We start from the raw sequence: 56,486 nt of genomic DNA on the forward strand, positions 1-56,486 counted from the left end.
AAGAACGTCATGAACGAGAAGAACGGCAACAACACCGCACCGGTCGCATACATGTGATGCGCCCACACCGCGATCGACAGCGCCGCGATCGCGATCGTCGCATAGATCAACGTGGTGTACCCGAACATCGGCTTACGCGAGAACACCGGGAAAATCTCCGACACGATCCCGAAGAACGGCAACGCGATGATGTACACCTCGGGATGACCGAAGAACCAGAACAAGTGCTGCCACAACAACACCCCACCGGTCGCCGGATCGAACAGATGCGCACCCAGATGCCGATCCGCCGCCAACCCCAACAACGCCGCCGTCAGCAACGGAAACGCCAGCAGAATCAGAATCGAGGTCACCAGAATGTTCCAGGTGAAAATCGGCATCCGGAACATCGTCATCCCCGGCGCCCGCAAACAGATCACCGTGGTGATCATGTTGACCCCACCCAAAATGGTGCCCAAACCAGCCACCGCCAACCCCATGATCCACAAGTCCGCACCCACACCCGGCGAATGCAACGCCGACGTCAGCGGCGTGTACGCCGTCCACCCGAAGTCCGCGGCACCACCCGGGGTGATGAACCCGGCCGTGGTGATCAACGCCCCGAACAGATACAACCAATACGAAAACGCATTGAGCCGCGGGAACGCCACATCAGGGGCACCGATCTGCAACGGCAGAATGTAGTTCGCGAACCCGAACACGATCGGCGTCGCATACAACAACAACATGATCGTGCCGTGCATGGTGAACAACTGGTTGTACTGCTCGTTGGACAAGAACTGCATCCCCGGCACAGCCAACTCGGCGCGCATCAACAACGCCATCAACCCACCGACCAAGAAGAACCCGATCGAGGTCGCGATGTACATGATCCCCAACACCTTGGGATCAGTCGTCGTCACCGCCTTGTGAAGAAAAGAACCCTTCGGTCCCATCCTCGGCGGAAAAGGCCTCGCCGCCGTCACAGCGGGAGTCGGCCTAGGCGCTAGGGCAGTCACTGATCCTCCTGAAGACGCGAGTGGGAACATCGTAAACCGCTGACGCCCCGAGTACTACCTTTGGTCGTAGGAACGCCGAATGCCCTGTCACCGCGACCGGCGAACAGGGCATTCGGATGAAGCGAATCGGAGTCAGGATCCCAGCACGCAGAACTGGCCGGAGGTCAGATTGAGTGCCAACGACAAGGGTCCGACGCAATCGACCCCGGCGGCTTCGGCCGTTGCTCCCGAACCCCATCCAGCGATCGCGACAGTGGTTGCTCCGTCCGCCCAGGAGTGTGCGATACCGCCGCCGAGTGCCCACGCATACGCCGTGCCCGCATTCTTCGATGCACCCAACGCCGTTCCGTACCCGTTGGCGTAGGTAGTGGCCGCGCCGGTCCCGTCGGTCACGCTGACGGCGGTGCCGCTTTCGGCGGCCCCGGCATCGGCGACGCCCGGGCCCGTGGAGGTGGCCCCACAACTGGCGGTGCCGTCGACCCGTATGTCGTTTGCCGAGGGCGGCGAGACGCAGCTCACCGGGGCAGCTGCTGCGGTGCCTGCGCCGAGGAATCCGGCCGCGGCGACACCGGTGCCGATTGTGAAAAGTGCTGCAGTGCGGGACATTCGACTACCGAACCGTGACTTGGAATCATCCTGGGACGAGCGGCGGAGCGAAGAAAAGGCAGTGGAAGGGGAGAACAACAGGAGGCTCCTTCACGGGAGATAAATGGGTCGGTGCGGCACACCGTACCCCGGTTCTGCGCTCAGGTCATCAGTGAATGTTCCCTACGGCTGTAACGATTCGACTCTTCCGCCGATCCGCGCGCGAGTGTCCTACCATCCTGGGATGAGACGCAGCCTGATCGCAGCCCTGGTCGGATCCTTCATTCTGCTGACAGGCTGCTCGGGGTCGGGCAGCGACGCAGGTTCGTCGGCGCCCGACTCGTCCTTTTCCGAGCCGGGCGTGGCGCTCGCTCCGGAATCGGGGTTCCAGTCCCGCGATCAGGCGCCGGTACCGGCGGAGCGCAAAGAGGTTGTGACGGGCCAGGTTTACATCACCTCCGATGATCCGATCGAGGCGGCTCGTGACGCGGTGTCGGCCGTGGAGGCGGTGGGCGGCCGCGTGGACAACCGATCCGAGAATCCGGAGACGGACAATTTGACGGCCAGCAGCTCGATCACCGCTCGCATTCCGGCCGACGAACTCACCGGCACACTCGCGCGCATCGAGGACCTGGGCAAGGTGACCTCGGTCAGCATCACGCGCGACGACGTCACCATGCAGTATCAGGATCTCGATGCACGGATCGCGGCATTGCAGGCCTCGGTGGATCGATTGAAGGCGTTGATCGCGGGCGCGAACAACACGGCGGATCTGATCGAGGCGGAGACTGCGTTGTCGAGCAGGCAAGGCGAGCTGGACAGTCTGACTTCGCAGAAGAACTACCTCGCGGATCAGGTGGATTTGTCCACCATCACAGTGCAATTCAGTACCGACGACGTCACCCCGTCGCCGGGTCCGGACTCGTTCTGGGACGGTCTGGTCGCGGGCTGGCATTCGCTTCTCGACGCGATGCACGATGGTGTCGTCGGTCTCGGACGTGCGATTCCGTGGATCGGCGCGCTCGGGGTCGGCGCCGCAGTGGTGTATCTGATCGTTCGGCTGACGCGTCGAAGCCGGTCGACGGAACCCGTTCGGTCCGCTGAGTCCGAGACAGTGGCGAACCCGGACACCGAGCCCCCGCGGGAGTAGCCCCGCCTACACCCTTCTCTCCTACACGCTGCCCGCGAAGCCGTGTTGCCGCCACGCCTCGTACATGACGACGGCTGCGGCGTTGGCGAGATTGAGTGACCGTCGCCCTGGGATCATCGGGATTCGGAGTTTGTCGGTGACGTGCGAATCGCCGAGGACGTCGTCGGGTAGCCCGGTCGGTTCGGGTCCGAACAACAACACGTCGCCGGGTTCGTAATCGACAGCGGTATGGAAAGTCGACGAGTGCGCGGTGTAGGCGAAGACTCGTGTCGGTGCGAGCGCATCCCACGCCGCGGACAGGTTCTCGTGCACCGTCACCGAGGCGAGGTCGTGGTAATCGAGGCCTGCACGTTTGAGTTTGGGCTCGGACATGTCGAAGCCGAGGGGACCGACGAGGTGGAGCTCGCAGCCGGTGCCGGCCACGAGCCGTATGGCGTTGCCGGTGTTCTGCGGAATTCGGGGCTCGAAGAACATGAGACGAAACACCCGGCTCACTCTGCCACCTCCGTCACAGGGAGGATGGGGCAGGTGGACGACGAACAGATCATCGGTGAGGACTACTCCGACGCGCGGCTCGACCGACAGCAGTGGACGGATCGCACCTACGTATCGTGCAACTTCCGAGATGCCGATCTCAGTGGCGTGAAGACATCGTCGGTGGTGTTCACGGAGTGCGATTTCACCGGAACCGATCTGACCGAGTCTGTCCATGTCAACGCTGCATTCCGGTCGTGCACGTTCACCCGGGCCACTCTGCAGCACAGTACTTTTCGGAACTCGACCTTCATGGGATCGACATTCGTCGACTCTCGGATGCGTCCGGCGACGTTCGACGAGGTCGACTTCACGTTGGCCGGGCTCGGGGGAGCGGACATGCGCGGGATGGATCTGACCGGGTGCCGGATGTCGGAGGCCAACCTGGTCAATACGGACCTCCGGAAGGCGATACTGCGATCGGCCGATCTGTCCGGTGCACGAACCACCGGTGCCAAACTGCAGGAGGCGGATCTTCGCGGCGCCCGTGTCGATGCGAACCTCTGGGTAGGCGCGGCACTCGCCGGTGCCCACATCGAGTTCACCCAGGCCGTGGCGTATGCACACGCGCACGGCCTCGCGGTCGAGGGTTGACGACACGCGTCCGGTGCCGCCTGGAACAATGGTCGACGTGACTGCGACGATCCTTGACGGCAAAGCGACCCGCGACGAGATTTTCGTCGACCTGACCGCGCGAGTGACTGCTCTCCGTGAGCGTGGCATCGTTCCTGGGTTGGCGACAGTGCTGGTCGGCGACGATCCGGGCTCGGCTGCGTATGTGCGCGGCAAGCACAACGACTGCGCGAAGGTCGGAATCACGTCGATTCGCCGCGACCTCCCCGCCGACATCTCGCAGGAGGATCTCGACGCCGTCATCGACGAGCTGAACGAGAATCCGGAATGCACCGGTTACATCGTTCAGCTGCCACTGCCGAAGCATCTCGACGAGAACGCCGCACTCGAAAGAATCGATCCGTCCAAGGATGCGGACGGTCTTCATCCGATCAACCTCGGCAGGCTCGTTCTCGGTAAGGAAGCGGCACTGCCCTGTACGCCGCGAGGCATCGTCCACCTGCTTCGTCGATACGATGTCGAACTCGCCGGGGCGCATGCCGTGGTGATCGGTCGGGGTGTGACCGTCGGTCGTCCCATCGGGTTGCTGCTCACTCGGCGGTCCGAGAATTCGACGGTGACGCTCTGCCACACCGGCACCAAGGATCTCGCCGAGGAGGTTCGCCGCGCGGACATCGTCATCGCCGCAGCCGGGGTACCGGGGATCGTCACCGCCGATATGGTCAAGCCAGGCGCAGCGGTCCTCGATGTCGGGGTCGCCCGGACCGAGGACGGTCTGCGGGGCGACGTCGCAGCCGACGTCGCCGATGTCGCGGGCTTCCTGTCACCCAATCCCGGTGGCGTCGGCCCGTTGACGCGGGCGTTCCTACTCGCGAACGTCGTCGAACGGGCCGAGAAGGTTTCGGCCGAGACCGCGGCGGTCTGAGCTCGATGGGGGAGCGGATCCGCAGGAACCTGCCGCTGATCCTGGTGCTGATCGTGATTTTTGCGGCGCTGGTGCTGGTTCTCGCGGATCGGTGGCGCCGAGGCGCTTTCGTGCTCGGTATCGCCACCATCCTTGCTGCAGGTTTTCGCATGTGCCTGCCGGAGAACCGAATCGGTCTCCTTCAGGTGCGCAGCCGTGCATTCGACGTGTCCGCGCTGGCCCTGGTGGGCGGAGCCATCGTGTTTCTCTCCGCCTCGATCGACCCGCTCGGCACCGACTGACATCGCTCAGTCGGTGCGGCGCGGCCTACTCGCTCGCGCCTGATCCAGGGTCTCCCCGAGAAGTTTCGCGACGGCTCCGGCTTCGGTCAGGAATCCGTCGTGTCCATCGCGTGACTGGATGACCTCGAGCCCTCGGCATTCGGGCAGACCGCGAGCGATCTCCTTCTGCTGCCGTAGCGGGTAGAGACGGTCCGAGTCGACGCCGCCGACGATGGTCGGCACGCTCGCGCGGGCGAGTGCAGCGTCCACTCCGCCGCGGCCGCGGCCGATGTCGTGTCGGTTCATGGCTTCGGTCAGCAGGACGTAGGTGCCTGCGTCGAATCGGTCGACCAGTTTGGTCGCCTGATGCTGCAGGTAGCTCTGGATGGCGTAACGGCCACCGTTCCAAGGATCCTCGTCGGTCTGCGGGGAGTTGGCGAACCGGATGTCCAACTCGCTCTCGGTGCGGTACGTCAGATGAGCGATCCGACGTGCGATTCCGAGACCGGTTCGAGGCGCACGGCCGGTTCCGTAATAGTCCCCGCCTTGCCAGTCCGGGTCCGAGGTGATGGCCTCGATCTGGGTGGTCTGTGTGCCGATCTGGTCGGCGGTCGCGCGGGCGCCGACGGCGAGAACCAAGGCGGCCGTGACCCTCTCGGGGTAACCGACTATCCACTCGAGTGTCCGCATGCCGCCCATCGAGCCACCGACTACGGCAGCGAACCGTTCGATGCCGAGAATGTCGGCCAGTGCGACCTCGGCGGCGACCTGATCCCGAATGGAGATTTCCGGGAAGCTGCTTCCGTAGGGTGTGCCGTCCGGGCCGATCGAGGACGGTCCCGTGGTGCCACCGCATCCGCCGAGGACATTGGTGGCGATGACGCACCATTCGTCGGTGTCCACGGGGGCGCCTGGACCGACCATGCCGTTCCACCACCCCGCCAGTGCATGCGCGGCGTCAGGCGGGCCGGACACGTGGGAATCTCCGGTCAGCGCGTGTTCGACGAGTACGACGTTGTCACGGGCGGGTGATATCTCACCCCACCGCTGTACCGCAACCGTCACATCGGAAAGAGTGGCGCCACTCTCGAGTTCGAGGGAGCCGATGTCGATGTGGCCGAGCCGTCCGTCCGGCGCAGGCAGGCCTGCGGCCGAACGGACGTCGTGCACGGAGCTGATGGTCAAGATGCCGCCGCTGCGAATCCGGCCTCGAGATCGGCGAGGATGTCGTCGATGCCTTCGATTCCGACTGCGAGCCTGACCAGGCCCGGGGTGACGCCGGAGGCCAGCTGCTCCTCGGGAGTCAACTGCGAGTGAGTGGTCGATGCAGGGTGGATGACAAGTGAACGCACATCACCGATGTTAGCCACATGGCTGTGCAGGCTCAGTGCGTTGACGAACTTCTTGCCCGCGTCGATGCCGCCCTTCAGCTCGAATGCGACGATCGCACCCTGACCCTTCGGTGCAAGTTCCTGCCCGCGGGAGTACCACGGCGAGGACTCGAGGCCCGCGTAGTTGACGCTCGCCACGTCCTCGTGCGCGTCTAGGAACGCAGCGACCTTCTGTGCGTTCTCGATGTGACGCTCGATGCGAAGACTGAGAGTTTCGAGCCCCTGGCTGATGAGGAAAGCGTTGAACGGCGAGATCGCTGCGCCGATGTCGCGGAGCAGCTGCACTCGTGCCTTGAGCGCGTAGGCGGGCGCGCCGAGATCGGCGAACACGACACCGTGGTAGCTGGGGTCGGGCGTGGTGAAGTTCGGATGACGACCCTGAGTCCAGTCGAATGTCCCGCCGTCGACGATGACGCCTGCGATGGCAGTGCCGTGGCCACCGAGGTACTTGGTGGCCGAGTGCACGACGATGTCGGCTCCGTGCTTCAGCGGCTGGATCAGGTACGGAGTCGCGACGGTGTTGTCGAGGATCAGGGGGATCCCGTTCTCGTGGGCGACGCCTGCGACACCCGGGATGTCGAAAATGTCGTTCTTGGGGTTCGAGATGGTTTCGCCGTAGAACGCCCGTGTGGTCGGGGTGATCGCGGCACGCCACTGTTCGAGGTCGTCGGGGTCGTCGACGAAGGAGACCTGGATGCCCAACTTGGGCAGCGTGTAGTGGAACAGGTTGTAGGTGCCGCCGTACAGGCGTGGGCTCGAGACGATGTGGTCGCCTGCCTCGGCGATGTTGAGGATCGCCAGCGTCTCGGCGGCCTGACCCGAGGACACGAGCAGCGCCGCGACGCCACCCTCGAGCGCGGCGATCCGCTGCTCGACTGCATCCTGAGTCGGGTTCATGATGCGCGTGTAGATGTTGCCCGGCTCGGCGAGCCCGAACAGCGCCGCCGCGTGATCGGTGCTGTCGAAGGTGTAGGACGTGGTCTGGTAGATCGGGAGTGCGCGGGCGTGGGTGACGCCATCGGCGTTCTGTCCGACGTGAATCTGCTTGGTTTCGAAACTCCACGATGCCGTGGGGTCTTCGATGGGGGTGCCTACGGCGTCTACGACGTCGGGTGTGTTGTCGGTCATGAGAGGAGAACTCCGTCTTCGAAGGATGTGCAGGATTCGAATCGACTCTCGGTCGCGAGAGCCTGGCGGGGCGTATCGAGACAACAACACATGGTGAACCTCCTCGGGGCCTTCTGGGTCCAGTTGTGGCAGGTCAGTGGGTCCGCCGAGATCAACACATCCCCTTGAGCGAACCCGCGCTTGTCATCCGGCTGCGTCTGCGACCGGACAACCAGGTCTTCACCCGGAGCACCCCACCGCGGTTGGAGGGTTGCCGGCCAGCAAGCCGGGGCTTTCGACGCTGGCACTCATGACCTGGCGAGAATCCTAGCGGTGTGGTCTGTTGTGCGAAATAGGGACACCGCTGCAAGTGTCGGTTGCAGTCGTGGCATCAAGCAGTACGCTTGTAATGTTTGATGGCGCCCCGCTTCGGTGTACACGCGGCACAGGCGATGCAGAGACGGAAGACCACACACTTCCCAGGAGGACACGAACCCCACATGTCCAAGATCAAGGTCGAAGGCACAGTCGTCGAACTCGACGGCGACGAGATGACTCGGATCATCTGGCAGTTCATCAAGGACAAGCTCATCCATCCGTACCTCGATGTCGATCTCGAGTACTACGACCTGGGCATCGAGTATCGCGACAAGACCGATGACCAAGTCACGATCGACGCCGCCAACGCCATCAAGAAGCACGGGGTCGGGGTCAAGTGCGCCACCATCACCCCCGACGAGGCGCGCGTCGAGGAATTCGGCCTCAAGAAGATGTGGCGATCGCCGAACGGCACCATCCGCAACATTCTCGGTGGCACGATCTTTCGTGCACCGATCATCATCTCGAACGTCCCACGTCTGGTTCCGGGCTGGACCAAACCGATCATCATCGGCCGTCACGCCTTCGGTGACCAGTACCGAGCCACGGACTTCAAGGTCCCGGGGCCGGGCACCGTCACCATCACCTACACCCCGTCCGACGGCGGTGAGCCGATCCAGCACGAACTGGTGAGGTTCACCGAGGCGAGTCTCGGCGGCGTCGTGCAGGGCCAGTACAACTTCAACCAGTCGATCATCGACTTCGCGCGCGCGTCTCTGAACTACGGATTGCAGCAGAACTACCCGGTCTACCTATCGACGAAGAACACGATCCTGAAGGCATACGACGGCCAGTTCAAGGACACGTTCCAGCATGTGTACGAGACCGAGTTCAAGGCGGAGTTCGACGCCGCGGGCCTGACGTACGAGCACCGGCTCATCGACGACATGGTGGCGTCGTCGATGAAGTGGGAGGGCGGGTACGTGTGGGCTTGCAAGAACTACGACGGCGACGTGCAATCGGACACGGTGGCGCAAGGGTTCGGCTCGCTCGGGCTGATGACGTCCGTTCTGTTGACTCCCGACGGCAGGACCTGCGAGGCGGAGGCGGCGCACGGCACCGTCACGCGCCACTTTCGTCAGCATCAACAGGGCAAGCCGACCTCGACGAACCCGATCGCGTCGATCTTCGCGTGGACGCGCGGACTCGAGCACCGAGGCAAGCTCGACGGCACCCCGGAGGTCGTCGGCTTCGCTCAGTCTCTCGAAGACGTCGTCATCAGAACCGTCGAAGGCGGCGAGATGACGAAGGATCTTGCCGCACTCGTGGGCGGTGACCAGGGATTTCTGACGACCGAGGAGTTCCTCGGGGCACTCGATGAGAACCTGCAGAAAGCGGCGCGCTGATCGGGGGTATCCACCCGGGTGAGGACAATCACCGCTGATCGATTCGAAATTCGGTTGCGGTCGGGACGACAATCGAAGATCGGGTCCGTCCCCTCTCTTCTTGTCCTCACCGATATCCGTTAGGTCGTATTTTCTGTGTCTGTCACCGGTTCCGCTCTCGCCGGAAATGTTGGCGTCGTGCGTTCGAGGGTGTCGCACGGAGCGAGTACGAGCCGTCGGCCGCACACCACTCGCCGACGGCTCGCCATGCTCGCACTGTCGATAGGTGGCTTCGGCATCGGCACCACCGAGTTCGCGTCGATGGGGTTGCTTCCCGACGTCGCGACGACAATGGGGATTTCGGAGCCGTCCGCCGGTCACATGATCTCGGCGTACGCACTGGGAGTGGTCGTCGGTGCACCCGCGATCGCGACCCTCGCCGCGCGAGTTCCCCGGCGAGTACTGCTGATCACGCTGATGGTGGCGTTCACGCTCGGCAACCTGGGCACGATGTTCGCGCCCAGCTTCCATGAACTGGTCGCGTCCCGGTTCGTCGCAGGCCTGCCGCACGGCGCGTACTTCGGCATCGCGGCACTCGTTGCAGCCCACCTCGCCGAGCCGGGCAAGCGGGCCAAAGCCGTGGCCACGGTCATGATGGGGTTGTCGATCGCCAACGTCGTGGGCGTACCGGCCGCGACGTGGTTGGGGCAGAGCCTCGGTTGGCGAAGTGCATTCGGTGTGGTCGGCGTCATCGGCGCACTGACGGTTGCGGCACTGATCGCGTGGATGCCACGTCTGGACGGCATGCCCACCACCAATCCGATCACCGAACTCGGCGCGCTGCGTCGCAGTCAGGTCTGGATGACGTTGTTCGTCGGCATGGTGGGCTTCGGCGGCATGTTCGCGGTGTACACCTACATCTCGTCGACGCTGACCGATGTGGCTGGTCTGGCGAAAGCGCTCGTGCCGCTGGCGCTGATGATCTACGGCCTCGGCATGGTCGCAGGCAACTATTTCGGTGGGTGGCTGGCCGACCGGTACCAGCTGCGTGGGACGTTCGTCGGGCTGCTCGCGATGGCGGTGTTCCTCGCCGTGTTCGTGCTTGCGGCACACAATCAGATCAGTGCGTTGCTTCTGGTGTTCTTGATCGGGGCCTCGGGTTCGTCCGTCATTCCCGGCCTGCAGACTCGGCTGATGGATGTCGCCGACGATGCGCAGACGCTGGCTGCGTCGCTGAACCACGCGGCATTCAACTTGGCCAATGCCATCGGTGCCGCTCTCGGCGGCGCGGTGATCGCAGGCGGGTTCGGCTACACGGCGCCGGCGGCGGTCGGCTCGGTTCTTGCCGTTGCAGGACTTGCCGTACTCGCGACGGCGATGTGGATGCAGCGACGGACCGACGCCAAGGCTGCTGCCCGCGTCCCTGCTGCCTGACCTCCCGGCCGAGATCGAAGTTGTGTAGCGACTTCGGCTGAAATTCGTCCACAGCTTCGATCTCGGTGAGCAGGAATCAGCTCGAGGTGGTCGCTGCGCCTTCGCCTGCCAGTGTGCTGGCGAACGCCGGGGTCAGCTTGTCGATGACGTACGGCAAGCTCAACAGGCTGGTGAAGTAGATGGCACCGGCCGTGACGTCGTCGGTGAAGACGAGTTTGTTCTCCTTGACCGCATCGAGGTTCTGGTACACCGGTTCCTGCTCGAGCGTCGTACGGTCCTCGGGAGACTCGGTTGCCCACAGCAGTACATCGGCAGCGTTCAGAACCGACAAGTTCTCCAGTGGAATATTGGCCTGGCCGCCACCCTCGGGCGGTGCAAAAGCATCGATCTCGGACGGTACGACGAAGCCGAGCCTCGTCAGGAAGTCGGTGCTCAGCCCGTTCTGGTACGCGATCGCCGCGCCGTCGTAGAACGCGTTCTGAAGGAAGACCGCTTTCGCGCCGTCGAACTCGGGATTCGCGGCCTTGGCCGCGTCGAACTTGTCGGCGATCCCGTCGATGAGCTCGTCGACCTCGTTCTTCTTCCCGAGCGCTGTGCCGATGTTGCGTGCCTGGACATCCCATGGCTCGAAATATCCGGTGTAGTCGCCCGACTGGGCGATGGTCGGTGCGATCTCGCTGAGCTTGGTGTACGACTCCTCGTCCAAGCCTGCATTCGTTCCGACGATCAGGTCCGGCTTCAGGGCGGCGATGCGTTCGTACTGGAAGCCGTCGTCCGCGCTCAGTACCTCGGGCTGTGCATCTCCCAGAGCTTCCTGAGCCCACGGCCACGTTGCGTACGGCTGCTCGCCGTACCACTCGGTGACGCCCACCGGCTTGACACCGAGTGCGAGCAGAGTGTCCTGCTCGGTGTAGCCGACCACCACGACACGTTCCGGTTCGGCGTCGATCGTCGTCTCGCCGAAGGCATGGTCGACGGTGACGGGAAAGGCGCCGCCGGACGAATTGGTGCTGCTCTCCTTGGACGAGTCGTCCGAGGAGGAACATGCGGAGAGCAGCAGTCCTGCCGCCAGTACGGCGGCGGTCAACCGCGTGAATCGCTTGGATTCGACCATGAGGGGTACCTTTCGGGAAGCAGAGAAGTCGGCTAAGGCTAGCCGAGCCTTACTAATTTCGCGATACCCGGTCGCCCGAAATTTTCAGTAGCCACTGCCGAGGTCGTAAACCGTCGAGGCTCCGACGGTCGTCGCGGTGAAGTTCGCGGCGACCCACGTCGAGATCTCCGAGTTCCCACCACGTCCGCCGCCTTGCCCGCCGCCGATGTAGTAGCCGACGTCGCCTGCCTTCACCCACTCCTGAAACTGTTCGAGGCTCGGAGCCGGGTCCCCGCTCCAGCCGCCGATGGCCATCACGGCCGTACCGGAGGCGAGCTCGATGCCTGCTGCCGATTGAGAACCGTTGGTCGCGGCCGCCCAGCGTGAGTCGGCGTTCTGCAGCAGCGTCACCAACGCCGGGTCGGTGCTGCCGCCGTCCATACCTCCCATGCCCCCGCCCGGTGCCTGGTTCATGGTCGGCGCCTCCCTCGCCCCTGTTGCTTCGGACGCTGCTGGGTCGGGCGCCGTCGCTGCCGCGTTGTCCCTGGTGCGAGACGCGCCGCCGAATCCGCCCATGCCGCTCATCTCTCCGCTACCGGCCGGACCGACGCTCGGGATGGATCCAGCATGCGGATTGGCAACTGTGGCAACGGTATAGGCGGCCGTGCCGCCGAGTCCGGACAGCATCGCGAGTGCGATCACCACCGTGGTCGCCCGCCGAATCCGGTGCACCGCACCGAGAGCGAGCCCGACGGCCGCGGCGACCGTGCCCGCGAGGAGGATCCACTTCAGTGCGGGCAACCAGCTCGCGTTGCGGTTCAACAACACCCAGGCCGACACTCCGGATGCCAGGGTCACTGCGGACAGTCCGAATCGTGCCCAGACGCGGTCGCGTTCGAGCCAGAGCGCGTAGACGCCGGTGCCGATCATCCCGGCGATCGCAGGTGAGAGTGCGACGGTGTAATACGGGTGCACGGTTCCGGACATGTAGCTGAAGATCACGCCGGTGACGACGAACCATCCGCCCCACAGAATCAGCGAGGCACGCACCACGTCGGTGCGGGGCGCCCTGCCGCGAGCGACGAATCCCAGAATCAGCGCGATCAGTGCCGCGGGGATCAACCACGAGATCTCGAAGCCCATTTCGCTTCCGAAGAGGCGATCGAGGCCGGTGGAACCACCGAAGCTCGATCCGGCCTGACCCCCGCCCGGCCCGCCCATGCCGCCCGGCATTCCTCCCGCCATGTCGCCCGGCATACCTGCACCCTCAGGTCCGGGCATGGTTTCCGCGGAGCCACCGCCGCGACTCTGCCCGAAGATACGTCCCAGACCGTTGTAACCGAGCACGAGGTCCATGACGGAGTTGTCGGTGGAGCCGCCGATGTACGGGCGCGAGTCCACCGGCCAGACGATGGTGGCAACGACCCACCACCCGGCGGAGACCACGAGAGCCGCTGCCGCCGCAAGAAGATGGATCAGCCGCGGAATCAGGCGAGCACGCCCCGCGACGAGGTAGACCAGTCCGAATGCCGGAAGTACGAGCAGCCCCTGCATCATCTTGGTGAGAAACGCGAATCCGAGAGCGACTCCGGCGAGCGCGAGCCAGCCTGCGGCTCGTCGTCCGACCTCGGTCGAGACCGCGCGGATGACGAAGTAGCCGCCCAGCGTCATCAGGAGCACCAGGAGTGCGTCGGGGTTGTCGAAGCGGAACATGAGTGCCGCCGCAGGAGTCGATGCCAGCACCGCACCTGCCAGCAGCCCCGCACCGGGAGAGGCGACACGCTTGACTGCCGCGTGGACGAGGGCAACCGCGCCGACACCCATCACTGCTTGCGGCACGAGGATGCTGGCACTCGAGAATCCGAAGATCCTCGCAGACAGCGCCATCACCCATATCGACGCAGGCGGTTTGTCGACGGTGATGAAGTTCGACGAGTCGAGCGAGGCGAAGAACATCGCCTTCCAGTTCTGCGCGCCTGCCTGAGCAGCGGCGGCGTAGAAGCTGTTGGCGTATCCGCTCGACGTCAGGTCCCACAGGTACAGCACTGCCGTGCCTGCCAGTAGAACTGCAAGTCCCAGTCGATATCTGTTGCGGACGAGCGGGCTCGTTCTCGTTTCGGTCTCGTGCTGGGTGTTGTCCACCGAAGTCATCGCAGTCTTCTCCCTCTGATCACGCATGCAAGAGTGACCGGAGAACCGTCGGAGCAGCTGCGCGCCAGCTGTGTCTTTGCTGTGTGTGGCGATCTCGCTCGTCCGAGATCTTCACCGAACCTCCACATTTCCCGTCCGTCTCCTCCACGACGGACCTCTACTGTCATGTCCATGAACCGAACCGTGCTGGTCGTGGACGACGAGCCGACCATCTCCGAAGCCGTTGCTGCACGTCTGCGCGGCGAGGGATTCGACGTCGTCACTGCAGCCGACGGTCCGTCCGCAGTCGAGATGTGCGCGCGGGTGCAGCCGGATGCCGTCGTTCTCGACGTCATGCTCCCGGGTTTCGACGGTTTGGAAGTGTGCCGCCGGATTCAGGCCGGTCGGCCGGTGCCCGTGTTGATGCTCACTGCGAAGTCGGACGAGACCGACATGCTCATCGGGCTCGGTGTCGGTGCCGACGACTATCTCTCGAAACCGTTCAGCATGCGCGAGCTCGTGGCACGTGTACACGCACTTCTTCGCCGGGTCGATCGCAGCTCGATGGGGTCCACGCACATGGACGTAGGTCCGATACGAATCGATCATGACGCGCGGCGGGTATCGAGCGACGCGGGTGAGATCCACTTGACGAGCACCGAATTCGACATTCTCGTCTACCTGTCCCATCGTCCGCGTACGGCAGTGGCACGCGAGACGCTCCTGGCCGAGCTGTGGGGATGGGAGGACTCGGCGAGTTCGCGGACAGTCGACAGTCACGTGAAAGCGTTGCGCCGCAAGCTGGGCGGCGATCTGATCCGGACGGTGCACGGCGTCGGATATGCGCTGGAGGTGCCGAGATGACGTTCGACGGAGTCACACGGCTCCTTCCGCGCCCGCTCGATTCCCTGCGGTCGTTCAAACTCAAGGTCGCGCTCATCGTCGGTATTGCACTGACTCTTGCCTGTGTGACGTTCTGGCTCGGTGCTGGAACGCAATTTCGGTACACCCTGCTCGCGGCACTCGTGGTCTCGCTCGCCGCGACGCAGGTGGTCGCGCACGGGATGACGTCGCCGCTGCGGGAGATGACGGCGGCAGCGAAAGCCATGGCACGGGGCGACTATTCGACGCGGGTGCGCGCTACCTCTCGTGACGAGGTCGGGCAACTCGCCGAGGCGTTCAACATCATGTCGACCGACCTCGAGGCCGCCGACAAGTATCGCCGCGAGCTCATCGGGAATGTCTCTCACGAGTTGAAGACTCCGATCGCAGCCCTTCGTGCGGTTCTGGAGAACGTCGTCGACGGTGTCACCGAACCCGATCCGACGACTCTGGAACAGGCGCTGCGGCAGACGGAGAGGCTGGGAGACCTCGTATCGGAACTGCTCGATCTTTCGCGTCTCGAAGGGGGAGTGCTTCGGCTCGATCCGGAGAGTTTCACGGTCCGTGAGTTTCTCGCCGATGCCGCACGAGGCCGACCCTCGGTGCGCCTCGATGTTCACCCTCGGACGCTGACCGTGATCGCCGATCGATCGCGGTTGACTCAGGTGGTCTCGAACCTCGTCGACAACGCGGTGCGGCACGCACCGTCGGGGACCGAGGTGGTCGTCTCGGTTCGGCAGTGTGCGAACGGATTCCGGCTCGACGTGGTCGACAGTGGTCCCGGTATCGAGCCTTCCGAGCGAAGTGCGGTGTTCGACCGCTTCACTCGGGGCGGAGCAACCGACGGTGGCACCGGTCTCGGCCTCGCCATTGCACGATGGGCGACCGAATTGCACGGCGGAACCATCGAGGTTCTCGGTCGCAGCCCCGGTTGCCACATCAGAGTGACCATTCCCCAGCACTGACATCCGAATTCATGCGGCTCCGCCGCCCGTGCACGCACAGTGACAGCCCGGCGGTACTGCGCGCACGGGGGTGACCGCGTCATGCCCGAAATATCCGAAAGAGGTCTGCTGTGATCATCATCGATCCACCGAAAAAGCCCGTCGACAGAACACACCGTTCGCTGTGGTTTCCGCGACTGTGGTCACCGCGAGTGTGGCCGGCCCGACGATCGGCCGCTGCCGGGCCCGCCACGTCGATCGGGGCCGTGGTCGTCGGCTGCGTCGGAGCATTCGTGCTCGGTGCTCCCGGAATCGGATACTCGATCACCGCCGCTGCGGTCGTGGCCGTTGCCGCGATCTCGATGTCGACTCGTCCGTCGATCTGGCAGATCACCGGTGCAACAGCGGTTCTCGCGTTGAGCTCGGTGGCTGCGATCCGTGCAGCGGAGTGGCTGGTGACACTTGCCGCCTGGCTCGCCGTCGTCGTTGCGGCGGTGGTGCTCTCCACAGCATGGACGTGGACGGGTGCTGTACTGGGCGCAGTGTCACCGATACTGGCGGTGCCCCGTGTATTCCGGTGGACCTCGCGCGGTGCGGCCGGATCGACGCCGCGACATCTACGGCCGGGTCGAGTCGTGGCGGTCGTCGGTGCGACGGTGATGCTACTGGTGGTGTTCGGTGCGTTGTTCTCCTCCGCCGACCCGGAATTCGCCAGGCTCGTCGACGCCGCAACACCGCAGTGGGATCCGGGTGCCGCCCTCGGGCGACTCCTGATATTCGCGGCGGTGACGGCAGGTGCACTGTGCGCATGCTATCTACTGGTGGCTCCGCCGAGGTTCGACCGACTCGCCCCAGCACCTCGCCGATCACTTCGTTTGTGGGAGTGGGCTGTTCCGCTCGGTGCATTGGTCGCGTTGTTCGCTGCATTCGTTGCGGTGCAGATCACCACACTGTTCGGTGGGCAGGACCATGTGCGAACCACGGACGGACTGACCAACGCGGAATACGCTCGTCAGGGCTTCTGGCAGTTGCTGGCGGTCACGACGCTGACGCTTGTCGTTCTCGCCGTGGTCATCGGCACCGCGCCGAGGACGACGGGACAGGATCGACTGGCACTGCGCGTGTTGCTCGGCGGGCTGTGTCTGCTCTCGCTCGTCGTCGTCGCGTCGGCCCTGCATCGAATGTCGCTGTACGAACAGCAGTACGGCTACACCACGCTCCGGCTGTTCGTCACTGCCGTGGAACTTCTGCTCGGCTCGGTGTTCCTGCTCGTGATGGCGACGGGACTGACGATGTCGGGACGCTGGCTCCCACGAGCAGTGGGAGTGAGCGCAGTCCTCACCGTTCTCGGCCTGTCGCTTCTCGATCCCGATGCCTATATCGCCCGCCACAGTGTCGATCGATTCGAGCAGACCGGCAAGATCGACACCGCCTATCTCCGTGGGTTGTCCGCCGACGCAGTACCCGAGCTGGACCGACTTCCCGAGCCGTATCGGTCGTGCGTGCTCGCCGACCGAGACGGGAGCGACCGTCCGTGGTTCGAGTTCAACGCCTCCGAGCACCGCGCGAAGTCGGTGACGTCGGACATCGGACCGCTGGCGTGCGGCGCCTGGCCTTCGGTACGCTGACGAGAAGAATTCATGCGAGAGGAGGAACGTGATGGGTTACCGATGCGTCGTGATCACCGCGCTCCTTCTGCTGTCCGCTCTTGTCACCGTTCCGACGGGCTCGCTGGACATTGCCCTGGCCGTCGTCGTCGCGGTTGCGGCGCTTGCCGTCGCAACCGGACGTACCGTGCCGCTCGGTCTCCGGCCGGGGCTGCACACTTCGGGCCCGCGTGACGAGGAACGACATCTGCGCGGCTCGTTCCGTCGTCAGCACCGGCCCGACGCCCCTGGCCGCCCACAGTCGCGCGCCCCCGGCGTGATGGCCGGGGCACTCTAGACACCATCGCACCGAGTCTCCCGGACTTTTCCTGCACGGCAACATCACTCCACTTCCGGGAGCATCATCGTGCCATTCTCTGTGCTCTGCCGGTTCACTTTCTCCAGGGCGAGCCTGCTCGCAGTCTTCGCCGGTCTGACGACCGCAGCTGCTCTGATCCTGCTGGCGGTTCCGCCCGACTCGGGTTCTCACACTGCACTGTTCGGCCTCGTGGTCGCGGCTTTCGTGACGCTGGGATCGATCGGGGTCGCGGCGTCCGTCATGGACACCGACATCACTGCATGCCGAGCTGTGTCGGGGGAGCGACGACTCCGCGGTGCGTTTCGACGTCAACGACGGCCCGACGAACCCGGTCGTCCACTCCCGCGGGCACCTGGATCGGTCCTCTGACCGGCCCTGTGGTCCTGCTTCGGATCATCGCTGCCGGTCGAGAAATCCATCGACCGATCACTCGCAGTGAGGTGCTCTTTCATGCTCGATTTCATCTATTACCCCGTGTCCGGCGTTCTCTGGATCTGGCACACGGTCTTCGGTTCGATCCTCGGCCCCGACAGCGGACTCACCTGGGCGCTGGCGGTTGTCTTCCTCGTGTTCACACTTCGCGTCCTGCTGTACAAACCCTTCGTCCGCCAGGTGCGCACACAGCTGACGATGAAGAAGCTGCAACCCGAGATCACGGCACTCGCGGCCAAGTATCCGGGCGACCGCGCACGTCAATCGGTGGAGATGCAGAAACTACAGAAGGAACACGGATTCAACCCGCTGCTCGGATGCCTGCCGATTCTGGCGCAGGCCCCGGTGTTCATCGGGCTGCTCCACGTCCTTCGGTCGTTCAACAGAACGGCTACCGGCTTCGGACAACTCGGCATGTCGCCCGAGGACAACGCGAACACCGCCAACTATTTCTTCAGCGCCGCCGACGTCCAGTCGTTCCTCGACGCACGACTGTTCGGAGCACCGATCTCGGCGGCCATCTCCAGTTCGCAGGACACGTTGGGGGCGTTCGCTTCGTTCGGTGGCGTGCCATCGGTCATGACGATCGCGCTGGTGGCGGTACCTCTGATGGTCGTGGCCAGCATTGCCACGCACTTCAATTCCCGTGCCTCGATCGCACGCCAGGACGAGGCGTCGCACAGCAATCCTCAGACCGCACTGATGAACAGGCTTGCGCTGTGGGTCTTTCCGCTCGGAGTGTTGGTCGGTGGCCCGGTGTTCCCGATCGCGGTGCTGCTGTACTGGGTCAGCAACAACATCTGGACCTACGGTCAACAGCATCTGGTCTATCGACGCCTCGACGCCGAGTCGGCGGCACAGCCTGCGCCCGTCCGACGCGTCGAACCACCGAAGCCAGGTGCCAAGCCGGACCGCCGAAGGTGAGAATTCTTTCTGTCGGTGGCCTGCGCTACCGTGCCCTACGTGTCTATCACCGTGTCTCCTTTCGTTGTATCCACAGTCAATGTCAACGGCGTCCGCGCGGCTACGCGCAAGGGGATGTTGCCGTGGTTGGAGACCACCGATGCTCACGCCATCTGTCTTCAGGAGACCCGAGCCAACGACGGCGAGCTCACCAAGGCGCTCGCCCCGGCACTGGATTCCGGATGGCATCTCGCATCGGCCGAACCTTCGGCCAAGGGCCGCAACGGTGTGGCGATCCTGTCGCGCACGGCCCCCGACGCCGTGCGCGTGGGCATCGGGGCCGAGGAGTTCGCCGATTCCGGCCGCTACATCGAAGCCGACTTCGGTGCGGTGACGGTGGCCAGCCTCTACCTTCCGTCCGGTGAGGTCGGCACCGAGCGGCAGGAGGAGAAGGAACGTTTCATGGCGGCCTTCGCCAAGTACCTGGCCAAAGCCGCCAAGGCGGCGGGCGCCGCCGATCGAGACGTCGTGGTGTGCGGTGACTGGAACATCGCGCACACCGAGAACGACCTGAAGGCGTGGAAGACCAACCGGAAGAACTCCGGCTTCCTGCCCGAGGAACGTGAATGGGTATCGGCCCTGCTGACGGGGAAGGCGCCCTGGACGGACGTCGTGCGCGAGCTGCACCCGGATGTCGAGGGCCCCTACAGTTGGTGGTCGTACCGAGGTAAGGCATTCGACAACGATGCGGGCTGGCGCATCGACTACCAGTTCGCGACGGTTGCGTTGGCCGAGCGCGCCAAGGAAGCGGTCACCGAACGCGCGGAAGCATACGACCAGCGGTGGTCCGACCACGCTCCGGTGACGGTGCGGTACCGGTAGAACCTGACGAAAATGGTGTTGCTCGGACGTGAAAAGATCATGACCATGTCTGTTCCCGCCTCGTCCGACACACCACAGGGTCCGCGCCAGCGTGTGCTGTCCGGAATCCAGCCGACCGCCGACTCGTTCCATCTCGGCAACTACTTGGGTGCGGTCCGGCAGTGGGTCGCTCTGCAGGAGGAGTACGACGCCTTCTACTTCATCCCGGATCTGCACGCCATCACGGTGCCGCAGGATCCGAAAGCCCTTCGGCAGCGCACGCGGATCGCCGCGGCCCAACTGCTGGCGGTCGGTATCGATCCGGCACGGTCGACGTTGTTCGTGCAGAGTCAGGTTCCCGAGCACGCCCAGCTCGCGTGGGTTCTCAACTGCATCACCGGTTTCGGTGAAGCAGGTCGGATGACCCAGTTCAAGGACAAGTCGGTCAAGCAGGGGCGCGATCAGACGAGCGTCGGTCTGTTCACATATCCGATCCTGCAGGCGGCGGATATTCTGCTCTACCGCCCGAATCTGGTTCCGGTCGGCGAGGACCAGCGCCAGCACCTGGAGCTCACACGCGATCTGGCCCAACGATTCAACACCCGTTTCAAGAAGACATTCGTCGTCCCCGACGCGCACATCATCAAGGGCACGGCCAAGATCTTCGATCTGCAGGAACCGACAGCGAAGATGAGCAAGTCCGGATCCAACCCGGCGGGCATCGTCAATCTGCTCGACGACCCGAAGGTGACGGCGAAGAAGCTGCGGTCCGCGGTCACCGACAACGAGCGCGACATTCGGTTCGACCCGGTGAACAAGCCTGGCGTCAGCAATCTGCTGGTCATCCAGTCCGCGCTGTCGAACTGCTCGATCGACGAGCTCGTGGCCGGATACGAGGGTAAGGGGTACGGCGATCTCAAGTCGGACACCGCCGATGTGTTGACCGAGTTCGTCACCCCGCTTAAAGCTGGTGTCGACGGGTATATGTCCGATATTGCCGAACTGGACAAGATCCTCGCAGACGGTGCGGACCGGGCCAGGGAGGTAGCGTCACGCACACTGGCGCAGGTGTACGACCGAGTGGGGTTCTTGACTCCACTCTCCTGACAGCGAGAGGTGATTGTCGTTCCCGACTTCCAAGCGATTCTTTCCGACCGCAGACAGAAATGGCCCTGGTTCGATCACACGGTTCGCGCTGCGTCGCGCTATCAGGCACAGAAGGGCGACTACTACGCCGCTGGTATGACCTACTTCAGCGTTCTTGCCTTGTTTCCGCTGATGATGGTCGCGTTCGCGGTGGCTGGTTTTGTGTTGGTCGGTCACCCGGAGTGGCTCGACGAGATCCGAACGGAGATCTCGGACAACATTCCTGGGTCCCTGGGCGAGACGGTCAACTCACTGATCGAAACAGCCATCGAGTCGCGCACCAGCGTGGGCATCATCGGTCTGCTCGGCGCGCTGTATGCGGGCCTCGGATGGGTCGCCAACCTCCGCGCGGCGTTGACCGCGATGTGGGAGTCGGTCCACGAACAAGGCGGATTCCTCGTCACGAAGCTGAAGGATTTCGCGGCGTTGCTCGGACTCGGTCTCGCCATGGCGGTGTCGCTCGGTCTGTCGGCCCTCAACGGCGGTTCGATCATGAGGAGTCTTCTCGAACTCGTCAACCTCGATACCGTGACCGGCGTCGGAGTCTTCCTGCGGATCTTTTCTGTGCTGTTGGCGATTTGTGCAACGTGGTTGGTGTTCACCTGGGTCATCTCGCGTCTCCCTCGCGAACCGGTGCCCTTCCGGAGTGCGCTGAAAGGCGGGTTGCTTGCGGCCGTCGGCTTCGAGATCTTCAAGCAGATCGCCGCGATCTACCTCGCATCGGTCACCAACGGGCCGGCCGGAGTTGTGTTCGGTCCGATCATCGGTCTACTCGTGTTCGTGTTCACGACATCCCGTTTCCTGTTGTTCGCCACTGCGTTCGCGGCGACGACTCAGGAGGCCATGGCGCTGGCCTTCGTGCCGCCGCCCGATCCGGCAGTGATCAACACCCGACTCGAGGTGAACGCCGGGCCGTCGATCGGAGGCGGGATCGCCCTGGTCGGAGCGGGTGTACTCGCTGCAATGGGGCTGGCTGGAGTCTTCGGTCGTCGCAGATAGTCGGTCACGGTTTTCGGTTGAGCCGACGAGCCCACAGCAGCAATCCGAGGACGACGAGCGCGCCGACAACACCGATGCCCACTCGAACAGCGGTGTTGCCGCCCGCCTCCAGTGAGGTTTCGCGTTGGCCGAGGGACGACGCACGGTCGTCGGGCGATGCGAGAGTCGGCACCGGCGCAGTCGGTCGAGTACTGGTCACAGCGCCCACCGAGTCCGGTTCGACGAGTTCTCCGACGCTCGTTCCGGCGGACGTGGCAAACCCGTAATCCAGCAGCCGTGACGCCTGTTCCCAGGGACGTATGGGCAGGACGTCGCCTTTCATGATGGTGATCGCGAGCCGTCGGCCGTTCTTCTCCGCGCCTCCGACGAACGTCTGTCGGGCGTCGTCGGTGTATCCGGTCTTGCCGCCGAGCGCGCCGTCGTAGTTGTAGAGCAGCTGGTTGTCGTTCGACAGGGTGAAGGGGGGTCGGTCCTGATCCTCGGGAATGCTGGGATCTTTCGGAAATCCCGGAAACTGGACCGTCTCGGTGGAGATCAGTTCTGCAAACGTGGAGTTGCGCATCGCGGCGCGGAAGAACAACGCGAGATCGTATGCCGAACTCGACATCCCTGGCCCGTCCAGGCCCGAGGGTGTTGCAGTCCGAGTGTCCAGGGCGCCGAGCGATGCCGCTTCGGCGTTCATCTTGTCCACCGTCGCTGCGTCACCCCCGAGTTGAGCGGCCAGTGCGTGTGCCGCATCGTTTCCCGACGCCATGACCAAACCCTGCATGAGCTGAAAATTGGTGTACACGCCGTTCTTGCCGATCCCGACGGCACTGCCTTCGGCATTCGCGTCCTCGGCCGTCGCGACGATTGTCTTGCTCAGGTCCAACTCGTCGAGCGCCACGAGTGCGAGAAGAATCTTGATCGTGCTCGCCGGACGATGCCGCCCGTGCGGATCCTTCGCTGCGATCACGTCGCCGGTGTCGATATCCGACAGCACCCAGCTCGTGGCGGAGATGTCTGCCGGTAGGGCAGGTGCGCCCTCTGGCGTGATGATTCCGCACTGTGCCAGCGATTGTCCGCCGACTGCGTCGGCCGGTACGGGTAGAGGATCGGGGACCGCGTCGCCGGGTTCCGGAACTTCGGACAGGTCGATGGCAGGCGGCGGCGACGTCGCGAACGGGCACGAGTCGGTGTTCGGCGTCGTGAAAGGAGTCGTCGTCGACGACTCTGCCGCTGGGTCTTCGGCGGGCTGCGCGAAGGCAGGCCCGCCCGCCGTGAACAGCACGGCAGTCGTTGCGAGGGCAGCGGTCACCCGAAAAATCGTTCTCATCGCGAATCACCCTAGGTGGTAGCTGATCCTACGCCGGGTAGACCCACCGGGTGATCCGCTTTTCCGGACCCGAGATCCTACCTACCCACCCACCCACGCAAACGCACGTGCATTTGCGTGGGTGGGTGGGGTGTGGTGGTCCTCGTGCGCAAATGCACGTGCATTTGCGTTCAGGGAAATTCGACTCCCCCGGTTGCCAATTTCAACGATATTTGGCGATGTAGTCGTCGATGGTCTTGCGCTGATAGCGGGAGACCTCGTCGGCGTTCTCGTTCTCGGCGAAGACGCTCGACACCAACACCGTGTCGTCGCGGTCGTAGAATCCCAGTTCGCCGAGTCCGCCGAAGAACTCGTCCCAGTCGACGTCGCCGTCTCCGATCTTCAGGTGCTGGTGCACCCGCACGGCGTTGCCGGGAGGGTTGGTGATGTAGCGAAGGCCGTGCGAGCGGTGGTGATCGAACGTGTCGGCCACGTGCACCAGACGCACGAGATCGCCTGCGGTGCGCATGATTCCGGGCAGGTCGCCGCCCATGTGGAACTGGTGGCACGCCACGATGACCATGCCGAAATTCTTCGAGTTGATACCCCGGATGACTCGAATGGCGGCCTGACCGTCCTCGACGAAATCGTCGGGATGCGGATCGATACGAACGTCGATCCCCTCCCGTTCGACGATCGGCACGAGTTCCTCCATCGAGCGGTAGAACGCGCGCTCGGACTCCTCTGCCTTCTCCGGACGCCCGCTGAACTCGGTGTTCATGACGTTCACCCCGAGGTCGACGGTGATCTGGATTGCGCGTTTCCAGTAGCGAACAGCGGCCTCGCGAGCGTCCTCGTCCGGACCGGACCACCGCAGCACCGGCAGAACCGATGCGATGCCGACTCCGGCGTCCGCGCAGGCCTTCTTGAACTTGGCGACGAGGTCGTCGTCGGCCTTGGGGTGATTGAAGAACGGGATCATGTCCACGTGCGGCGTGAGCTGCAGGTATTCGTAACCCAGGTCTGCGACCACGCGGGGAAGTTCCAGCAGCGAGAAGTCGTGGTGGAACGGTGTTGGATCGAGTGCAATCTTCATCGGTTGCTCGTGCAATCCTTGTCAGTTGCCGGAGGGGCGGAGGAAGGGGCGCTGGATCTTCTTCCACTTCTCGTAGGTGGCGTACGCGGTCTGGGTGGATTCGAGGGTCGAGGTCGCGCTGACCGGAACGTCCCACCACGATTCGGAGTCCGGCGCCGCGATGAGCGGATCGGTCTCGACGTGGATGACCGTGCTCGTCTCCGAGGCCTTGGCGGCCTTGACCGCGTCGGTGAACTCGTTGCCGTTGTTCACGCGGACGACCTCCACGCCGAGGCTGGCCGCGTTGGCTGCCAGGTCGACGGGCAAGATGCTTCCTTGCAGGCGTCCGTTGTCGGAACGGTAGCGGTAGTCGGTGCCGAACCGCTGCGATCCGAGGGACTCCGACAGTGATCCGATGGACGCGAATCCGTGATTCTGCACCAGGATCATGATGATCTTGACGCCTTCCTGCACGGCGGTGACCAGTTCGGTCGCCATCATGAGGTAGGAGCCGTCGCCGACCATGACGAACACGTCGCGATCCGGTTCGGCCATCTTGGCGCCGATACCGCCGGCGACCTCGTAACCCATGCACGAGAAACCGTATTCGACGTGGTAGCCCTTGGAATCACGTGTGCGCCACAGCTTGTGCAGGTCACCGGGCATCGAGCCTGCGGCGCAGACCACGACGTCACGGGGATCGGACAGTGTGTTGGCCAGTCCGATGACCTGGTTCTGGTTGAGCGGTGCGGACGAATCCTCGATCTTGTACACCGAGGACACGGTTGCATCCCACTCTGCCGCGAGTTCTGCAGTGCGACTGCGGTACCCGGCAGGAACCTCGTAGTCCGTCAGTTCTGCCGACAGTGCTTCGAGCGCTTCGCGGGCGTCGGCGACGACCGAGATGCCGCCCTGCTTCACCGAGTCGATGGACGCCACGTTGATGTTGACGAAGCGAACGTCCGGGTTGTTGAACGCGGTACGCGAGGCGGACGTGAAATCGCTGTAGCGCGTGCCGATTCCGATGATGACGTCGGCTTCGGTAGCGAGTGCGTTTGCTGCCGTGGTTCCGGTGGACCCGAGTGCGCCCACGGACTGCGGGTGATCGTACGGAACCGAACCCTTGCCTGCCTGGCTCTGCCCGACCGGGATTCCGGTCCTGGCGACGAACGACGCCAATGCCTCGGTGGCGCCGGAGTAGATGACGCCGCCGCCCGCGACGATCAACGGCTTCTTCGCGCTGCGGATGACCTCGGCCGCACGTGCCACGACGGATCTCTCCGGCAGGGGACGAGCGACGTGCCAGGTACGGGGTGCGAAGAAGGATTCGGGCCAATCGAATGCTTCGGCCTGCACGTCCTGTGGGATGGCGACGGTCGCGGCACCGGTCTCGACGGGGTCGGTCAGTACGCGCATCGCACCGAGCAGGGCACTCGGCAGCTGTTCGGGACGCCACACGCGATCGAAGTAGCGTGAGAGCGGCTTGAACGCGTCGTTGACGGTGACGTCGCCGCTGGAGGGGAGCTCGAGTTCCTGCAACACCGGAGCGCTGACGCGGGTAGCGAACGTGTCTGCGGGAAGCAGGAGGACCGGCAGGCGGTTGATCGTCGCCAGTGCCGCGCCGGTGAGCATGTTGGTCGAACCGGGTCCGACGCTCGCCGTCACGGCCCATGCCTGCAGGCGATCCTTCTGACGCGTGTACGCGACAGCGCTGTGCACCATGGCCTGCTCGTTGCGTCCGAGAACGTAGGGCAGCTCCGGTTCGGTCCCGGCTTCGACGGCGTCGATCTCGGCCTGCAGCAGCGCCTGCCCGAGGCCGGCGACGTTGCCGTGGCCGAAGATGCCGAACGCACCGGCGAAGAACTTGGTGCGGACGCCGTCACGCTCGACGTACTGGTTCGCCAGGAACTTCACGGTCGCCTGTGACACCGTGAGATGAACTGTGCTCTCGGTATTTTCGTTCTTGCTCGCCGAGATCGGCGCGGTGGACACCACGGTCAGGCTCCTGTCGATGCGGAGTTGGTGGACGGGCTGAGGGGAAGGCGGGGATCTACTGCCTGGTCCGCCCAGGTGCCGCGGATCCAGGTGTGCTCGGGGTCGTCGACGATGTTCCAGGCGCGTATCCGGCCCGGTCCTGCCATGACGTTCAAGTAGTACATGTGGTATCCGGGTGCTGCGACGGACGGGCCGTGGTAGCCGTGTGGCACGAGGACGACGTCGCCGGTGCGGACTTCTTCGAGGACCTCGATCGGACGCTGCGGGGTGCCGTACACGCGGTGGTAGCCGAAACCGTTACTGCCGTCCGGACCTTCGGCGATCTCGAAGTAGTAGATCTCCTCGAGTGCGGATTCATGCTCGGTGTTCTCGTCGTGCTTGTGGCCCGGGTAAGAGGACCAGTTGCCGCCTGGTGTGATGACCTCGCAGGCGATGATCGAGTCGGCCTCGAACGTGTCCGCGGTGCCGAAGTTGTGGACCTGGCGGCTGCAGTTGCCTGCACCGCGCAGTTCGACGGAGATGTCGGCTGCCGGGACGTAGCGGAACGGGAGCTTCTTCTCGGCGCGGGCGCCGCACAGAGCGAATCGCCCACCGTCTCGGCTGTCGATCGTGTACGCGGAATCCCTACCGACGTAGGCGAAGTCGGATGGACCGTCGAACACCGACGCGCGACCGGCGAGCTCGAACGTGGTGCCGTCGCTGGTGACGGTCGCCGAACCGGAGAGCGGCACGATCATGATCTCGTCAGGACCCGATTGCAGATCCACGGACTGTCCGGCGGTGAGAGTCACAGTCCACAAGCTGGATTCGGTCCAGCCCGCGGACTCGGGTGTCACGACGACGTCGAAGCCGTCCTTGCTTCCGGAGCCTGCTGCGATGTAGTACTCGGAGTTCATCTCTCACCTCACCATGTCCACTGCGGTGCCGACAGCGCCTGCGACGTCGCCGTCCTGCGGGTAGAGCAACGTGCGCCCGACGATCAGACCACGAACTGCGGGGATTTCGAGAGCCTTGGCCCAGCTGGCGTAGGTCTCTTCGGGCGCGGTCTGCGGATCTCCACCGAGAAGCAGCGTCGGCAGAGTGGTGGCATCCATGACGCGTTCCATCTCGTCGACGACCGGCAGCTTCATCCAGGTGTAGGCGGAGGTGGATCCGAGGCCCTGGGTGATGTGGATCGACTTGATGACGGCGTCGGCGCTCAGGTCGTTCTTGACCTTGCCGTCGACGCGGCTGGAGAGGAACGGCTCGACCATCGCGATGAGCTGTTCGGCGGCGAGCTCGTCGATCGCCTTGGCGCAGGCGGTCAACGTCTCGAGTGTGCCGGGATCATCGAGCGCGACGCGGGTGAGCATCTTGGCGCCGTTCATGCGTGCTTTGGCCGTCGACGCGGCGGTGGCACCGGTCATCTTGTCGTCGAGCTCGAACGATGCGCCTGCGAGCCCGCCGCGGTTCATCGAGGAGAACACGACCTTGTCCTCGAGGGCGCCGAGCAGAACCAGGTCGTCGAGGATCTCCGAGGATGCGAGGACGCCGTCGACACCGGGGTTCTCCAATGCCGTCCTGAGACGGTCGAGAAGCTCGGTGCGGCTGTTCATGGCCGTGGCATTGGTCCCGACCGACAGTGCGCCGCGAGCGGGGTGGTCGGCGGCGACGATCATGAGTCGGCCGTTACCCCGGATGGTGTCGCGGGTGACACGCGTCGCCCATGCTCGTTCGATCGCCTGTGGGTCGCTCGCGCGGATCGCGGTGACCTCTGCGTAGGTGGACGCAGCAGCAGGGGTCAAGGTGGTCTCAGACATTGACGGCCTCGCTAGTGGATTCTTCGGTGGCGGATTCTGCGAGTGCGGCGACCTCGTCAGCGGTGGGCATGGCGGTGGAGCATTCGAGACGAGAGGCGACGATGGCGCCTGCTGCGTTGCCGTAGCGGAGGATCTTCTCCAGCGGCCAGTCCGCGAGCAGTCCGTGGCAGAGCGATCCACCGAAGCTGTCTCCTGCGCCGAGGCCGTTGACCACGTCGACGAAGTTCGGCGGCACGGTGACGGTCTGGGACTTGGTCTTACCCATGACGCCCTTGGGGCCCATCTTGACGATCGCGAGCTCGACGCCGAGATCGAGCAACGCATCGGCGGCCTTGTGGGGATCGGTCTCGCCGACGGCGACCTCGCACTCCTCCTTGTTACCGACAGCGACGGTGACGTGCTGCAGAGCCTTCTGTACCTGTTCGCTGGCAGCGCTGGTCGATGCCCAGAACATGGGACGGTAGTCGAGGTCGAGCACGGTCAACGGAGCACGGCCGCGGGCCTCCCAGGCTGCGAAGTGCGCACTGCGGCTTGGCTCCTCGGACAGACCGGTCACCGTCGACCAGTACAGGCGAGCGGCCTTCACTGCGTCGACGTCGATGTTCTGCGGGGTGATCTGGAGGTCGGGCGCCGACGGCTTGCGGTAGAAGTACAGCGGGAAATCATCGGGCGGGAAGATCTCGCAGAACGTGACCGGGGTGGCGAACTGGGTGTCGGTGACGACGAAGCGGTTGTCCACTCCGAGGCGAGCGAGCTCGGCGGCGACGTAGCGGCCGAACGGATCGTTGCCGACGCCGGAGATGAGCGCGGACTTGCGTCCGAGGCGTGCAGCGGCGACCGTGACGTTCGCAGCGCTTCCGCCGAGGAACTTACCGAAGGATTCGACGTCCTCCAGGCCGACTCCGGTTTGCAATGGGTAGATGTCCACGGCGCTGCGCCCGATGGCGAGGACGTCGAAGGCCGTGGTGTTCGCATCGGCTGAGGTGGTCAAGATCGACTCCGTAAGGGTGTTGGGGGCGTGGCGGAAGCGGGCTTGCGGGCCGGCGGCGTGTCGCGTTCTACTGTGCGCCAGTTCACAGGTTTCTGTCAATAGTTTGTCCTGACATTCTTACTTCCAGTCAAGGCGATGTTAGTGTTCGCCTACACTTCCGATCAAGCCGGGCGTAGATTTGCCGCCCAAGAGGAGATACGGAGCGGACAGTCGTGACTGCGTTCAATACGACAACAGGGTCCAACGTGACAGCAGGGTCCAACGTGACAACAGGGACCAACGTGACCGCTGGCCAGGTGAGAACTGGTGCGACGGTGGCAACCCCTCTGTCCGTCGAGCTGGACAGAGGAAGTCCCGTACCCCTGTACTTCCAGCTGGCGCAAGCGATCGAAGCTGCCATTCTGGGTGGTCAGTTGGCCCCGGGGGACCGATTCGAGAACGAGTTGGCGTTGGCGAAGCGGCTCAATCTGTCGCGCCCCACTACCCGTCGAGCAATTCAGGAATTGGTGGACAAGGGCCTGCTGGTCCGAAAGCGCGGCGTCGGGACTCAGGTGGTGCAGAGTCCGGTGCATCGGCCGGTCGAGCTCACCAGTTTGTTCGATGACCTCGCTCGCGCCGGTCAGAGCCCGTCGACGAAATTGCTGGACTACCACGTCGGGATCCCGACCGACGAGGTCGCCCGCGAGCTCAACATCTCCGATGCGTCCGAGGTCGTGACGATCCGCAGGCTTCGTAGCACCAACGGCGAGCCTCTGGCGTTGATGACCAACCATCTACCGTCGGCCATCGCTCCCGACCCTGACGAGCTCGAGTCGCAGGGTCTGTATCAGTCGCTGCGCACCAGGGGAGTGCACATTCGCCTCGCGCGCCAGCGCATCGGCGCGAAGGCCGCCGATCGAGACGAAGCAGCGCTGCTCGACGAGAAGTACAAGGCGCCGCTGCTGACCATGCATCGCACTGCATTCGACGACTCGGGGAGCGTCGTCGAATTCGGATCGCATGCATACAGGGCGTCGCGGTACTACTTCGACACCACCGTCGTCGACCGCTAGCTGTTCGGTTCGCGTCTGTCGGCATCGGTGCCGATATGAAGTGGGGGAGCAGTCGACCCGCGGACCTGCAGGCTGGGCGGGAGCAACTGCAGCGATCCGGTTCCGCCCGGGTCGGTGATGCGCTCGACGAGTGCAGTTGCGGCGCGGCGGCCGACCTCGGCGGTCGCGTTGTCGACACTCGTGAGCCATACATGTCGTAGCTGCGCGATCGAGGTGTTGTCGTATCCGACGATCGAGACATCGCGCGGGATCGACAGGTGTCGCTCCTGGCACGCCGTCATTGCGCCGATCGCGACGATGTCGTTGACGGCGTAGATTGCCGACGGATGTATGCGTCCGGCGAGGATGCGCGCGGCGGCTTCGTGTCCGGCCTCCTCGGTCATGCCACTCTGTTCCACGCGGATGTACTTAGCCAATCCGTGCGCGGTCATGGCGTCTCGATAACTGTCGGCCCGAATCTCCGCGACGGCACCGAATCCGGCGATGTGCGCAATGTGTCGATGACCGAGCGCCACCAGGTGGTCGACGGCCAGTCGGCTGCCGAGGCGATCGTCGTTCGCCACCACATCCACTCCGGGAAAGTCGAGATCACGGCTCGCGACGACGACGGTCGGCATCGACGCGGCTGCCTCGGCGACCGCGGGTGTTGGCATTCGGGTACCGACGAGGGCGAGCCCGTCGAGCCGCAGGTCCATGAAACTCTTGAGATGTGATTCGTCGGAGCTGCGGTCGAGCCGGCCGTCGGCGAGAAACATCTTCAGATCATGCTGTGCCAGTACCGAATTCATTCCCTCGAGGCAGTCGACGAACCACGGGTTGCGTAGGTCGTTGAGCAGTACTCCGACGATGTGCGTGCGTTGCTGTGTCAGGCTGCGGGCGCTCAGATTGGGGCGGTAGCCCAGCTCCCGGATCGCATCCTCGACTGCGATGCGCTTTTCGTCGCTGACGGAACTGGATCCGCGGAGGACAAGCGATACAAGTGATTTGGACACCCCTGCATGGGCGGCGACGGTGCGAATGGTCGGCTGAGCCACGTGTGCATCCTCTCATGACAGCGCAGTGCGACTCGTGCGGGCGGTCTTGACACTTCGGTGTTGCGTATCGCAGACTCTAGTACATATTGGACCGGTCCAACGAGACGCGGTTCGTCATTGCGTGAGGAGACATACCCGTGAGTTCGACGAAGAACATTCGTGTCGGTGTAGCCGGATTCGGCTGGATGGGCCGCGTGCACACCCAGGCATACGCCCGACTTCTGCATCACTATCCCGATCTAGGGCTCGCACCCGTCCTGGCGTCGGTGGCCGACGAAGTGCCGGGACGCGCAGCGCACGCCGCCGAGCAGTTCGGATTTCTCGCCTCCACCACCGACTGGCACGACATCGAGTCCGACACGGACATCGGTGCTGTGTCGATCACCGCACCGAACTTTCTGCACCGCAGCATCGGTACGGCAATGGCCGAGGCGGGCAAGCACATCTGGATCGAGAAGCCGGTCGGACTCTCTGCCGACGATGCCCGCGCGGTAGCCCTCGCGGCCGACAAGGCGGGAGTCCAGACCGCCGTCGGCTTCAACTACCGCAATGCACCCGCCGTCGAACAGGCGAAAGCGCTCATCGAATCCGGAGAAATCGGCACCGTCACCCACGCGCGGTTCCGTTTCTTCAGTGACTACGCAGCTCATCCCGACGGCGCACTCAGCTGGCGATTCGAGCGTGCTCGCGGTGGCAACGGTGTGCTGGGAGATCTCGCGTCACACGGCGCAGATCTTCTCTGGTACCTGTTGGGGGACATCGATTCTCTCGTCGCCGACACCACAGTGTTCGTTCCGCAGCGCGCGAAACCGACCGGCGCGACCAGCGGGCACGCACTCGCAACCGGGGGCGAGCTCGGTCCGGTCGAGAACGAGGATTTCGTCAGCAGCCAGATTCGTCTCGCATCCGGTGCCCGTGCGACGCTCGAAGCGAGCCGCGTGTCCGTCGGTGAGCAGAACGCATACGGATTCGAGATCCACGGCACCAAGGGTGCTGTCTTCTGGGACTTCCGTCGGCTCGGCGAGCTGGCGCTCAGCACCGGGAATCGTTACCAGGATCAGCCTGTTTCGACGATCTTCGTCGGTCCCCAGCAGGGTGAATACGGTGCGTTCCAACCGGGGTCCGCATCGGCCATGGGCTACGACGACCTCAAGGTCATCGAGGCCAAGCGCTTCCTGCAGTCCATATCGGAGGGCACCCCGGTCGGCGCGACGGTGTGGGATGCCGTCCGTAGCGCGGAGGTTCTCGATGCGATGACCGAGTCCGTCTCCTCCGGCGGCTGGGTGAAGCCCGGAGCGTGACGCCGCGAGAAAGCGTCGCGCAAACGCACGTGCATTTGCGTCCGGCCAGGGGTAGAACCCCGGCCTGTACGCAAATGCACGTGCGTTTGCGTACAGGCCGGGGCTGGAGTCAGCGCGGCGACATACCCGCAGCGCGGTACGCGTCGTCGATCAGCGCCATGTTGGTGACGGCATCGGCCGCATCGAGCGGCAACGGCGATCCGTTCAGGATGTGATCGGCGAACGCCTCCAACTGATACGTGTACGACGAGCGTGTACCGAGATGCGAGACGGTCGTCTCCGAACCGATCGTGACGGACACTCGATCGTCGGTGTTCGGCTTGATGTGGTTGTGCACGATTGCCTCGCCCTTCGACCCGATCACCTTCAGGGTCATCAGGTCGTCGGGGTCGATCATCGAGTTGTACGACGCACCGGTTGCGCCGCTGGGGAATTCGAGTTGCACGTCGAACGATTCGTCGACACCGGGGTAGCGCTCGACAGCGGTCGCAGCGGTGATGGTGGGGTCACCGCCGGCATACTGCCCGAATAGTCGCTGCGCATGAAGGCCGTAACAACCGAGGTCCATCATGACCCCACCCGCGAGGTCGAGCGACCAGCGCAGATCGTCCGGTTCGGGTGCCGGCATACGCATGACCACTTCGACGTGTCGGAGGTCGCCGAGCGTGCCGTCCTCGAGTAACTGCTGCAGTCGCCTGGTCGCCGGATGGAACAGGTAGTGAAACCCCTCCATGACGGTGACGCCCGCTGCCGCCGCGGCGTCGGCCACGGCGGCGGCCTCGACACGATCGCGAGCGAACGGCTTCTCGGTGAGCACCGCCTTGCCCGCTTTGACCGCCGCTAGGTTCCACGGGGCGTGCAGCGAGTTGGCCAGAGGGTTGTACACGACGTCGACCTCGGGATCGTCGATGACATCCTGGTACGAGTCGAGAACGCGTTCGACGCCGTACTTCTCGGCAAAAGCCGACGCCCGGTTCCGATCACGCGCAGCGCATGCGACGAGGCGATGACCCAGGATCCGAGCGGGTTCGACGATGGCTTCCTCGGCGATGCGTGAAGCGCCGAGCACGCCGATTCGTAGTGCCGTCATCGGCTACGAGGCTACGCGGGCGTCGACGACGCTCCGCAGGTAGGCAACGCTGGCGATGACGTCGGTGACAGGGCCGGCGTCGGTCGGCTCGGCGGCCAGGATCGTGTCCTGTTCCAGCACGAACCAGCCGTCGAAACCTGCATCGAGCAGTTCGTTCACGACCTTGCCGATGTTGACGTCACCGGTGCCCAGCGGGGTGTACATGCCCTGAGCCACAGCCTCGGTGTAGGTGAGTTCCCCGGACTGTACGCGTGCAGCGAGAGCGGCGTCGACATCTTTGAGGTGCGCGTGCGTGATGCGCGACGCATGCGCTTCCACCAGTTCGAGCGGATCGGTTCCGCCGATGAGAAGGTGGCCGGTGTCGAGACACAGCGGGATGGCGGACCCGTTCAACACGCGGTACACCTCGTCACGCTTCTCGATCATCGTACCGACGTGCGGGTGCAGCACGGCGCGGATGCCGCGCTCGGCGGCAGCGGCCTGCAGACGATCGAGGTTGCGCAGCAACGTGTCCCACTGAGCGTCGTCGAGCTCGGGGCGCGAATCGTAGCCGTCGCTTCCGGTGGCTGCAGCAAGTACGAGAACCTCGGCGCGGGAGGCGATGAACGCGTCGAGCAGCGGTGCGATGCCGGGGACCGGATCATGGTTCGCATCGTGCAGCAGTACCGGTGCGAAACCGCCGACGGATTTCAGGCTGAACTGGTCGAGCGTCGCGGCAAGCTCGTTCGGATCGGCGGGCAGGAAGCCCTCGGGGCCGACCTCGGTTGCCGTCAGACCCGCGTCGCGCATTTCGGTGAGAACGCGGTCGGATGCGATCTGATAACCCCAGCCGGGGACCTCGCAGACGCCCCAGGAGATGGGTGCGCCTGCAATGCGAATGTCGGTCGTGGTTGTCACAGTCTTACCTCATCGATTCGCACCGGACGGTGCTGTTGCAGGGACAGGGTTGCGGCCTCGGCGATGTAGGCCACTTCGAGTGCATCGCGTGCGGTGCAGGGTGATTCGATGCGACCGGCGACCACATCGACGAATGCGCCCAACTCCACCTGGTAGGCGGAGGTGAAGCGATCCATGAAGAAGGAGTGCGGTGTGCCGTTCGGGAACGTGGTTCCGGCTTCGAGATTGCGGACCGGTACCTGCTCGTCCCAGCCGGCGACCACGGCGTCGTCCGATCCGTGGACCTCGAGCCTGCAGTCGTAGCCGCGGGCGTTGTACCGGGTGTTCGAGACGACACCGATGGTGCCGTTGTCGAATGTCAGTGTCGTGGTGGCGGTGTCGACATCGCCGTACTCGGTGAACTTGGGATCGCCCTGGTTGGAGCCTGCGGCGTACACCTCGGTCACCTCGTGGCCGACGATCCAGCGCACGATGTCGAAGTCGTGGACGCTGCAGTCACGGAAGATGCCGCCGGAGACCGCGACGTACTCGAGCGGCGGGGGAGCCGGGTCGAGAGTGGTGGACCGGACGGTGTGCAGCCAGCCGAGATCACCGGAGAGCACCGCGTTCTTGGCCGCGGCGAATGCGGGTGCGAAGCGTCGGTTGTAGCCGATCTGAACCTGTACGCCGCTGGACTCGATGCCGTGAACGACAGCGAGGCTCTCACCGGGAGTCGCCGCGATCGGCTTCTCGCAGAAGACCGGGATACCGGCGTCGACGCAGGCCAGGACGAGCGAGGCGTGTGCGGGAGTCGCGGCAGCCACGACGACGCCATCGACGCCGGACTTCAGAAGTGCGTCGGCACTGTCGACTGCTCGCGCCCCGAACTTCGCGGCGACGGATTCGGTGACGGCCGCGCGCTCGTCGGTGACGACCAAGCCGTCGACGCCGGGCAGCGTGCTGAGGGTCTCGGTGTGGAATGCGCCGATTCGGCCGAGGCCGATGACGCCGACGGTAATGCCCATCTGGGTTGTCCTAACGAAGAGAAGATGTAGATCTCGAGTCTGACGCCGTGCTGCCGTACTATCAAGCCGCAAAAGCCATCAAAAATGCCTCAGGAGATCCTAGTGGTGAAGCATCGGTACAAGGTGCGTGAGATCGCTCAGCAAGCAGGTCTGAGCGAGGCGACGGTGGACCGGGTGCTGCACGACCGTCCAGGCGTACGAGCCAACACGAGAGCCGAAGTGCAGCAAGCTGTCTCGGATCTGGACAAGCAGAGGGCGCAACTGCGACTCAACGGACGCAAGTTCTTGTTCGACGTCGTCATGCAGACTCCCGCGCGTTTCTCCGCCGAGTTCCGCGCGGCGCTGGAGGCGGAGCTACCGATGCTCTCGCCTGCGGCGGTACGGTGCCGGTTTCACTTCAGGGAGACCGAATCGGTCGCGGACATGGTCTCGACACTCGACAAGTTCACCGGCCGCAGCTCACACGGAGTGATGGTCAAGGCCCCGGACGACCCCGAGGTGGCCGCTGCGATCGACCGATTGGTCGCACTGGGCATACCGGTCGTCACGTATGTCACCGACGTGCCGACCAGTAGTCGTGTGGCGTACGTCGGAATCGACAACCGCGCGGCAGGTGCAACGGCCGCGTATCTCGTGGACAGCTGGCTCGGCGACAGTGCGTCCACGGTCCTGATCATCCTGACGAGCAACATCTTCCGCAACGAAGGCGAGCGTGAGATGGGCTTTCGCAGCACTCTCCGGTCGTTGGGTGCCGAGCGCGGCGACCCGAGTGGCAGGCGAGTCGTGGAGATCACCGACAGCGAGGGCATCGACGAGACCGTCTTCGAGCGCGTCCAGGCCGCACTGGCCGCGCACGACGAGATCGAAGCCGTGTATTCGATCGGCGGCGGAAACACCGGTGTCGTACGGGCTTTCGAGCATGCGGGACGGCGGTGCCGGGTGTTCGTCGCACACGATCTCGACAGCGACAACAGGCCGTTGCTGCGCTCGGGTGCGTTGTCCGCGGTGTTGCATCACGATCTGCGTGCCGACGCCCGGATGGCGTGCCGTGTGCTGATGCAGGCAGGCGGCGGACTGGATGGAATGGTCGACGAGCGATCACCGATCCAGGTGCTCACCAGGTTCAACGCGCCGTGAGCCGAATCTGCTCGCGAATGGCGTCGATGATCGTGAGTGTGGCGACGGCGTCGTCGAGCGTGTGTACCGACGACTGGAGCCTGCCGGTCGAGATGGCACGGGCTGCGTCGACGGCAGCGTAGTGCAGACCGTCGACCTGCAGTCCCCTGTCCTCGCGGTATTCGAGCGTCGGTCCGCCGCGGAACTCGACGGTGAAAGAACCCGGCATGAAGAACGGCCCCTCGATGGTCAGGGTGCCGTCGCGGCCACAGACTGCGGCCGTCGTCGGAGTGTCGGTCAGGATCGTGGTGTTCATGACCGCGTGGTTGCCGTCTGCGGAGGTGAGTATCGCCGAAACCTGGCCGTCGAGTTGGTCGTTCGCGGGCTGGGCGACCGCGACCACCGACGTCGGTGCACCGAGTACGGAATGGATGAACGACGCGTCGTAGGTGCCGAGATCGAGCAATGGGCCGCCGGCGAGAGCGGGATCGTAGATGCGGTGCTCGGACGTGAAGTATTCACCGTGATCGACCAGGACGGTGCGGATCGGACCGAGTACACCGCTTGCGACGACCTGCGCGATGACATCGAACTTCGGGAGGAACTTGGTCCACATCGCTTCGCCGGCGAAAACTCCGGCTTCGGCTGCCGCAGAGACGATTTCGGCTGCCTGAGCGGCGTCGACAGCCAACGGCTTCTCGACGAGAACATGTTTTCCTGCGGCAATGGCGGCCAGTGCGCACGCGTGATGCTCGGTGTGCGGAGTGGCGACGTACACGATGTCCACGTCGCGATCCGCCGTCAGGGCGTCGTAGCTGCCGTATGCGCGGGGCACCGAGTGGGCGACGGCGAACTCGTCGGCTCGGCCCTGATTGCGCGACGCGACCGCGACGACCTGCTGTGTGGAGTATTTCTTCAGCGAGTCGGCGAAACGATGGGCGATCCAGCCCGGACCCAGGATTCCCCACTTCAGGACGGGTGCATCCATCGGGTCCGGCACGGAGGAGATCGGCAGAGTCGGATTCGAGGTCATGAGGAGAGCCTGTTCTCGTCAAAAGATAGATTGTCAGGACATTCAGATGTAATACTCGTCGCATGACAGTACGCGTTGGAATCATCGGTGTCGGCGTAATGGGTGCCGATCATGCTCGCAAGATCAACGGCTCCATCTCGGGTGCGGAGGTGTCCGTGGTCGCAGATTTCGACGCCGAGCGCGCCAAATCCGTGGCGAGCGAGCTTCGGGACGCGCAGGTCGCCGAAGACGGGAAGGCGCTCATCGAGCGTGACGATGTCGACGCCGTGATCGTGGCATCACACGACTCGACGCACGCCGAGCTCGTCCACGCGGCTCTTGCTGCGAACAAACCGGTTCTATGCGAGAAGCCGCTTGCTCCGACAGCAGCGGAGTGCCGCGAGATCATCGCGGCGCAGGGCGATCGCAACCTCATCACCGTCGGTTTCATGCGACGATTCGACCCCGCGTACAACGAGCTCAAGCGCGCGTCGACGGCAGAGCGGATCGGCGAGACACTCGTCGCGCACTGTGTCAGCCGCAACGTCGTCGCGGGCCCCGGCGACTCCGCCGCCACCATCACCAATTCCGCGATCCACGAACTCGACATCATGCCGTGGCTACTCGGATCGCCGATCACCGAGGTCAGCTGGCACGCCGGGCGCACGTCCAAGCACTCGGGCATCCGCCAGGACCCGCAGATCATGCTGCTGCGCACCGAGTCGGACGTGCTCATGACGGTCGAGTTGTTCGTCAACGCCCGGTACGGCTACGACACACGCTGCGAGATCGTCGGCGAGGACGGCGTCGCGTCGTTCGCGGTGCCTGCGCACGTGATCGTCGACAGTGAGCTCACGCGTTCGATCGAATACCCGCTCGACTGGGTTCCGCGCTACGCGGAGGCGTATCGCCTCGAACTGCAGGAATGGATCGACTCGATCGAGCAGGGCCGCGCGTCGACGCTCGCCGACGCCGACGCCGGACTGCGCGCGGGACTTGTCGCCGACGCTCTGGTTGTATCGATGAACGAAGGCGGCCGGACGGTCGCCGTGAACTACTGACTTCGGATTCACGTAGGAGAGATCATGACACCTACCGTTCCACTCGGCGATGGAGGCGCACTTCCCGCGATCGGGCTGGGTACCGTCGAAGCGGAGGGCGAGGACATGTCCGCGACGGTGACGTCGGCTCTCGATGCCGGCTACCGACTGATCGATACCGCCCTGAGCTATGGAACCGAGGGTGGCGTCGGGCGGGCGGTCGCCGCGTCGAGTATCGCGCGCGAAGACATAGTCATCACCACGAAGATCCCTGGTCGATTTCACGGGTACGACGAGGCCAAGGAGTCGGCGAGGACATCGCTGACCGCGCTGGGCGTCGACCGTATCGACCTGTTGCTGATTCATTGGCCGCTGCCGAAAGTGGACAAGTACGTCGACACCTGGCGTGCGATGATCGAGCTGCAGAAGGACGGTCTGGTCGGATCGATCGGTGTCTCCAATTTCACCGCAGCGCACCTCGACCGACTCGAGGCCGAGACCGGAACGGTGCCCGCGGTCAATCAGATCGAACTTCACCCGTACTTTCCCCAGGCAGAGCTGCGTCGCTACCACGCCGAACACGGAATCGTCACCGAGAGCTGGAGTCCGCTCGGCCGTGGATCGGAGTTGCTGCACGCGGCACCGATCGTGGCCGCGGCGACGGCGCACGACGTCTCGCCGGGTCAGGTCGTGCTGCGATGGCACGTTCAACTCGGTGCGGTGCCGCTACCGAAGTCGTCGAACCCCGATCGCCAACGCCAGAATCTCGATGTCTTCGGTTTCGAACTGACCGACGCCGAGGTCGCGGCCATCTCCGGTCTCGAGCGCGGTCGAATCTGGGATCAGGACCCCGACACGTACGAGGAGTTCTGAGCGCGCCTCCGGTGTCGGCATTCCCGAGGGGACTCGCACTGCTCGTCGCGGGTGCGTTGTTCATGGAGATTCTCGACGCCACGGTGATCGCGACGGCTGTTCCCGCCATTGCGGATTCGTTCGGGGCGCAGCCGGTCGATGTGGGAGTCGCGATCTCCGCGTACATCCTGACTCTGGCCGTGCTCATTCCGGTCAGCGGATGGCTGGCAGACCGCTTCGGTGTACGACGGGTGTTCCTCACCGCGATCGTGGTCTTCACGGTCGCGTCGGTGGGCTGCGCGCTGAGTCCGTCGCTCCCGGTGCTCATCGGAATGCGTGTGCTGCAGGGAGTGGGCGGCGCCATGATGGTTCCGGTCGGCAGGCTCGCGGTACTCCGTGCGACGACGAAAGCCGAATTGGTCCGTGCCATAGCCTATTTGACGTGGCCCGCGCTGACGGCTCCCGTTCTGGCGCCTGCCGTGGGCGGAGCCATCGTCACGTACTTCTCGTGGCGGTGGATCTTTCTGATCAACGTCCCACTCGGCATCGCCGGTCTGATCATCGGGCTGCGGGTGGTTCGAGACGTCGACGGTTCCGCTGCGACGCGGCCGTTGGATTGGCGAGGGCTCGTCCTGACGACCGTCGGTATCGCGGCGCTGATCGTCTCGCTCGACAGCATCAGAGCCGAAGGGACTCCGTGGACGGCGGTGGGCATCGGAGTGGCGATCGCCGCGATCGTTCTGCTCGTCGCTGTGGTTCATCTGCGCAGGACCGAGCATCCGCTGCTCGACCTGACGGTGTTGCGCGTGGAATCGTTTCGCAACACCGCGACGTTCGGATCGTTCTATCGAATGCTGATCACGGCGGTGCCGTTCCTGCTGCCGTTGATGTTCCAACTTCGATTCGGTTGGTCGCCGTTCGTGTCGGGTCTGATGGTCATCGCGCTGTTCGTCGGCAACATCGCGATCAAGCCGACGACGACTCCGCTCATGCGACGCTTCGGTATTCGCACCGTGATCGTCGCGGACGGTGCGCTGTCGATTCTCTGCTTCGGAGCCATCGCACTCGTCGGCATCGACACCCCGCCCGTCGTCATCGCAGCACTACTCGTCGTCAGCGGTGCATTGCGATCCATCGGGTTCACCGCCTACAACAGCTTGGCGTTCGCCGATATCGAGAGTGATCGACTGACGCATGCCAATACCTTCAATGCCACAGCGCAAGAGCTGTTCGCCGGCTTCGGCATCGCGTTGGGGGCCATCGCGCTGACGATATCGACCGGGATCGTCGAGGGCCTCGGACGGCCGTCGGGGGAGGCGTTCTCGATGTCCTTCGCAGCTCTCGGTGTGCTGATGATCGTCGTCGTGATCGGTGGTCTCGCGCTCCCGAAGAACGCAGGCCGAGCCGTGACGGCTGCCGCGCGCTGATTCTCCCGCCTTGACCCCGCGCACCGCGCACCCCCCGCCTCGCGCACCCCCACCCCGCCCCCGCCCACCCCCCTCCGCGCAAACGCACGTGCGTTTGCGCGGGTAGTGGGGCAGAACACGACTTCGGCCGCAAACGCACGTGCGTTTGCGGCCGAAGCGGATAGTTACGTACGTCTAGCGGGCGAACAGCAGCGCGCGCTTGACCTCTTGGATCGCCTTCGTCACCTGAATGCCGCGGGGGCACGCGTCGGTGCAGTTGAACGTGGTGCGGCAACGCCACACACCTTCGACGTCGTTGAGGATGTCCAGACGCTCGGAAGCACCTTCGTCGCGGCTGTCGAAGATGAAGCGGTGCGCGTTGACGATCGCGGCAGGTCCGAAGTAGCTGCCGTCGCTCCAGAAGACGGGGCACGACGTAGTGCAGCATGCGCACAGGATGCACTTGGTGGTGTCGTCGAACCGAGCACGGTCGGCGGCGGACTGGATCCGCTCACGCGTCGGCTCGTTGCCCGTTGTCATCAGGAACGGCTTCACAGCGCGGAACGCGTCGAAGAACGGTTCCATGTCGACGACGAGATCCTTCTCGACCGGCAGTCCCTTGATGGGCTCGATCGTGATGGTGAGCGACTTGGACGAGTCCTTCGGCAGCATGTCACGCATCAGCACCTTGCAGGCCAACCGGTTGACACCGTTGATCCGCATGGCATCGGAACCGCAGACGCCGTGGGCGCACGAGCGGCGGAACGTCAGGGTGCCGTCGAGGTAGCCCTTCACGTACAGCAGCAGGTTGAGCAGACGGTCCGTCGGCAGCGTCGGGACCTGGAAGGTGTCCCAGCGCTGGCCGTCGCCGTTCTCCGGGTTGAAGCGGGCGATCTTGAGAGTCACCATGACCGCGCCGTTGGGCACGGGTGGCTCGGAAGCCTGGTCTGCCTTGTCGAGAGTGGGGGCGCTCATATCAGTACTTCCGCTCCATCGGCTCGTAACGGGTCTGGATTACCGGCTTGTAGCCCAGACGAATGTCGGTGAGCAGGCCAGTGCCTTCCTTGTAGGCCATGGTGTGCTTCATGTACTCGTCGTCGTTGCGGTTGGGGTAGTCCTCGCGAGCGTGTCCGCCGCGCGATTCCTTCCGGTTGAGTGCACCGACGACGGTGACCTCGGCCATCTCCAGCAGGAAGCCGAGTTCGACGGCTTCGAGAAGGTCGCTGTTGTAGCGAGTTCCCTTGTCCTGCACGGTGATGTGGTTGTACCGCTCCTTGAGGGCGCGAACGTCCTTGAGTGCGGTCTCGAGACGCTCCTCGGTGCGGAACACCGATGCGTTGTTGTCCATCGACTGCTGCAGTTCGGTGCGGATGTCGGCGACGCGCTCGTGTCCGTGATCGGACAGCACGAGTGCGAGCCACTCCTCCACCATCTTCGCCGGCTCCTCGGGGAGCGGGGTGAAGTCGACGGAGTTGGCGTACTTGGCCGCAGCGATACCCGAGCGACGACCGAAGACGTTGATGTCGAGCAGCGAGTTGGTGCCGAGACGGTTGGCTCCGTGCACCGAGACACACGCGCACTCGCCTGCCGCGTACAGGCCGGGGACGATGTCGTCGTTGTTGCGCAGCACCTCACCGTTGATCTTGGTGGGGATACCGCCCATGACGTAGTGGCACGTCGGGTAGACGGGCACCGGCTCCTTGACGGGGTCCACACCGAGGTAGGTGCGTGAGAACTCCATGATGTCGGGGAGCTTCTCGTCGAGAACTTCCTCGGGGATGTGCGTGACGTCGATGTAGACGTAGTCCTTGTTGGGTCCGCCGCCGCGGCCTTCGAGAACTTCGAGCACCATCGAACGCGCGACGATGTCGCGCGGCGCGAGGTCCTTGATGGTGGGTGCGTAACGCTCCATGAAGCGTTCGCCGGACTCGTTGCGGAGGATGCCACCCTCGCCGCGGACGGCTTCGGAGATGAGGATGCCCAGGCCTGCGAGGCCTGTCGGGTGGAACTGGTGGAACTCCATGTCTTCCAAGGGAAGTCCCTTGCGGAACACGATGCCCATGCCGTCACCGGTGAGGGTGTGCGCGTTGGAGGTCGTCTTGTACATCCGTCCCGAGCCGCCCGTGGCGAAGATGATCGACTTGGCGTGGAAGATGTGCAGCTCGCCCGTGGAGAGTTCGTACGCGACGATGCCTGTTGCGACGGGTCCGTTGTCGGTCTCGGTGAGGCAGAGATCGAGTGCGTAGAACTCGTTGTAGAACTCGACGTCGTGCTTGACGCAGTTCTGGTAGAGCGTCTGCAGGATCATGTGGCCGGTGCGGTCGGCTGCGTAACACGCACGGCGAACGGGGGCTTTACCGTGGTCGCGTGTGTGTCCGCCGAAGCGGCGCTGATCGATCTTTCCCTCGGGCGTCCGGTTGAACGGAAGACCCATCTTCTCGAGGTCGAGAACGGCGTCGATGGCCTCCTTGGCCATGATCTCGACCGCATCCTGGTCGGCGAGGTAGTCGCCGCCCTTGACGGTGTCGAAGGTGTGCCACTCCCAGTTGTCTTCCTCGACGTTGGCGAGCGCGGCACACATACCGCCCTGAGCTGCACCGGTGTGCGAGCGAGTGGGGTACAGCTTGGTCAGTACCGCCGTGCGGGCCTGCGGCCCGGCTTCGATGGCAGCTCGCATGCCTGCGCCACCAGCGCCGACGATGAGCACGTCATAACGATGTTCCTGCATGAATGCTTCAGTTCCCTTAGCTCGCCGAAATGTTCGGATCGAAGGTGAAGATGACGTAGGTGCCCAGGCCCATGATCAGAATCATCGACAGCACGAGCAACGTCGTCAGCCAGAATCGGGTCGAGTCCTTGCGCGAGTAGTCCGCGATGATCGTCCGCAGGCCGTTGCCGCCGTGCAGCTGAGCCAGCCACAGCATGGTCAGATCCCAGAACTGCCAGAACGGGCTGGACCAACGGCCGGCGACGAATGCGAAGTTGATGCGGTGCACGCCGTCGTCGAGCATCAACATGATGAACATGTGGCCCAGGACGAGGACGACGAGCGCCAGTCCGGAGAATCGCATGAACAACCACGCGTAGAGCTCGAAGTTGCCCTTCGACTTCCGGCGCGGTGAGCGCGGGTTGTCCAGACTTGCCGGTCGGTCGTATGTCTTGCCGAGGGACTTGGCCTCGGGTCCGTGTGTCGTTGCCATCAGTGCCCGCTCGCTGTGAACATGTTGTAGAAGATTCGGCCCGCTCCCGGAATCATGACCACGATCCAGACCGCGGCGATGACCCACAGCATCAACTTCTGGTACTTCGGTCCCTGCGACCAGAAATCGACCAGCATGACGCGGATGCCGTTGAGTGCGTGGTAGAGCACTGCCGCGACGAGACCGAGTTCCATCAGCCCGACGAGGGGCGTCTTGTAGGTCTCGATGATCCCGTTGTAGGTCTCCGGGTTGACACGCACCATGGCGGTGTCGAGGACGTGGACGAACAGGAAGAAGAACGTCAACACGCCCGTGATTCGGTGTAGGACCCAGGACCACATTCCCGGATCACCGCGGTACAGCGACCGCTTACGCTCCTTGGCCGGAGCGGCTTCCGTCGTGCTACTCATCGAGTGCAATGCCTCCAACGTCATTGGTGGACGCGTCGAGCCTGGTAGCCGGGCTGATCCTGGCTCGATTTGTCGTACTCCGGCTCCACCGGTTATCCAAGAGCCGCCGTCTTTGAACTCTAAACCCAACGGAAACATGGAACTAATTCGACTCGAGATTCGTACTCGTCAGTAATTCATTGTTAGGTTTGCCTTCCCAATTCTTCATGATCGGTTCAGTCGACTGTGATGCAACGGGGTCGAACCCGTGATTTGATTGTGAGTATGCCCGAAATCGACTGGAAAACGTTGCGAGACAGTGCTCATCGCGTAATGAGGCAAGCCTATGCGCCGTACTCGAACTATCCTGTGGGTGCTGCGGCACTGGTGGACCATGAACGAATTGTCACAGGATGCAATGTGGAAAATGTCTCATATGGTTTGGGCCTGTGCGCGGAGTGCGGACTCGTCTCGAATCTGCATTCCACGGGTGGGGGTCGCCTCGTCGCATTCACGTGTTGCGACAGCCGAGGGAAACGCTTGATGCCGTGCGGACGGTGCAGGCAGCTGCTGTTCGAGTTCGGCGGCGGTGAACTTCTGGTCGACACCGACGGCGGGCCAACGCCGCTCGCGGAGCTTCTCCCCGCAGCCTTCGGACCCGACGACCTCGAATCCGGCAGGGTGGCAGGCCATGCCTGACGCCGTGTCGGTCATCGCCGCCAAGCGCGACGGGCGGGTTCTGACCACTGCCCAGATCGACTGGGTGATCGACGCCTTCACTCGCGGGATCGTGGCAGACGAGCAGATGTCGGCGCTTGCGATGGCGATCATGTGGCGCGGAATGACCCGTGCCGAGTTGAGCTCGTGGACCGCGGCGATGATCGCGTCCGGAACACGGATGGACTTCAGCGATCTCGCCAGGCCGACCGTCGACAAGCACTCGACCGGCGGTGTCGGAGACAAGATCACGTTGCCGCTGGCGCCCCTGGTCGCTGCGTGCGGCGCTTCCGTTCCGCAGCTCTCGGGCCGAGGGCTTGGCCACACCGGCGGCACGCTCGACAAGCTCGAATCGATCCCGGGCTGGCGCGCCGATCTGAGCGCCGAAGAGATTCACTCGATTCTGGCCGATCCGGCCGTCGGCGCCGTGGTGTGCGCGGCCGGTGCCGATCTGGCGCCTGCCGACAAGCGGCTGTACGCCCTGCGAGATGTGACCGGCACCGTCGAATCGATTCCCCTGATCGCCAGTTCGATCATGAGCAAGAAGATCGCTGAGGGGACAGGGGCCCTGGTTCTCGACGTCAAGGTCGGGGCAGGCGCCTTCATGAAGAACATCGACGACGCCCGAGCACTCGCCGAGGCGATGGTGGACCTCGGCGGCGACGCAGGGGTTCGCACGATTGCGCTGATGACGGCGATGGACTCTCCGCTCGGGCTCACAGCGGGCAACGCGCTCGAGGTCGAGGAATCGCTGGAGGTTCTTGCGGGGGGTGGGCCGGCCGACATCGTCGAATTGACGGTGACACTCGCCCGAACGATGCTGTCCGCAGCAGGAATCGAAGGCGTCGACCCGGCGGACAAACTGGCCGACGGCAGCGCGATGGATCGATGGAAGGCGATGATCGCCGCGCAGGGAGGTGACGCGTCGGCGCCGCTGCCGGTCGCGAAGGAGTCGCACCGGATCACGGCGCGGTCCGGTGGTGTCGTCACGGCACTCGATGCCATGGGCGTCGGCATCGCCGCGTGGCGTCTGGGCGCAGGCCGCGAGCGGCAGGGCGAGCCGGTCCAGGCCGCTGCGGGCGTACGGCTGCATGCGAAACCGGGCGACCGCGTGTCCGAAGGCCAACCGCTGGCGACGCTGTACACCGACACCCCGGCGAAGTTCGAGTACGCCGCCGAGGCGATCGCCGACGCGTGGACCCTGGGCACCGACGCTGTCGCGGCATCACCCATCGTTCTCGGCCGAATCGGCGGTTAGAGTTACCCCGCACGTGTGGCGCAGGCAGGCTACCGTTCGATCATGAGCACCGCCCAACCTGTGACGACACCGAGCAGCGGCGCGACGCCGCTCGATCTGCCCTCGATCAAGACCGCCCCCAAAGCGCTGCTGCACGACCATCTGGACGGCGGGCTTCGGCCGCAGACAGTCCTGGATCTGGCGCAGCACAGCGGTTACGACGGATTGCCCGAATCCGACGGAGCGGCGCTGGGGGAATGGTTCCGAAATGCCGCGGACAGCGGTTCCCTCGAACGCTATCTGGAGACGTTCGCGCACACGGTCGCGGTGATGCAGACGCCGGAGGGGCTTGCCCGTGTGGCACAGGAATGCGCGGAGGATCTCGCCGACGACGGTGTCGTGTACGCGGAGGTTCGCTTCGCTCCCGAGCAGCATCTGCAGCGGGGTCTCACTCTGGATGAGGTCGTCGAACACGTTCTGGAGGGATTTCGAGCGGGTGTGTCCGCAGCGCGGGTGAACGGCAAGCGAATTCGCGTCGGCTGCCTGCTCACCGCGATGCGACACGCCGCTCGCTCACGAGAGATCGCCGAACTCGCCGTACGGTTTCGCGATCGAGGAGTAGTCGGATTCGACATCGCGGGCGCCGAGGCGGGGTTCCCTCCGAGTCGACATCTCGACGCCTTCGAATACATGCGAGAAGCGAATGCACACTTCACGATTCATGCGGGCGAAGCCTTCGGGCTGCCGTCCATTCAGGAGGCCGTCGCGTTCTGTGGAACAGATCGTCTCGGCCACGGTGTCCGCATCATCGACGACATCGCAGTCGCATCGGACGGCGAGGCGACATTGGGACTGCTGGCCGCCTATGTTCGCGACAAGCGCATGCCACTCGAACTGTGCCCCAGCTCGAACGTACAGACCGGGGCTGTCGACAGTCTGGAGAAGCACCCGTTCGATCTGCTGGCCCGACTTCGATTCCGAGTCACCGTCAACACCGACAACCGGCTGATGAGCGACACCTCGATGAGCCGTGAAATGTACAAGCTGGTCAACACCTTCGGGTACGGCTGGACCGATTTGGAGCGGTTCACGATCAATGCGATGAAATCGGCGTTCATTCCGTTCGACGAACGACTCGAACTGATCGACGACGTCGTCAAACCCGGCTATGCGGTGCTGCTCGGCTGACGGTCCTCAGAGCTTGCGCAGCCGAGACTCGAAGTCGCGCTCCAGCGCGCGCCATGCCTCGGCTTCGACGTCGAACGGCGCACTGGGAGCCAACCGGTTCGGGTCCGGTTCGAGAGTGTAGGAGATGTACCACCCCAGCGGCGTCGAACTGGCGAGTGATGTCTCCACCGAATCGTCGTCGGCGAAGTCGGCGGCGTCGGTGAACAATTCGACTGCGAGATCGAGTTGATCCGAATCCACTGCGGTGGGGCCGTCGGCCAGGTCGTCGGCGAGTCCGGGAAGCACATAGACGTTCTCGTCGGTGATCTCGATCTGCAGTGATCCGTCGACGGCGGCGGTCTGGACGTCCGCGAAGGTGCTCACCTTCGCCAGTTCATGATCGTGGTCGTCGGCGAGATAGCGGGCGAGGGACCGCTCGGAACCGAACACGGTGATGGCGCCCGCGCGACCCAGGAAAATCGGCTCGTCGTCGATGTAGCACCGCAGGGTGTACAGGGTGTCGTCGGATGTGATGATTCGAATCGGGTCGATCCCGACGCTCGTCCAGAACCCGTCCTCGGCTGCGGCGTCGGCGACGGGGTCAGCGGTCGCCTCGTCGGAGTCGTCGTCGGTGTCCTGGTCGTCGTCGGTGTCCCGGTCGCTGTCCTCGGTCACGTCGTCGACGTCGACGTCGTTCTCGGCAGCAGCGAGCAGTTCGGCTTCGGCGATCTCGACTGCATCGGCGTCGACGTCGGGGGTCTTCACGACGGAATCGATGGCGTCGATGACGCCGTCCCAGCTCTTCGCCACCGATGCCCCGACCCGGTCCCACAGGTCCTGACCGTCCTTGCCGAGGTACGCCTCGACGCCGATACCGACCGAACCGAGATGTGGATTGCCGGCGAAAAACGAAGTGACAGCACTGAGTTCGCAGACATCGCCGAGCGTCTGAACCATCTCGAACGTGGCGTGCAATTCGGCGAGAACATCGGAATCGGGATCCTCGGCAACCAGTTCGGGGACGCCGACCAGATCGAATTGATGCAGGTCGTCGGGTTCGAGTTCGTTGGCCGCCAGGGCGGATACAACCGTCCACGAGGGGTGATCGACGAGGTCGTTGTCGTCGTCGTTTCGGATGAACGCCGCAAGCTGCGCCACCGCTTCGAACCCGTACAGATCCTCCTCGTGTCCGAGGAATGCCTCCCATTCGTCGTCGCCTTCGTGCCACTCTGGAGCCCAGAGTGTGACGAAGTCGCCGCGGGTGAGACCAAGTTCGATCGGGATGATGTCGCCAGCCATGGCCGGAAGCCTATCTCAGGTCTCTGAGAGTGAAGTTTGCATCCTGCGCAGGATCTCCTCGCGCTGCGTCAGTGCGTCCCGAGTGGCTGCGGCCGCAGTGTCGACTATGGACGTCTGCAGGCGTTCTGCCGATTCACGAGACAGATCCTCGGCGAGTTCGAGACCCACGAGTGCGCCGTGGCTGTCCACCTCGGCCGTGACGAGACCGTCGAAGGATCTACGCACGACGCGTAGCGCAGCCAGATACTCGGCAGCACCGTGCAGTGTGTCCAAGGCTCGATCGCCGCGCGAGATCAACTGGTCCAATGCCTCGTTCATACCGATCGCAACCAACTGGTCGGTGCGGGTTCGAGATCCATCAGAGAGTTCTCCGCGTCCGTGACAGCCGCCGACGTAGGTAGGGCCAGCCGGTCGAGAACTTCGGCGGGCATGCCGTGGTCCGCGAGCTGCGTCCGGCGTTCGGCCTTGGCCGATTCGGTGGCGCGCTGACACAACTGCAGGATCGTCCGCGCTAATTCCGCTCCACCGAACTGCAATTCACGCGGATCGATGCGGATGCGAACCGGTTGCCCCGATTCGGTGGCTCGGACGCGGACGGACTCGGTTCGGGTACTCGCGTCGGCGGTCAGCTCGTTCATGCCGTCGGCCGGTAGAAGCCCTTGAAGCCCATGCCGCTGTTGGTGGTTCGGATTTCGCTCACCTGAACCGGGTCGCCTGCCTCCACGAACTGGCCGTTACCGATGACCATGGCGACGTGGCCGTCCCAGACGGCGAGGTCACCCGGCATCACCTCGCTGTCGTCCACCGGGGCACCGATGTCCTGTTCTTGCGCCAGACGCGGCAGCTCGACGCCCTGCTCGGCGTATGCCCACTGGGTCAGCCCGCTGCAGTCGAGACCACGGCCGGGCTCGTTGCCGCCCCAGACGTACGGAGTGCCCTGCTGGCTCAGTGCGCTGCGCACAGCCCCGGCTGCTTGTTCGTTGGGTGCAACAGCGACGCTGCCGTCGGGAAGTGCAACCTCGACCCCGCGGCCCGCCGTACCCACCTCGGCAGACTCCCGCTGCGGTGCATACATCGACATTCCCTGGGGCGAACTTGCTTGGTTCGGTGCAACGGCAGCAGGCATCGTCGGAATGCTCGACGCGTGATCCGGCATCACCGACGGTGCCGACGAGCTGACCGATTGCGCGAAATTGCGGACGAACTGAGCGCCCGGGTCTGCACCGGGGGATGCGGCCGCCGCTGGAACGGTGGAAGCAGGGTGCACACCGGCCGGTTGCGGAACCGAGGGAGGCGCTGCGTATCCGGTGATCTCGGCGGCGTGGACGTCCAGCTCGCCGCGCACACGCCCGACGACTGCGAGTGCGCGTTCGAGGTGCTCGATGGCAGCGGTGATCAGCATCGACTGTCCGGCCGGTGTGGCCAACACAGGTGCGGAGGCGACTGCAATCGAGACGAACGACTGCACGATCGCCTGTAGCTCGGCCACTCCGGCTTGTACCTTTTCGCAGGCACGGTCGACGACGGCGGCAATGTCGGTGCCATGATCGGCGAGTTGGATCGCGCTGGTGGCGGCCGCGCCTGCCAGCTCCGTTGCGGCTGCCGCGGCGGGACCGCTCCACGCCGACGCGAGCTCCGACACCGCGCTCGTTCCGATGCGTTCCACCGTGTCGAGGGTGCGCGACGACGCGCGGATGACGTCGGCCGGCCCGCCGGAGGGGATCACACCGGATCCGAAGGCCCCGAGGAGATCGACGATCGGTTTCGCCAGCAGGTCGATCACGCGAGGCTCACCGCCGTCGCGCCATCTGTCGTGTCGTATCCGACCCCGGCTGCTGCCGCCGCGTGACCGATGCTGCCGAGCACGTCGGCGAGCCTGCCGACCGCGGCGGTGTGCGCGGTGTGCGTGCCGGTGAATGCTGCGAGGAACTCGGTTCCGATGAGCCCGAATACAGGGGCGAGTACCGCTGGACCGCACGCTGTCGCTGCTGCCGCCGCACCGGCGGTCTCGACAGCGAGAGCGCCTGCCGAGGCGACGAACGCGTCCACCCCGGCCGCCTGTACCTGAATCTCCACCATCGATGCCCCCCGAACTCGCCATACGTAGGAATTGCCTACACAAGATTCGACGCACGTGAGAGCGGATCGGTTCCCGCAATTATCCTTCTGGAATGGAAACTCACGTGGTCGATCATCCACTGGCCGCAGCCCTGCTGACGACGATGCGCGACGAGCGCAGCGACAACGCAATATTTCGGTCCGCACTTCGCCAGCTCACCCACATGCTGGTGTACGAGGCCACCCGTGATGCCGCGATCTCGAACTTCGAGGTGAAGACTCCGGTTGCCACGACGCAGGGCACGAAGCTGGCCAATCCGCCGCTGCTGGTCCCGGTCCTGAGGGCCGGGCTCGGCATGGTCGAGAAGGCGAGCGGTCTGATTCCCCAGTCCCGCGTCGGCTTCGTCGGCATGGCGCGCGACGAGCAGACGCACCAGCCGGTGCCGTATATGGAGTCGCTGCCCGACGACCTCTCGCAGACCCCCGTCTACGTCCTCGACCCGATGCTCGCAACCGGTGGCTCGATGGTCCACACGATCGAGTTGCTCGTCGGCCGTGGTGCCGCCGACGTCACTGCGATCTGTGTCGTCGCGGCGCCCGAGGGTGTCGCGGCGCTCGAATCCTCGGGGCTTCCTGTCCGCCTCGTTGCGGCGAGCATCGACGACGGCCTCAACGAGAACGCATTCATAGTCCCCGGTCTCGGAGATGCGGGCGACCGTCAGTTCGGTCCGCGCTGAACGCCTCGCTCGTTCTCGGAGTCACCTGGCCCGCAGATCAGGGCGACCCGCGTCTTCGTGTCGTCGACACTGCGACGCGGGAGGTCGGGCATCTCGACCTGCGAGATGCCCGGGTCGGATTCTCTTCTCTCGGGGCGCAGCGGTGGTGCACCGGGCGGATCGCTTTCAAGGCCGGTGGTTCCGAGTATGTGCCATGTCCGAAACAGTCGCCTGTCGACGTCGGATCGCAATGCGAGGTATGCGAATCGAAAGACCCGTTTCGGTTCGTCCACACCATTCATCGAGGCGGTTTCGTCTCACGCGATCTCGAAGCGCACGTGATGCAGCCGCACTGGCTGTACATCGCGACGTTCGCGAACGGTGTGCACAAGGTGGGTACCGCGGCCGACACCCGCAAGTGGGGACGGTTGGCCGAGCAGGGAGCGATGTGTGCGCAGTACGTCGCGTGGGCGACGGACGGCAAGGTCATCCGCGTTCTCGAGGACCGGGTGACCGAGCAGCTCCAGGTGCGGCAGGCAGTGCGCTCGTCGGCGAAAGCGGCTGCGCTGGCGTTGCCCGTCGACACGGCTCGCCTCGACTCGGCGACGGCGGTGCTCGCGCAGAGGGTCCGCGACATTCTCGGGCCGGGTGACGACAGCTTCCGCGTCGTCGACGAGGCGTGGCGGGTGGCCGGGTTTCGTGATCTGGCGTCGGGCAATCGAGTGGCGTACCCGAACGACATGACCTCGGGCACACACGGATTCACGGTGAAGGCGTGCTTCGGGCAGGCTGCGGTCGTGGACATAGACGGTGAGTCCTACGTCGTCGACCTGCATGAGCTCAAGGGCCGACGCGTTCGTTTCGGAGACTATTGTTCGGCGCTGCCTGCGGTGCAGTCGGCGCTGTTCTGAAGCGTCGGAGCCCCGTCTGTCACAGAGAGCGCGCGAACCGTCGCAGGTCCTCGAGCATAGATTCCGCGGTCTCACGCGCAGCAGGCAACGCGTCGCGGCCGGCCACCGGCACCACGGCTTCGAGGTACGCCTTGACCTTCGGTTCCGTTCCCGACGGCCGCACGATGATGCGGATACCGTCACCGGCGAGTTCGACGGCGTCGGTGCGCAGTGGGCCGCGTCGGGCGAGCAGATCCGTGACGGTCACCTCGCGGCCGGCAAGTTCGGTAGGGGGACTCGCGCGCAGTGTCTCCATCATCGATGCAATGTCGTCGAGATTGTCCACCCGCTTCGAAACCTGTGCTCCTGCATGGACTCCGAACTCGACTGCGAGGCCGTCCAGCAGGTCGAGGAGGGTGCGCCCGTCCGCCTTGGAGGACGCCGCGAGATCCGCGAGGACGACGGCAGCCGAAATTCCGTCCTTGTCGTTGACTGTCGTCGGGTCGACGCAGTGGCCGATCGCTTCCTCGTACGCGTAGACGAGCCCTTCTCCTGCGCGGACCAGCCATTTGAATCCGGTCAGGGTACGTGCGTATCGCGCACCCCTGGCGGGTGCCAACGCCGAGAGCAGCTGGGACGAGACGATCGTGTTGGCGACCAACGAGTTCGGAGGCGCCGACGCGAGGATGTGGTCGGCGAGCAGCGCGCCGGTTTCGTCGCCGCTGAGCATCCGCCAGCCGGACGTCGTCGGCACTCCGATGGCGCACCGGTCGGCGTCGGGGTCGAGAGCGATCGCCAGATCGGCGTCCACTTCGGCTGCCAGGCCGAGTAGTGCGTCCGATGCTCCTGGCTCCTCGGGATTGGGAAACGCAACGGTGGGAAATTCGGGGTCGGGTTCGAATTGACTGTCGACGATGTGGATGTCGCGGAAGCCGAGACCCCGCAATGCCGTCAGGGCCACCTCGCCGCCGACGCCGTGCAACGCAGTCAGTGCGATTCTGATCGCCCGGTGGGGTGAGCGTACGAGTGCGGGCAGTGTGTCGAGATACCGTGCGGTGACGTCGGATCCACCGGACCCGACCACTACTAGCGGCACGTCGACGGCAGGTCCGATCGACGCGATCTCGGCCTCGATCTCACGGTCGGCGGGCGGAATCAGCTGCGCACCGCCGCGAAGGTAGACCTTGTAACCGTTGTCGGCTGCGGGATTGTGCGAGGCGGTGATCTGGATGCCGAGATCCGCGCCCAGTGCACGGACGGCGAACGCGAGAACCGGAGTAGGCAGTGGACGGGGCAGCAGGACAACCGAGAACCCCTGAGCTGCAAATGTTTCCGCGGCAGCAGAGGCGAAGGTCTCGGATCCGTGCCGTGCATCCCTGCCGATCACGACCGTCGACCCGCCGAGGCACTTCTTCTGCAGCCACGCGCAGATTCCTGCCGACGTTCTGACCACTACGGCGACGTTCATTCCGTTCGGCCCTGCCCGTACCTCGCCGCGGAGGCCTGCAGTTCCGAAACTCAGAGGTGCACGAAAGCGATCCGCCAGTTCGTCGGCGGGCAGTTCGGCGAGTTCCTCACGAGTCGATGGATCCGGGTCGCCGGCGATCCATGCGGAAACCTGTTCGGCCAGTTCCGAAGTCACAGTGATTGCACCAGTTTCAGTAGCAGATCGCCCATCCGTGATGCCGACGCCCTACCCGCCTCCAGCACTTCCTTGTGATCGAGGTGCTCGCCCGTCATCCCCGCAGCGAGATTCGTCACGAGTGATATGCCGAGGACACGAGCCCCGAGCGCCCGAGCAGCGATGGTTTCGTGAACGGTCGACATGCCGACGAGATCGGCGCCGAGGGTGGCCAGCATGCGAATCTCGGCCGGTGTCTCGTAGTGCGGGCCGGGGAGCCCCGCGTAGACGCCTTCTTCGAGCGATGGATCGATGCTGCGGGCGAGGTCGCGAAGTTCGGAGGAGTACGCGTCGACCAGATCGACGAACTCGGCGCCGACCAACGGCGAGCGTGCCGTGAGATTGAGATGATCGGAGATCAACACTGGCTGGCCGACGCGTGAGCCGTCGCGGATTCCGCCTGCAGCATTGGTGAGAACGATGGTTCTCGCGCCGGTGGCGACGGCCGTCCGCACAGGGTGCACGACGCGTGACAGATCGTGCCCCTCGTAGGCATGTGTCCTGCCCTGCAGGAGAAGCGTGTGCGTGCCGCCCACGTTCACCGACGTGATGGTGCCGGAGTGGCCGGATGCGGACGGGGGAGCGAAGCCGGGGAGATCTGCCATGCGAAGGGTGGACGTCGGTTCGCCGAATCTGTCCGCAGCTGCCTGCCACCCGGACCCGAGCACGATCGCCACTGTGTGTTCGGCGACTCCCGTGGCGTCGGCGATGGCGGCGGCAGCGGTCGATGCAGCTCCCGTCGGATCGGCGGTTGGATCGGCCGAGGTTGCGCTTGTTTCTCCCACGGAGGACAACCCTAGGAGATGCGCGCGGTTTCGGTCGTCAGGGACACCGCCGTGCGGCTGCGAAGAAGTGCACGTTACCGCCCGGTAGTATTCGGCCATGCCTTACCTCGAACGCGACGGCGACGTGCACCTCCTGTTCCTCGGCACCAAGGACTCGGCTGAGAATCCAGAGAATCGGTTCCATCCCGAGTGGATCGACGCCACCCACGCGCTGCTCGACGAAGTGGAAGCGACATCCGGTCCGTCCGCGCTGGTCACCACCGCGACGGGCAAGTTCTTCACCAACGGTCTCGACACCGATTGGCTGTTCGCCAACCTCGACAGAATCACCTGGTACCTCGATCGTGTCCACACGCTGTACACCCGGCTGCTGACGTTCCCGATGGCAACCATCGCGGCGGTGCAGGGTCACGCGTTCGGTGCAGGAGCGATGCTCGCCACCGCTCACGACTTCCGCGTCGTCCGCGCCGATCGCGGCTTCTACTGCCTGCCCGAAGTGAACCTGAACATGCCGTTCACGGTCGGTATGTCGGCGCTCGTAACGGGGCGACTTCCGAAGCAGACCGCCATCGAGGCGATGACCACCGGCAGGCGCTTCGGCGGCGCGGACGCGGTGACCGCAGGAATTGCCGACGTCGCAGTGTCCGAGAACGAGGTTCTGTCTTCCGCAGTCGAGCGCGCCGCAGCGCTGACGAGCACCCACGGACCGAACCTCGCCGGGATCAAGCGGGGTATCCACGCCGACGTTCTCGCTGCGCTGAACACCCCGACGGGAGAGAGCAACTTCAGCTTCGGGAACCAGTAGTGACAGACTGGGTCGGTGATCGATGAGACCGATGCAGGTGTGCAGAGCGCTGCAGGCGACCTGACGGCGCTCTCGCATTCGATACATTCCGAACCGGAGTTGGCCTTCGAGGAGTATCGAAGTGCAGCCAAGGTGATCGACCTACTGCGCGCACACGACTTCGAGATCGAGACCGGTGTGGCAGACATGCCCACCGCCTTCGTCGCCGAATTCGGAAGCGGCGAGCTGACCGTCGGTATCTGCGCCGAATACGACGCGCTCCCGGAGATCGGTCATGCCTGTGGGCACAACATCATCGCGGCGTCGGCAGCAGGTGCGGCGATCGCGTTGGCGCCCTTGGCCGAACGACTCGGGGTCACCATTCGCGTTCTCGGCACCCCGGCCGAGGAGAGTGGCGGCGGGAAAGTGCGCATGCTCGAGCGAGGGGTGTTCGACGGCATCGCCGCAGCCGTCATGGTTCATCCAGGACCGTTCGACATCGTCGATGCGACGTCGTTGGCGTTGTCCGATATCGCTGTGTCGTTCACCGGCCGCGCAGCCCATGCATCCGCTGCGCCGGAGTGGGGAAT

General features: G+C 64.5%; 58 protein-coding genes and 1 riboswitch (1 of these 59 running past the window's edge). Of the genes, 28 read left to right on the plus strand and 30 right to left on the minus strand.

What is annotated here, in order from left to right; all coding sequences use genetic code 11:
* Together RY1_RS27230 and RY1_RS27235 are read right to left on the minus strand one after the other, a co-directional pair.
* The coding region (locus RY1_RS27230) for a cbb3-type cytochrome c oxidase subunit I (protein ID WP_174565485.1) at positions 1-998 on the minus strand (998 nt) is incomplete at its 3' end.
* 132 nt (positions 999-1,130) lie between these two features.
* Positions 1,131-1,604, minus strand: a complete 474-nt coding sequence (locus RY1_RS27235) for a DUF6764 family protein (protein ID WP_072807176.1) — start codon at positions 1,602-1,604, stop codon at positions 1,131-1,133.
* A 223-nt stretch (positions 1,605-1,827) separates the two neighbouring features.
* Between RY1_RS27235 and RY1_RS27240 the strand changes: the two genes are divergently transcribed.
* Complete coding sequence (locus RY1_RS27240; RefSeq protein WP_072807177.1) at positions 1,828-2,733, plus strand: DUF4349 domain-containing protein; 906 nt, start codon at positions 1,828-1,830, stop codon at positions 2,731-2,733.
* Positions 2,734-2,754: 21 nt separating this feature from the next.
* Here RY1_RS27240 and RY1_RS27245 read toward each other — a convergent pair whose 3' ends face one another.
* Entirely contained in the window at positions 2,755-3,219 is a 465-nt protein-coding gene (locus RY1_RS27245; protein WP_174565488.1) for a tRNA (cytidine(34)-2'-O)-methyltransferase, read from the minus strand.
* 33 nt (positions 3,220-3,252) lie between these two features.
* Here RY1_RS27245 and RY1_RS27250 point away from each other — a divergent pair, with 33 nt between their 5' ends.
* From RY1_RS27250 to RY1_RS27260, 3 genes are read left to right on the plus strand one after another with little or no spacing between them, the layout of a single operon-like run.
* Complete coding sequence (locus tag RY1_RS27250) at positions 3,253-3,861, plus strand: pentapeptide repeat-containing protein (RefSeq protein ID WP_072807179.1); 609 nt, start codon at positions 3,253-3,255, stop codon at positions 3,859-3,861.
* Positions 3,862-3,898: 37 nt separating this feature from the next.
* Complete coding sequence (locus RY1_RS27255) at positions 3,899-4,765, plus strand: bifunctional methylenetetrahydrofolate dehydrogenase/methenyltetrahydrofolate cyclohydrolase (RefSeq protein ID WP_218019865.1); 867 nt, start codon at positions 3,899-3,901, stop codon at positions 4,763-4,765.
* A 5-nt stretch (positions 4,766-4,770) separates the two neighbouring features.
* On the plus strand, positions 4,771-5,046 hold the full coding sequence (locus RY1_RS27260; RefSeq protein ID WP_072807181.1) for a DUF3017 domain-containing protein: 276 nt from the start codon (positions 4,771-4,773) through the stop codon (positions 5,044-5,046).
* Positions 5,047-5,052: 6 nt separating this feature from the next.
* Here RY1_RS27260 and metX read toward each other — a convergent pair whose 3' ends face one another.
* Together metX and RY1_RS27270 are read right to left on the minus strand one after the other, a co-directional pair.
* Complete coding sequence (gene metX, locus RY1_RS27265; protein WP_072807182.1) at positions 5,053-6,210, minus strand: homoserine O-acetyltransferase MetX; 1,158 nt, start codon at positions 6,208-6,210, stop codon at positions 5,053-5,055.
* The gene (locus RY1_RS27270) at positions 6,207-7,544 is read right to left on the minus strand and encodes a bifunctional o-acetylhomoserine/o-acetylserine sulfhydrylase (protein ID WP_072807183.1); all 1,338 of its coding nucleotides are present in this window, start codon (positions 7,542-7,544) and stop codon (positions 6,207-6,209) included. The genes metX and RY1_RS27270 overlap by 4 nt, the downstream gene beginning before the upstream one ends.
* Before the next feature lie 171 nt (positions 7,545-7,715).
* Positions 7,716-7,839, minus strand: a riboswitch (SAM riboswitch).
* Positions 7,840-8,023: 184 nt separating this feature from the next.
* On the opposite strand from RY1_RS27270, the gene RY1_RS27275 reads away from it, so the two are divergent.
* Positions 8,024-9,247, plus strand: coding sequence for an NADP-dependent isocitrate dehydrogenase (locus RY1_RS27275; protein WP_072807184.1), 1,224 nt, complete (start codon positions 8,024-8,026; stop codon positions 9,245-9,247).
* A gap of 246 nt (positions 9,248-9,493) precedes the next feature.
* Positions 9,494-10,660 (plus strand): MFS transporter, encoded by a 1,167-nt coding sequence (locus RY1_RS27280; protein ID WP_072807224.1) that lies wholly within the window; start codon positions 9,494-9,496, stop codon positions 10,658-10,660.
* A 76-nt stretch (positions 10,661-10,736) separates the two neighbouring features.
* Here RY1_RS27280 and RY1_RS27285 read toward each other — a convergent pair whose 3' ends face one another.
* Both RY1_RS27285 and RY1_RS27290 read right to left on the minus strand, forming a co-directional pair.
* Positions 10,737-11,774 (minus strand): ABC transporter substrate-binding protein, encoded by a 1,038-nt coding sequence (locus RY1_RS27285; protein WP_072807185.1) that lies wholly within the window; start codon positions 11,772-11,774, stop codon positions 10,737-10,739.
* An 84-nt stretch (positions 11,775-11,858) separates the two neighbouring features.
* Positions 11,859-13,904 carry an ArnT family glycosyltransferase gene (locus RY1_RS27290; RefSeq protein ID WP_084727927.1) on the minus strand — a complete coding sequence of 682 codons (2,046 nt, stop codon included), beginning with the start codon at positions 13,902-13,904 and terminating at the stop codon, positions 11,859-11,861.
* A 171-nt stretch (positions 13,905-14,075) separates the two neighbouring features.
* Between RY1_RS27290 and RY1_RS27295 the strand changes: the two genes are divergently transcribed.
* From RY1_RS27295 to yhjD, 9 genes are all read left to right on the plus strand, one after another.
* A complete protein-coding gene (locus RY1_RS27295) occupies positions 14,076-14,747 on the plus strand; it encodes a response regulator transcription factor (RefSeq protein ID WP_174565487.1) in 672 nt (223 codons plus the stop codon).
* On the plus strand, positions 14,744-15,730 hold the full coding sequence (locus RY1_RS27300) for a HAMP domain-containing sensor histidine kinase (RefSeq protein WP_072807187.1): 987 nt from the start codon (positions 14,744-14,746) through the stop codon (positions 15,728-15,730). Before RY1_RS27295 ends, RY1_RS27300 begins: the two co-directional genes overlap by 4 nt.
* Before the next feature lie 110 nt (positions 15,731-15,840).
* On the plus strand, positions 15,841-17,337 hold the full coding sequence (locus tag RY1_RS27305; RefSeq protein WP_245819985.1) for a DUF4153 domain-containing protein: 1,497 nt from the start codon (positions 15,841-15,843) through the stop codon (positions 17,335-17,337).
* A gap of 49 nt (positions 17,338-17,386) precedes the next feature.
* Positions 17,387-17,653, plus strand: coding sequence for a DUF6412 domain-containing protein (locus RY1_RS27310; protein ID WP_169914849.1), 267 nt, complete (start codon positions 17,387-17,389; stop codon positions 17,651-17,653).
* Between the two features lie 69 nt (positions 17,654-17,722).
* On the plus strand, positions 17,723-18,043 hold the full coding sequence (locus RY1_RS27315) for a DUF6412 domain-containing protein (RefSeq protein WP_139279997.1): 321 nt from the start codon (positions 17,723-17,725) through the stop codon (positions 18,041-18,043).
* An 81-nt stretch (positions 18,044-18,124) separates the two neighbouring features.
* Positions 18,125-19,030 (plus strand): membrane protein insertase YidC, encoded by a 906-nt coding sequence (gene yidC / locus RY1_RS27320; protein WP_072807190.1) that lies wholly within the window; start codon positions 18,125-18,127, stop codon positions 19,028-19,030.
* 45 nt (positions 19,031-19,075) lie between these two features.
* Positions 19,076-19,891 carry an exodeoxyribonuclease III gene (locus tag RY1_RS27325; protein WP_084727929.1) on the plus strand — a complete coding sequence of 272 codons (816 nt, stop codon included), beginning with the start codon at positions 19,076-19,078 and terminating at the stop codon, positions 19,889-19,891.
* A 45-nt stretch (positions 19,892-19,936) separates the two neighbouring features.
* Positions 19,937-20,977 carry a tryptophan--tRNA ligase gene (gene trpS / locus RY1_RS27330; protein ID WP_072807227.1) on the plus strand — a complete coding sequence of 347 codons (1,041 nt, stop codon included), beginning with the start codon at positions 19,937-19,939 and terminating at the stop codon, positions 20,975-20,977.
* Between the two features lie 9 nt (positions 20,978-20,986).
* Positions 20,987-22,015, plus strand: a complete 1,029-nt coding sequence (gene yhjD, locus RY1_RS27335) for an inner membrane protein YhjD (protein WP_072807192.1) — start codon at positions 20,987-20,989, stop codon at positions 22,013-22,015.
* Positions 22,016-22,019: 4 nt separating this feature from the next.
* On the opposite strand, the gene RY1_RS27340 is transcribed toward yhjD, so the two are convergent.
* From RY1_RS27340 to iolC, 6 genes are all read right to left on the minus strand, one after another.
* Positions 22,020-23,330, minus strand: coding sequence for a D-alanyl-D-alanine carboxypeptidase family protein (locus tag RY1_RS27340; RefSeq protein ID WP_072807193.1), 1,311 nt, complete (start codon positions 23,328-23,330; stop codon positions 22,020-22,022).
* A 202-nt stretch (positions 23,331-23,532) separates the two neighbouring features.
* Positions 23,533-24,405 (minus strand): sugar phosphate isomerase/epimerase family protein, encoded by an 873-nt coding sequence (locus tag RY1_RS27345; protein ID WP_072807194.1) that lies wholly within the window; start codon positions 24,403-24,405, stop codon positions 23,533-23,535.
* A 21-nt stretch (positions 24,406-24,426) separates the two neighbouring features.
* On the minus strand, positions 24,427-26,379 hold the full coding sequence (iolD, locus tag RY1_RS27350) for a 3D-(3,5/4)-trihydroxycyclohexane-1,2-dione acylhydrolase (decyclizing) (RefSeq protein ID WP_072807195.1): 1,953 nt from the start codon (positions 26,377-26,379) through the stop codon (positions 24,427-24,429).
* Between the two features lie 2 nt (positions 26,380-26,381).
* Complete coding sequence (gene iolB / locus RY1_RS27355) at positions 26,382-27,275, minus strand: 5-deoxy-glucuronate isomerase (RefSeq protein WP_072807196.1); 894 nt, start codon at positions 27,273-27,275, stop codon at positions 26,382-26,384.
* Positions 27,276-27,278: 3 nt separating this feature from the next.
* Complete coding sequence (locus RY1_RS27360; protein ID WP_072807197.1) at positions 27,279-28,178, minus strand: Cgl0159 family (beta/alpha)8-fold protein; 900 nt, start codon at positions 28,176-28,178, stop codon at positions 27,279-27,281.
* A complete protein-coding gene (iolC, locus tag RY1_RS27365) occupies positions 28,171-29,169 on the minus strand; it encodes a 5-dehydro-2-deoxygluconokinase (protein ID WP_072807198.1) in 999 nt (332 codons plus the stop codon). Before iolC ends, RY1_RS27360 begins: the two co-directional genes overlap by 8 nt.
* Positions 29,170-29,483: 314 nt before the next feature.
* On the opposite strand from iolC, the gene RY1_RS27370 reads away from it, so the two are divergent.
* Positions 29,484-30,221 carry a GntR family transcriptional regulator gene (locus tag RY1_RS27370; RefSeq protein ID WP_139279998.1) on the plus strand — a complete coding sequence of 246 codons (738 nt, stop codon included), beginning with the start codon at positions 29,484-29,486 and terminating at the stop codon, positions 30,219-30,221.
* On the opposite strand, the gene RY1_RS27375 is transcribed toward RY1_RS27370, so the two are convergent.
* Entirely contained in the window at positions 30,218-31,255 is a 1,038-nt protein-coding gene (locus RY1_RS27375) for a LacI family DNA-binding transcriptional regulator (protein ID WP_072807199.1), read from the minus strand. The two genes, RY1_RS27370 and RY1_RS27375, sit on opposite strands and share 4 nt — an antisense overlap.
* Before the next feature lie 137 nt (positions 31,256-31,392).
* Between RY1_RS27375 and RY1_RS27380 the strand changes: the two genes are divergently transcribed.
* Positions 31,393-32,556, plus strand: a complete 1,164-nt coding sequence (locus tag RY1_RS27380) for a Gfo/Idh/MocA family protein (protein WP_281250027.1) — start codon at positions 31,393-31,395, stop codon at positions 32,554-32,556.
* A 109-nt stretch (positions 32,557-32,665) separates the two neighbouring features.
* On the opposite strand, the gene RY1_RS27385 is transcribed toward RY1_RS27380, so the two are convergent.
* The 3 genes from RY1_RS27385 to RY1_RS27395 are packed head-to-tail and all read right to left on the minus strand — an operon-like array spanning position 32,666 to position 35,547.
* Positions 32,666-33,646 carry a Gfo/Idh/MocA family protein gene (locus RY1_RS27385; RefSeq protein WP_072807200.1) on the minus strand — a complete coding sequence of 327 codons (981 nt, stop codon included), beginning with the start codon at positions 33,644-33,646 and terminating at the stop codon, positions 32,666-32,668.
* Between the two features lie 3 nt (positions 33,647-33,649).
* Entirely contained in the window at positions 33,650-34,543 is an 894-nt protein-coding gene (locus RY1_RS27390; RefSeq protein ID WP_072807201.1) for a sugar phosphate isomerase/epimerase family protein, read from the minus strand.
* Positions 34,540-35,547 (minus strand): Gfo/Idh/MocA family protein, encoded by a 1,008-nt coding sequence (locus RY1_RS27395; RefSeq protein WP_072807202.1) that lies wholly within the window; start codon positions 35,545-35,547, stop codon positions 34,540-34,542. Before RY1_RS27395 ends, RY1_RS27390 begins: the two co-directional genes overlap by 4 nt.
* A gap of 105 nt (positions 35,548-35,652) precedes the next feature.
* Here RY1_RS27395 and RY1_RS27400 point away from each other — a divergent pair, with 105 nt between their 5' ends.
* Positions 35,653-36,684, plus strand: a complete 1,032-nt coding sequence (locus RY1_RS27400) for a LacI family DNA-binding transcriptional regulator (RefSeq protein WP_072807230.1) — start codon at positions 35,653-35,655, stop codon at positions 36,682-36,684.
* Here RY1_RS27400 and RY1_RS27405 read toward each other — a convergent pair.
* Positions 36,671-37,696: a Gfo/Idh/MocA family protein gene (locus tag RY1_RS27405; RefSeq protein ID WP_072807203.1), complete on the minus strand. Its 1,026-nt coding sequence runs from the start codon at positions 37,694-37,696 to the stop codon at positions 36,671-36,673. The two genes, RY1_RS27400 and RY1_RS27405, sit on opposite strands and share 14 nt — an antisense overlap.
* A 62-nt stretch (positions 37,697-37,758) precedes the next feature.
* Here RY1_RS27405 and RY1_RS27410 point away from each other — a divergent pair, with 62 nt between their 5' ends.
* From RY1_RS27410 to RY1_RS27420, 3 genes are read left to right on the plus strand one after another with little or no spacing between them, the layout of a single operon-like run.
* Positions 37,759-38,736, plus strand: coding sequence for a Gfo/Idh/MocA family oxidoreductase (locus tag RY1_RS27410; protein WP_072807204.1), 978 nt, complete (start codon positions 37,759-37,761; stop codon positions 38,734-38,736).
* A 24-nt stretch (positions 38,737-38,760) separates the two neighbouring features.
* Positions 38,761-39,588, plus strand: a complete 828-nt coding sequence (locus RY1_RS27415) for an aldo/keto reductase (RefSeq protein ID WP_072807205.1) — start codon at positions 38,761-38,763, stop codon at positions 39,586-39,588.
* An 11-nt stretch (positions 39,589-39,599) separates the two neighbouring features.
* On the plus strand, positions 39,600-40,994 hold the full coding sequence (locus tag RY1_RS27420) for an MFS transporter (protein ID WP_371829514.1): 1,395 nt from the start codon (positions 39,600-39,602) through the stop codon (positions 40,992-40,994).
* A gap of 174 nt (positions 40,995-41,168) precedes the next feature.
* Here the strand turns inward: RY1_RS27420 and RY1_RS27425 are convergent, their stop codons facing one another.
* From RY1_RS27425 to sdhC, 4 genes are read right to left on the minus strand one after another with little or no spacing between them, the layout of a single operon-like run.
* Positions 41,169-41,948, minus strand: coding sequence for a succinate dehydrogenase iron-sulfur subunit (locus RY1_RS27425; protein WP_072807206.1), 780 nt, complete (start codon positions 41,946-41,948; stop codon positions 41,169-41,171).
* Position 41,949: 1 nt separating this feature from the next.
* A complete protein-coding gene (gene sdhA, locus RY1_RS27430) occupies positions 41,950-43,701 on the minus strand; it encodes a succinate dehydrogenase flavoprotein subunit (RefSeq protein WP_072807207.1) in 1,752 nt (583 codons plus the stop codon).
* Positions 43,702-43,717: 16 nt separating this feature from the next.
* The gene (locus tag RY1_RS27435; RefSeq protein WP_072807208.1) at positions 43,718-44,173 is read right to left on the minus strand and encodes a succinate dehydrogenase hydrophobic membrane anchor subunit; all 456 of its coding nucleotides are present in this window, start codon (positions 44,171-44,173) and stop codon (positions 43,718-43,720) included.
* Positions 44,173-44,583: a succinate dehydrogenase, cytochrome b556 subunit gene (gene sdhC, locus RY1_RS27440; RefSeq protein ID WP_072807232.1), complete on the minus strand. Its 411-nt coding sequence runs from the start codon at positions 44,581-44,583 to the stop codon at positions 44,173-44,175. The genes RY1_RS27435 and sdhC overlap by 1 nt, the downstream gene beginning before the upstream one ends.
* A gap of 264 nt (positions 44,584-44,847) precedes the next feature.
* On the opposite strand from sdhC, the gene RY1_RS27445 reads away from it, so the two are divergent.
* Genes RY1_RS27445 through RY1_RS27455 form a run of 3 tightly spaced genes read left to right on the plus strand, consistent with a single transcriptional unit; the run spans position 44,848 to position 47,704 of the window.
* Positions 44,848-45,261, plus strand: a complete 414-nt coding sequence (locus RY1_RS27445; RefSeq protein ID WP_072807209.1) for a cytidine deaminase — start codon at positions 44,848-44,850, stop codon at positions 45,259-45,261.
* Entirely contained in the window at positions 45,254-46,537 is a 1,284-nt protein-coding gene (locus RY1_RS27450) for a thymidine phosphorylase (RefSeq protein WP_072807210.1), read from the plus strand. The genes RY1_RS27445 and RY1_RS27450 overlap by 8 nt, the downstream gene beginning before the upstream one ends.
* Positions 46,538-46,579: 42 nt before the next feature.
* The gene (locus tag RY1_RS27455; RefSeq protein WP_072807233.1) at positions 46,580-47,704 is read left to right on the plus strand and encodes an adenosine deaminase; all 1,125 of its coding nucleotides are present in this window, start codon (positions 46,580-46,582) and stop codon (positions 47,702-47,704) included.
* Positions 47,705-47,710: 6 nt separating this feature from the next.
* Here RY1_RS27455 and RY1_RS27460 read toward each other — a convergent pair whose 3' ends face one another.
* Genes RY1_RS27460 through RY1_RS27480 form a run of 5 tightly spaced genes read right to left on the minus strand, consistent with a single transcriptional unit; the run spans position 47,711 to position 51,061 of the window.
* Positions 47,711-48,982, minus strand: coding sequence for a SatS C-terminal domain-containing protein (locus RY1_RS27460; protein WP_072807211.1), 1,272 nt, complete (start codon positions 48,980-48,982; stop codon positions 47,711-47,713).
* Positions 48,983-48,997: 15 nt separating this feature from the next.
* A complete protein-coding gene (locus RY1_RS27465) occupies positions 48,998-49,300 on the minus strand; it encodes a YbaB/EbfC family nucleoid-associated protein (protein WP_072807212.1) in 303 nt (100 codons plus the stop codon).
* Entirely contained in the window at positions 49,297-49,620 is a 324-nt protein-coding gene (locus tag RY1_RS27470; RefSeq protein ID WP_072807213.1) for a YbaB/EbfC family nucleoid-associated protein, read from the minus strand. The genes RY1_RS27465 and RY1_RS27470 overlap by 4 nt, the downstream gene beginning before the upstream one ends.
* Positions 49,617-50,765 (minus strand): C40 family peptidase, encoded by a 1,149-nt coding sequence (locus tag RY1_RS27475; RefSeq protein ID WP_072807214.1) that lies wholly within the window; start codon positions 50,763-50,765, stop codon positions 49,617-49,619. The genes RY1_RS27470 and RY1_RS27475 overlap by 4 nt, the downstream gene beginning before the upstream one ends.
* Positions 50,762-51,061 (minus strand): type VII secretion target, encoded by a 300-nt coding sequence (locus RY1_RS27480; RefSeq protein WP_072807215.1) that lies wholly within the window; start codon positions 51,059-51,061, stop codon positions 50,762-50,764. The genes RY1_RS27475 and RY1_RS27480 overlap by 4 nt, the downstream gene beginning before the upstream one ends.
* 92 nt (positions 51,062-51,153) lie before the next feature.
* Between RY1_RS27480 and upp the strand changes: the two genes are divergently transcribed.
* Positions 51,154-51,777 carry a uracil phosphoribosyltransferase gene (gene upp / locus RY1_RS27485; protein WP_072807216.1) on the plus strand — a complete coding sequence of 208 codons (624 nt, stop codon included), beginning with the start codon at positions 51,154-51,156 and terminating at the stop codon, positions 51,775-51,777.
* Here upp and RY1_RS29500 read toward each other — a convergent pair.
* Positions 51,759-52,049, minus strand: coding sequence for a hypothetical protein (locus RY1_RS29500; protein WP_139280000.1), 291 nt, complete (start codon positions 52,047-52,049; stop codon positions 51,759-51,761). The two genes, upp and RY1_RS29500, sit on opposite strands and share 19 nt — an antisense overlap.
* 48 nt (positions 52,050-52,097) lie before the next feature.
* On the opposite strand from RY1_RS29500, the gene RY1_RS29505 reads away from it, so the two are divergent.
* Positions 52,098-52,667 (plus strand): DUF2797 domain-containing protein, encoded by a 570-nt coding sequence (locus RY1_RS29505; RefSeq protein WP_084727930.1) that lies wholly within the window; start codon positions 52,098-52,100, stop codon positions 52,665-52,667.
* Between the two features lie 19 nt (positions 52,668-52,686).
* Here the strand turns inward: RY1_RS29505 and RY1_RS27495 are convergent, their stop codons facing one another.
* Positions 52,687-54,288 (minus strand): phospho-sugar mutase, encoded by a 1,602-nt coding sequence (locus RY1_RS27495; RefSeq protein ID WP_072807218.1) that lies wholly within the window; start codon positions 54,286-54,288, stop codon positions 52,687-52,689.
* The gene (locus RY1_RS27500) at positions 54,285-55,112 is read right to left on the minus strand and encodes a purine-nucleoside phosphorylase (protein WP_072807219.1); all 828 of its coding nucleotides are present in this window, start codon (positions 55,110-55,112) and stop codon (positions 54,285-54,287) included. The genes RY1_RS27495 and RY1_RS27500 overlap by 4 nt, the downstream gene beginning before the upstream one ends.
* A gap of 97 nt (positions 55,113-55,209) precedes the next feature.
* Here RY1_RS27500 and RY1_RS27505 point away from each other — a divergent pair, with 97 nt between their 5' ends.
* Positions 55,210-55,917 (plus strand): enoyl-CoA hydratase/isomerase family protein, encoded by a 708-nt coding sequence (locus tag RY1_RS27505; RefSeq protein WP_072807220.1) that lies wholly within the window; start codon positions 55,210-55,212, stop codon positions 55,915-55,917.
* A gap of 15 nt (positions 55,918-55,932) precedes the next feature.
* Positions 55,933-56,486, plus strand: the 5' end (the start) of a protein-coding gene (locus tag RY1_RS27510) for a M20 family metallopeptidase (protein WP_072807221.1). It continues 619 nt past the right edge of the window; 554 of the gene's 1,173 nt are visible here — the first part of the coding sequence; it begins with the start codon at positions 55,933-55,935; the stop codon falls past the right edge of the window.

The sequence above is a fragment of the Rhodococcus yunnanensis NBRC 103083 genome (assembly GCF_001895005.1).
Lineage (GTDB): Bacteria > Actinomycetota > Actinomycetes > Mycobacteriales > Mycobacteriaceae > Rhodococcoides > Rhodococcoides yunnanense.

Excerpts from the sequence above, each read along its gene's own strand:
- RY1_RS27235 (WP_072807176.1), bottom strand. The coding sequence starts at position 1,604 with ATGTCCCGCACTGCAGCACTTTTCACAATCGGCACCGGTGTCGCCGCG.
- RY1_RS27240 (WP_072807177.1), top strand. The coding sequence starts at position 1,828 with ATGAGACGCAGCCTGATCGCAGCCCTGGTCGGATCCTTCATTCTGCTG.
- RY1_RS27250 (WP_072807179.1), top strand. The coding sequence starts at position 3,253 with ATGGGGCAGGTGGACGACGAACAGATCATCGGTGAGGACTACTCCGAC.
- RY1_RS27260 (WP_072807181.1), top strand. The coding sequence starts at position 4,771 with ATGGGGGAGCGGATCCGCAGGAACCTGCCGCTGATCCTGGTGCTGATC.
- RY1_RS27270 (WP_072807183.1), bottom strand. The coding sequence starts at position 7,544 with ATGACCGACAACACACCCGACGTCGTAGACGCCGTAGGCACCCCCATC.
- RY1_RS27275 (WP_072807184.1), top strand. The coding sequence starts at position 8,024 with ATGTCCAAGATCAAGGTCGAAGGCACAGTCGTCGAACTCGACGGCGAC.
- RY1_RS27280 (WP_072807224.1), top strand. The coding sequence starts at position 9,494 with ATGCTCGCACTGTCGATAGGTGGCTTCGGCATCGGCACCACCGAGTTC.
- RY1_RS27285 (WP_072807185.1), bottom strand. The coding sequence starts at position 11,774 with ATGGTCGAATCCAAGCGATTCACGCGGTTGACCGCCGCCGTACTGGCG.
- RY1_RS27290 (WP_084727927.1), bottom strand. The coding sequence starts at position 13,904 with ATGACTTCGGTGGACAACACCCAGCACGAGACCGAAACGAGAACGAGC.
- RY1_RS27295 (WP_174565487.1), top strand. The coding sequence starts at position 14,076 with ATGAACCGAACCGTGCTGGTCGTGGACGACGAGCCGACCATCTCCGAA.
- RY1_RS27300 (WP_072807187.1), top strand. The coding sequence starts at position 14,744 with ATGACGTTCGACGGAGTCACACGGCTCCTTCCGCGCCCGCTCGATTCC.
- yidC (WP_072807190.1), top strand. The coding sequence starts at position 18,125 with ATGCTCGATTTCATCTATTACCCCGTGTCCGGCGTTCTCTGGATCTGG.
- trpS (WP_072807227.1), top strand. The coding sequence starts at position 19,937 with ATGTCTGTTCCCGCCTCGTCCGACACACCACAGGGTCCGCGCCAGCGT.
- RY1_RS27340 (WP_072807193.1), bottom strand. The coding sequence starts at position 23,330 with ATGAGAACGATTTTTCGGGTGACCGCTGCCCTCGCAACGACTGCCGTG.
- RY1_RS27345 (WP_072807194.1), bottom strand. The coding sequence starts at position 24,405 with ATGAAGATTGCACTCGATCCAACACCGTTCCACCACGACTTCTCGCTG.
- iolB (WP_072807196.1), bottom strand. The coding sequence starts at position 27,275 with ATGAACTCCGAGTACTACATCGCAGCAGGCTCCGGAAGCAAGGACGGC.
- RY1_RS27360 (WP_072807197.1), bottom strand. The coding sequence starts at position 28,178 with ATGTCTGAGACCACCTTGACCCCTGCTGCTGCGTCCACCTACGCAGAG.
- RY1_RS27385 (WP_072807200.1), bottom strand. The coding sequence starts at position 33,646 with ATGACGGCACTACGAATCGGCGTGCTCGGCGCTTCACGCATCGCCGAG.
- RY1_RS27395 (WP_072807202.1), bottom strand. The coding sequence starts at position 35,547 with ATGGGCATTACCGTCGGCGTCATCGGCCTCGGCCGAATCGGCGCATTC.
- RY1_RS27405 (WP_072807203.1), bottom strand. The coding sequence starts at position 37,696 with ATGACCTCGAATCCGACTCTGCCGATCTCCTCCGTGCCGGACCCGATG.
- RY1_RS27410 (WP_072807204.1), top strand. The coding sequence starts at position 37,759 with ATGACAGTACGCGTTGGAATCATCGGTGTCGGCGTAATGGGTGCCGAT.
- RY1_RS27415 (WP_072807205.1), top strand. The coding sequence starts at position 38,761 with ATGACACCTACCGTTCCACTCGGCGATGGAGGCGCACTTCCCGCGATC.
- RY1_RS27425 (WP_072807206.1), bottom strand. The coding sequence starts at position 41,948 with ATGAGCGCCCCCACTCTCGACAAGGCAGACCAGGCTTCCGAGCCACCC.
- sdhA (WP_072807207.1), bottom strand. The coding sequence starts at position 43,701 with ATGCAGGAACATCGTTATGACGTGCTCATCGTCGGCGCTGGTGGCGCA.
- RY1_RS27435 (WP_072807208.1), bottom strand. The coding sequence starts at position 44,173 with ATGGCAACGACACACGGACCCGAGGCCAAGTCCCTCGGCAAGACATAC.
- sdhC (WP_072807232.1), bottom strand. The coding sequence starts at position 44,583 with ATGAGTAGCACGACGGAAGCCGCTCCGGCCAAGGAGCGTAAGCGGTCG.
- RY1_RS27445 (WP_072807209.1), top strand. The coding sequence starts at position 44,848 with ATGCCCGAAATCGACTGGAAAACGTTGCGAGACAGTGCTCATCGCGTA.
- RY1_RS27450 (WP_072807210.1), top strand. The coding sequence starts at position 45,254 with ATGCCTGACGCCGTGTCGGTCATCGCCGCCAAGCGCGACGGGCGGGTT.
- RY1_RS27455 (WP_072807233.1), top strand. The coding sequence starts at position 46,580 with ATGAGCACCGCCCAACCTGTGACGACACCGAGCAGCGGCGCGACGCCG.
- RY1_RS27460 (WP_072807211.1), bottom strand. The coding sequence starts at position 48,982 with ATGGCTGGCGACATCATCCCGATCGAACTTGGTCTCACCCGCGGCGAC.
- RY1_RS27465 (WP_072807212.1), bottom strand. The coding sequence starts at position 49,300 with ATGAACGAGGCATTGGACCAGTTGATCTCGCGCGGCGATCGAGCCTTG.
- RY1_RS27470 (WP_072807213.1), bottom strand. The coding sequence starts at position 49,620 with ATGAACGAGCTGACCGCCGACGCGAGTACCCGAACCGAGTCCGTCCGC.
- RY1_RS27480 (WP_072807215.1), bottom strand. The coding sequence starts at position 51,061 with ATGGTGGAGATTCAGGTACAGGCGGCCGGGGTGGACGCGTTCGTCGCC.
- upp (WP_072807216.1), top strand. The coding sequence starts at position 51,154 with ATGGAAACTCACGTGGTCGATCATCCACTGGCCGCAGCCCTGCTGACG.
- RY1_RS29505 (WP_084727930.1), top strand. The coding sequence starts at position 52,098 with ATGCAGCCGCACTGGCTGTACATCGCGACGTTCGCGAACGGTGTGCAC.
- RY1_RS27505 (WP_072807220.1), top strand. The coding sequence starts at position 55,210 with ATGCCTTACCTCGAACGCGACGGCGACGTGCACCTCCTGTTCCTCGGC.